This is a genomic window from Collinsella sp. Sow4_E3 (assembly GCF_052116285.1).
Classification (GTDB): domain Bacteria; phylum Actinomycetota; class Coriobacteriia; order Coriobacteriales; family Coriobacteriaceae; genus Collinsella.
The window spans coordinates 1-57,671 of sequence record NZ_JBQKLJ010000007.1; the positions used below are offsets into that span (position 1 = coordinate 1).

At 59.4% G+C, this 57,671-nt stretch carries 55 protein-coding genes (1 of these 55 running past the window's edge); 48 read left to right on the forward strand and 7 right to left on the reverse strand.

The genetic code is table 11. The annotated features are described in order from the left end of the window. Positions 1–163: 163 nt before the first annotated feature. Entirely contained in the window at positions 164–928 is a 765-nt protein-coding gene (locus ACTQ48_RS05685) for an aminoglycoside phosphotransferase family protein (RefSeq protein WP_154516259.1), read from the reverse strand. Between the two features lie 87 nt (positions 929–1,015). Continuing rightward, entirely contained in the window at positions 1,016–3,664 is a 2,649-nt protein-coding gene (gene adhE / locus ACTQ48_RS05690; protein WP_154516260.1) for a bifunctional acetaldehyde-CoA/alcohol dehydrogenase, read from the reverse strand. Positions 3,665–4,107: 443 nt separating this feature from the next. On the opposite strand from adhE, the gene ACTQ48_RS05695 reads away from it, so the two are divergent. Continuing rightward, a complete protein-coding gene (locus ACTQ48_RS05695; protein ID WP_441570345.1) occupies positions 4,108–4,341 on the forward strand; it encodes a hypothetical protein in 234 nt (77 codons plus the stop codon). Positions 4,342–4,537: 196 nt separating this feature from the next. Here the strand turns inward: ACTQ48_RS05695 and rpmB are convergent, their stop codons facing one another. After that, positions 4,538–4,726 (reverse strand): 50S ribosomal protein L28, encoded by a 189-nt coding sequence (rpmB, locus tag ACTQ48_RS05700; RefSeq protein WP_022094725.1) that lies wholly within the window; start codon positions 4,724–4,726, stop codon positions 4,538–4,540. Positions 4,727–5,176: 450 nt separating this feature from the next. On the opposite strand from rpmB, the gene pyrR reads away from it, so the two are divergent. From pyrR to hflX, 42 genes are all read left to right on the forward strand, one after another. Beyond that, the gene (gene pyrR / locus ACTQ48_RS05705; protein WP_441570346.1) at positions 5,177–5,761 is read left to right on the forward strand and encodes a bifunctional pyr operon transcriptional regulator/uracil phosphoribosyltransferase PyrR; all 585 of its coding nucleotides are present in this window, start codon (positions 5,177–5,179) and stop codon (positions 5,759–5,761) included. Between the two features lie 4 nt (positions 5,762–5,765). Continuing rightward, positions 5,766–6,710: an aspartate carbamoyltransferase catalytic subunit gene (locus ACTQ48_RS05710; protein ID WP_035138537.1), complete on the forward strand. Its 945-nt coding sequence runs from the start codon at positions 5,766–5,768 to the stop codon at positions 6,708–6,710. Further along, complete coding sequence (locus tag ACTQ48_RS05715) at positions 6,694–7,983, forward strand: dihydroorotase (RefSeq protein ID WP_154516264.1); 1,290 nt, start codon at positions 6,694–6,696, stop codon at positions 7,981–7,983. The genes ACTQ48_RS05710 and ACTQ48_RS05715 overlap by 17 nt, the downstream gene beginning before the upstream one ends. A 116-nt stretch (positions 7,984–8,099) precedes the next feature. Beyond that, a complete protein-coding gene (locus ACTQ48_RS05720) occupies positions 8,100–8,867 on the forward strand; it encodes a dihydroorotate dehydrogenase electron transfer subunit (RefSeq protein WP_441548282.1) in 768 nt (255 codons plus the stop codon). Positions 8,868–8,881: 14 nt separating this feature from the next. Then, positions 8,882–9,790: a dihydroorotate dehydrogenase gene (locus ACTQ48_RS05725; protein ID WP_427717595.1), complete on the forward strand. Its 909-nt coding sequence runs from the start codon at positions 8,882–8,884 to the stop codon at positions 9,788–9,790. Then, on the forward strand, positions 9,784–10,500 hold the full coding sequence (gene pyrF / locus ACTQ48_RS05730) for an orotidine-5'-phosphate decarboxylase (RefSeq protein WP_427747926.1): 717 nt from the start codon (positions 9,784–9,786) through the stop codon (positions 10,498–10,500). Before ACTQ48_RS05725 ends, pyrF begins: the two co-directional genes overlap by 7 nt. Positions 10,501–10,740: 240 nt before the next feature. After that, the gene (mihF, locus tag ACTQ48_RS05735; RefSeq protein ID WP_006236130.1) at positions 10,741–11,049 is read left to right on the forward strand and encodes an integration host factor, actinobacterial type; all 309 of its coding nucleotides are present in this window, start codon (positions 10,741–10,743) and stop codon (positions 11,047–11,049) included. After that, a complete protein-coding gene (gmk, locus tag ACTQ48_RS05740; protein WP_370450596.1) occupies positions 11,050–11,619 on the forward strand; it encodes a guanylate kinase in 570 nt (189 codons plus the stop codon). Positions 11,620–11,624: 5 nt separating this feature from the next. Then, positions 11,625–11,906 carry a DNA-directed RNA polymerase subunit omega gene (locus ACTQ48_RS05745; protein ID WP_441067754.1) on the forward strand — a complete coding sequence of 94 codons (282 nt, stop codon included), beginning with the start codon at positions 11,625–11,627 and terminating at the stop codon, positions 11,904–11,906. Further along, positions 11,907–13,151 carry a tRNA uracil 4-sulfurtransferase ThiI gene (thiI, locus tag ACTQ48_RS05750; RefSeq protein ID WP_427726849.1) on the forward strand — a complete coding sequence of 415 codons (1,245 nt, stop codon included), beginning with the start codon at positions 11,907–11,909 and terminating at the stop codon, positions 13,149–13,151. It abuts the gene before it with no gap. 214 nt (positions 13,152–13,365) lie between these two features. Next, positions 13,366–14,076, forward strand: a complete 711-nt coding sequence (locus tag ACTQ48_RS05755) for a helix-hairpin-helix domain-containing protein (protein ID WP_441063827.1) — start codon at positions 13,366–13,368, stop codon at positions 14,074–14,076. Between the two features lie 269 nt (positions 14,077–14,345). Beyond that, positions 14,346–16,376 carry a DNA internalization-related competence protein ComEC/Rec2 gene (locus ACTQ48_RS05760; protein WP_441570347.1) on the forward strand — a complete coding sequence of 677 codons (2,031 nt, stop codon included), beginning with the start codon at positions 14,346–14,348 and terminating at the stop codon, positions 16,374–16,376. A 78-nt stretch (positions 16,377–16,454) separates the two neighbouring features. After that, positions 16,455–17,417, forward strand: a complete 963-nt coding sequence (gene holA / locus ACTQ48_RS05765) for a DNA polymerase III subunit delta (protein ID WP_427795675.1) — start codon at positions 16,455–16,457, stop codon at positions 17,415–17,417. Positions 17,418–17,550: 133 nt separating this feature from the next. Then, positions 17,551–17,817: a 30S ribosomal protein S20 gene (gene rpsT, locus ACTQ48_RS05770; protein ID WP_022094714.1), complete on the forward strand. Its 267-nt coding sequence runs from the start codon at positions 17,551–17,553 to the stop codon at positions 17,815–17,817. Positions 17,818–17,913: 96 nt separating this feature from the next. Further along, a complete protein-coding gene (gene lepA / locus ACTQ48_RS05775) occupies positions 17,914–19,725 on the forward strand; it encodes a translation elongation factor 4 (protein ID WP_441570348.1) in 1,812 nt (603 codons plus the stop codon). 4 nt (positions 19,726–19,729) lie between these two features. Further along, positions 19,730–20,773, forward strand: coding sequence for a tRNA dihydrouridine synthase DusB (gene dusB / locus ACTQ48_RS05780; protein WP_441570349.1), 1,044 nt, complete (start codon positions 19,730–19,732; stop codon positions 20,771–20,773). A gap of 2 nt (positions 20,774–20,775) precedes the next feature. Next, positions 20,776–22,008 (forward strand): radical SAM family heme chaperone HemW, encoded by a 1,233-nt coding sequence (gene hemW / locus ACTQ48_RS05785; protein ID WP_441570350.1) that lies wholly within the window; start codon positions 20,776–20,778, stop codon positions 22,006–22,008. 58 nt (positions 22,009–22,066) lie between these two features. Next, positions 22,067–23,170 carry a DnaJ domain-containing protein gene (locus ACTQ48_RS05790; protein ID WP_427717509.1) on the forward strand — a complete coding sequence of 368 codons (1,104 nt, stop codon included), beginning with the start codon at positions 22,067–22,069 and terminating at the stop codon, positions 23,168–23,170. Positions 23,171–23,251: 81 nt separating this feature from the next. Then, positions 23,252–24,400, forward strand: coding sequence for a molecular chaperone DnaJ (gene dnaJ, locus ACTQ48_RS05795; RefSeq protein WP_427726832.1), 1,149 nt, complete (start codon positions 23,252–23,254; stop codon positions 24,398–24,400). A 9-nt stretch (positions 24,401–24,409) separates the two neighbouring features. Then, positions 24,410–25,702, forward strand: coding sequence for a MiaB/RimO family radical SAM methylthiotransferase (locus ACTQ48_RS05800; protein ID WP_441570351.1), 1,293 nt, complete (start codon positions 24,410–24,412; stop codon positions 25,700–25,702). Continuing rightward, complete coding sequence (locus tag ACTQ48_RS05805; protein ID WP_441570352.1) at positions 25,683–26,669, forward strand: PhoH family protein; 987 nt, start codon at positions 25,683–25,685, stop codon at positions 26,667–26,669. The genes ACTQ48_RS05800 and ACTQ48_RS05805 overlap by 20 nt, the downstream gene beginning before the upstream one ends. Further along, positions 26,666–27,175 carry an rRNA maturation RNase YbeY gene (ybeY, locus tag ACTQ48_RS05810; RefSeq protein WP_427717500.1) on the forward strand — a complete coding sequence of 170 codons (510 nt, stop codon included), beginning with the start codon at positions 26,666–26,668 and terminating at the stop codon, positions 27,173–27,175. The genes ACTQ48_RS05805 and ybeY overlap by 4 nt, the downstream gene beginning before the upstream one ends. Before the next feature lie 9 nt (positions 27,176–27,184). Then, a complete protein-coding gene (locus ACTQ48_RS05815; RefSeq protein WP_427726826.1) occupies positions 27,185–27,562 on the forward strand; it encodes a diacylglycerol kinase family protein in 378 nt (125 codons plus the stop codon). A 12-nt stretch (positions 27,563–27,574) separates the two neighbouring features. Further along, positions 27,575–28,648 (forward strand): GTPase Era, encoded by a 1,074-nt coding sequence (era, locus tag ACTQ48_RS05820; protein WP_195838553.1) that lies wholly within the window; start codon positions 27,575–27,577, stop codon positions 28,646–28,648. Between the two features lie 15 nt (positions 28,649–28,663). Further along, positions 28,664–29,413, forward strand: coding sequence for a DNA repair protein RecO (recO, locus tag ACTQ48_RS05825; protein WP_441570353.1), 750 nt, complete (start codon positions 28,664–28,666; stop codon positions 29,411–29,413). 138 nt (positions 29,414–29,551) lie between these two features. Continuing rightward, positions 29,552–29,830 (forward strand): 30S ribosomal protein S15, encoded by a 279-nt coding sequence (gene rpsO / locus ACTQ48_RS05830; protein ID WP_154516313.1) that lies wholly within the window; start codon positions 29,552–29,554, stop codon positions 29,828–29,830. Between the two features lie 150 nt (positions 29,831–29,980). Beyond that, a complete protein-coding gene (locus ACTQ48_RS05835) occupies positions 29,981–32,227 on the forward strand; it encodes a polyribonucleotide nucleotidyltransferase (RefSeq protein WP_427717491.1) in 2,247 nt (748 codons plus the stop codon). A 652-nt stretch (positions 32,228–32,879) separates the two neighbouring features. Then, positions 32,880–34,550 carry a ribonuclease J gene (locus ACTQ48_RS05840; RefSeq protein ID WP_117654800.1) on the forward strand — a complete coding sequence of 557 codons (1,671 nt, stop codon included), beginning with the start codon at positions 32,880–32,882 and terminating at the stop codon, positions 34,548–34,550. 1 nt (position 34,551) lies between these two features. After that, positions 34,552–37,332 carry a DNA translocase FtsK 4TM domain-containing protein gene (locus ACTQ48_RS05845; protein WP_441570354.1) on the forward strand — a complete coding sequence of 927 codons (2,781 nt, stop codon included), beginning with the start codon at positions 34,552–34,554 and terminating at the stop codon, positions 37,330–37,332. Then, complete coding sequence (locus ACTQ48_RS05850) at positions 37,332–38,822, forward strand: RodZ domain-containing protein (protein WP_441570355.1); 1,491 nt, start codon at positions 37,332–37,334, stop codon at positions 38,820–38,822. The genes ACTQ48_RS05845 and ACTQ48_RS05850 overlap by 1 nt, the downstream gene beginning before the upstream one ends. 26 nt (positions 38,823–38,848) lie before the next feature. Further along, positions 38,849–39,346, forward strand: coding sequence for a YajQ family cyclic di-GMP-binding protein (locus ACTQ48_RS05855; RefSeq protein ID WP_441570356.1), 498 nt, complete (start codon positions 38,849–38,851; stop codon positions 39,344–39,346). Positions 39,347–39,372: 26 nt separating this feature from the next. Beyond that, positions 39,373–40,722: a 30S ribosomal protein S12 methylthiotransferase RimO gene (gene rimO, locus ACTQ48_RS05860; RefSeq protein WP_441055662.1), complete on the forward strand. Its 1,350-nt coding sequence runs from the start codon at positions 39,373–39,375 to the stop codon at positions 40,720–40,722. A 99-nt stretch (positions 40,723–40,821) separates the two neighbouring features. After that, positions 40,822–41,370: a CDP-diacylglycerol--glycerol-3-phosphate 3-phosphatidyltransferase gene (pgsA, locus tag ACTQ48_RS05865; RefSeq protein WP_441570386.1), complete on the forward strand. Its 549-nt coding sequence runs from the start codon at positions 40,822–40,824 to the stop codon at positions 41,368–41,370. Between the two features lie 27 nt (positions 41,371–41,397). Then, complete coding sequence (locus tag ACTQ48_RS05870) at positions 41,398–41,913, forward strand: CinA family protein (RefSeq protein WP_441540768.1); 516 nt, start codon at positions 41,398–41,400, stop codon at positions 41,911–41,913. A gap of 257 nt (positions 41,914–42,170) precedes the next feature. Continuing rightward, positions 42,171–43,319, forward strand: coding sequence for a recombinase RecA (gene recA / locus ACTQ48_RS05875; protein ID WP_154516331.1), 1,149 nt, complete (start codon positions 42,171–42,173; stop codon positions 43,317–43,319). Positions 43,320–43,330: 11 nt separating this feature from the next. Next, the gene (locus tag ACTQ48_RS05880) at positions 43,331–44,023 is read left to right on the forward strand and encodes a regulatory protein RecX (protein ID WP_441570357.1); all 693 of its coding nucleotides are present in this window, start codon (positions 43,331–43,333) and stop codon (positions 44,021–44,023) included. A 257-nt stretch (positions 44,024–44,280) separates the two neighbouring features. After that, positions 44,281–45,834, forward strand: a complete 1,554-nt coding sequence (gene rny, locus ACTQ48_RS05885; RefSeq protein WP_427795682.1) for a ribonuclease Y — start codon at positions 44,281–44,283, stop codon at positions 45,832–45,834. Position 45,835: 1 nt separating this feature from the next. After that, positions 45,836–46,921 carry an ATP-binding protein gene (locus ACTQ48_RS05890; RefSeq protein WP_441570358.1) on the forward strand — a complete coding sequence of 362 codons (1,086 nt, stop codon included), beginning with the start codon at positions 45,836–45,838 and terminating at the stop codon, positions 46,919–46,921. Between the two features lie 74 nt (positions 46,922–46,995). Beyond that, entirely contained in the window at positions 46,996–47,313 is a 318-nt protein-coding gene (locus ACTQ48_RS05895) for a stage V sporulation protein S (protein WP_118079896.1), read from the forward strand. A 64-nt stretch (positions 47,314–47,377) separates the two neighbouring features. Beyond that, the gene (miaB, locus tag ACTQ48_RS05900; RefSeq protein ID WP_427717472.1) at positions 47,378–48,748 is read left to right on the forward strand and encodes a tRNA (N6-isopentenyl adenosine(37)-C2)-methylthiotransferase MiaB; all 1,371 of its coding nucleotides are present in this window, start codon (positions 47,378–47,380) and stop codon (positions 48,746–48,748) included. Beyond that, positions 48,748–49,686, forward strand: a complete 939-nt coding sequence (gene miaA / locus ACTQ48_RS05905; protein WP_441570359.1) for a tRNA (adenosine(37)-N6)-dimethylallyltransferase MiaA — start codon at positions 48,748–48,750, stop codon at positions 49,684–49,686. The genes miaB and miaA overlap by 1 nt, the downstream gene beginning before the upstream one ends. Continuing rightward, positions 49,686–50,975, forward strand: coding sequence for a GTPase HflX (gene hflX, locus ACTQ48_RS05910; protein ID WP_441570360.1), 1,290 nt, complete (start codon positions 49,686–49,688; stop codon positions 50,973–50,975). Before miaA ends, hflX begins: the two co-directional genes overlap by 1 nt. On the opposite strand, the gene ACTQ48_RS05915 is transcribed toward hflX, so the two are convergent. Beyond that, positions 50,960–51,664 carry a heparan-alpha-glucosaminide N-acetyltransferase gene (locus tag ACTQ48_RS05915; protein WP_441570361.1) on the reverse strand — a complete coding sequence of 235 codons (705 nt, stop codon included), beginning with the start codon at positions 51,662–51,664 and terminating at the stop codon, positions 50,960–50,962. The two genes, hflX and ACTQ48_RS05915, sit on opposite strands and share 16 nt — an antisense overlap. Further along, entirely contained in the window at positions 51,664–52,308 is a 645-nt protein-coding gene (lexA, locus tag ACTQ48_RS05920) for a transcriptional repressor LexA (protein ID WP_427717464.1), read from the reverse strand. Before lexA ends, ACTQ48_RS05915 begins: the two co-directional genes overlap by 1 nt. A 163-nt stretch (positions 52,309–52,471) precedes the next feature. Here lexA and ACTQ48_RS05925 point away from each other — a divergent pair, with 163 nt between their 5' ends. From ACTQ48_RS05925 to dut, 3 genes are read left to right on the forward strand one after another with little or no spacing between them, the layout of a single operon-like run. Then, positions 52,472–52,921: a LysM peptidoglycan-binding domain-containing protein gene (locus ACTQ48_RS05925; RefSeq protein WP_427717462.1), complete on the forward strand. Its 450-nt coding sequence runs from the start codon at positions 52,472–52,474 to the stop codon at positions 52,919–52,921. 51 nt (positions 52,922–52,972) lie between these two features. Further along, positions 52,973–53,416: a transcriptional regulator NrdR gene (nrdR, locus tag ACTQ48_RS05930; protein WP_427717459.1), complete on the forward strand. Its 444-nt coding sequence runs from the start codon at positions 52,973–52,975 to the stop codon at positions 53,414–53,416. A gap of 4 nt (positions 53,417–53,420) precedes the next feature. Next, positions 53,421–53,864 (forward strand): dUTP diphosphatase, encoded by a 444-nt coding sequence (gene dut / locus ACTQ48_RS05935; protein WP_427717456.1) that lies wholly within the window; start codon positions 53,421–53,423, stop codon positions 53,862–53,864. A 473-nt stretch (positions 53,865–54,337) separates the two neighbouring features. On the opposite strand, the gene ACTQ48_RS05940 is transcribed toward dut, so the two are convergent. Then, positions 54,338–55,639, reverse strand: coding sequence for an MGDG synthase family glycosyltransferase (locus tag ACTQ48_RS05940; protein ID WP_441570362.1), 1,302 nt, complete (start codon positions 55,637–55,639; stop codon positions 54,338–54,340). A gap of 117 nt (positions 55,640–55,756) precedes the next feature. On the opposite strand from ACTQ48_RS05940, the gene ACTQ48_RS05945 reads away from it, so the two are divergent. Beyond that, entirely contained in the window at positions 55,757–56,695 is a 939-nt protein-coding gene (locus ACTQ48_RS05945; RefSeq protein ID WP_441055692.1) for an NAD(P)/FAD-dependent oxidoreductase, read from the forward strand. A gap of 154 nt (positions 56,696–56,849) precedes the next feature. Further along, the gene (locus ACTQ48_RS05950) at positions 56,850–57,461 is read left to right on the forward strand and encodes a DUF1836 domain-containing protein (protein WP_427726793.1); all 612 of its coding nucleotides are present in this window, start codon (positions 56,850–56,852) and stop codon (positions 57,459–57,461) included. A gap of 73 nt (positions 57,462–57,534) precedes the next feature. On the opposite strand, the gene ACTQ48_RS05955 is transcribed toward ACTQ48_RS05950, so the two are convergent. Then, positions 57,535–57,671: the final stretch of a DegV family protein gene (locus ACTQ48_RS05955; RefSeq protein WP_441570363.1), read on the reverse strand. 730 nt of this gene lie beyond the right edge of the window; only the last 137 of its 867 coding nucleotides appear in the window; the start codon falls outside the window, past its right edge; the stop codon is at positions 57,535–57,537.

Sequence of the window (57,671 nt, forward strand, 5' to 3'; positions counted from 1 at the left end):
CTCGAAGAGCCCGATCGCCGCCTTCCTGGCCTCGATGTCGTGCTTCACCCTCAAGTCGACTCGCATAAAAAGCCTCCCATTTCTCGTGTCCAAGAAATGGGAGGCAGTTCAGAGCTGCGGGGTTTTCCTTTGTGCCTCCGATGCGAAATAAATCGCTCAGATATTACTGATAATCGACGACGTCGATCCAGTTCTTCAGGAACTCATCGTTCACGTTGCGCTTACGAGCGAGCTCGGAAGCGGCGACGATGCTCGTCCACTGACGCACGACCTGCATGGGCATGTCAGCGCGATCGCAGTAGAGCTCCAGGTAGGCCTCGGCCTGGTCCTTGCTGTTGAGGGCAAAGAGCAGGTAGGTGGTGGCAACGTCGGCAGCAGGGGAGCCCTGGGTGGCGTGTGCCCAGTCGCAGACGTACAGCTGGCCGTCGTCGCCAACGATGACGTTGGAGGGGTTGAAGTCGCCGTGGCAGACCTTGAACTCCTTGGTCATGCCGTCCAGACGCTCCTGAAGGTTGTAGCGCGTGGTGGCATTGAGCTGATCGAGGCTGTCGATCATGCGGGCGAACTTGTCGCGCTGACGGTTGAGCAGCGGGGAGGTGTAGCCGTGGATCTCGATCTGGAGGTCGACGAACATCTCGAGGTACTCACCAAAGCGCTGGGGCTCGGCAGTCATCTTCTCGGCAAGGGTGGTGCCCGGAACCTTCTCGGTCACGAGCGCCCAGCCGTTGGCGTTCTCGAGCTGAGAAACCTCGAGAGCCTTGGGGCTGCGGATGCCGCACTCATTGATGCGGGCAAGATTCAAAGCCTCGTTGAACACGTCGGAGACGGGCTTGGTCTCGTTAAAGACCTTGACGATCTTGTCGCCCAGGTCGTAAACGACTTTGTTGCCGCGACGGACGAGCTCGGTCTTGGATTCGGGGAGCAGCATGATTGCATCCTTTCAACGATGCGATAGAAGCAGCGGCGGGGGCGTGCGTGCGCCCGTTCACCCCCGCCGAAATAACCGTGCTAAAAACTAGCAGACGGCGTAGTCCTGGGGCTCGCGGCCATAGTAGGCGTCCAGGTAGAGCTCCTTGATCTCGCTCATGAGCGGGTAGCGCGGGTTAGCGCCGGTGCACTGGTCGTTGAATGCCTGCTCGGTCATCTCGTCGAGGGTGTCGAGGAAGTACTGCTCGTCAACACCGTAGTCGGCGATGGTCTTCTTGACACCGATGAAGTCCTTGAGCTCCTCGAGCTTCGTGATGAAGTTCTCGAAGACTTCCTTGTCGTCCTTGCCCTCGATGCCGCAGTACTTGGCCATCTCGGCGTAGTTGTGCAGCGCGTTGGGGTAAGGATACTGGGAGAACGTGCCCATCTTGACGGGGGCCTCGGCGGCGTTGTAGCGCATGACGCGAGTCAGGATGATGGCGTTGGCGATGCCGTGGGGCAGGTGATGGAAGGCACCGAGCTTGTGGGCCATGGAGTGGTTGAGGCCCAGGAAGGCGTTGGCGAAGGCCATACCGGCCATGCAGGAGGCGTTGTGCATCTCCTCGCGGGCATGCGGGTCCTTGGCGCCGTTTTCGAAGCTGGAGGGCAGGTTCTCGAAGACGAGCTTGGCAGCGCGCTCGGAGAGGCCCTTGGTGTAGTCGGAGGCCATGATGGAGACATAGGACTCGATGGCGTGGGTCATGACGTCGATGCCGGAGGCGGCGGTCAGGCCGCGCGGGGCGGTCATGCAGTTGTCGGCGTCAACGATAGCCATGTTGGGGAGCAGCGCGTAGTCGGCGAGCGGCCACTTGATGCCGGTCTCCTTGTCGGTGATGATGGCGAACGGCGTGCACTCGGAACCGGTGCCCGAAGAGGTCGGGACGGCGACGAAGTAGGCCTTCTTGCCCATCTCGGGGAAGGTGAAGATACGCTTGCGGATGTCCATGAAGTCCATGGCCATGTCCTCAAACTTGCACTCGGGGTGCTCGTACATCATCCACATGATCTTGCCGGCGTCCATAGCGGAGCCACCGCCGACGGCGATGATGACGTCCGGCTCAAAGAGAGCCATCTGCTTGGCGCCGCGACGTGCGCACTGCAGCGACGGATCGGGCTCGACGTCGTAGAAGCAGTCGTGGGCGATGCCCATCTCGTCGAGCTTGGCCTCGATGGCGCGGGTGTTGCCATTCTTGAAGAGGAACTGGTCGGTGACGATAAAGGCGCGCTTCTTGCCCATGACGCTGCCCAGCTCGTCGAGAGCGACGGGCGTGGAACCCTTCTTGAAGTAGACCTTCTCGGGAGCGCGGAACCACAGCATGTTCTCACGGCGCTCGGCCACAGTCTTAACGTTGATCAAGTGCTTCACCCCAACGTTCTCGGAGACGGAGTTGCCGCCCCAGGAGCCGCAGCCCAGGGTCAGAGACGGCTTCATGCCAAAGTTGTACAGGTCACCGATGCCGCCGTGCGAGGACGGGGTGTTGATGACGATACGGCAGGCCTTCATGACATGCTCGAACAGGCTGATCTTCTCGGCCTGGGCGGGATGCACGTACAGAGAGGCGGTGTGGCCCGGGCCACCGGCGAGTACCAGGTGCTCGGCCTTGTCGACGGCCTCCTGGAAGTCCTTGGCGTGATACATGGCCAGGACAGGGGAGAGCTTCTCGTGGGAGAACTCCTCCTTGGCGGGGTCGGTGGAGGTGACCTCGGCGATCAGGATCTTGGTCTTGGCGGGAACCTCGATACCGGCGAGCTCGGCGATCTTGGCGGCAGCCATGCCGGGGATGCGGTGATCGAGAGCGCCGTTCTTGAACATGGCGCCGCGCAGGGCCTCCATCTCGGCACCCTGCTTGACGAAGTAGCAGCCGCGCTTCTGGAATTCGGCCTTAACCTGGTCATAGATGGTGTCGATGACGGTCACGGACTGCTCGGAGGCGCAGATCATGCCGTTGTCGAAGGTCTTGGAGTGGATGATGGAGTTGACGGCGAGCAGCACGTCGGCGGTGTCGTCGATGACGACCGGGGTGTTACCGGCGCCAACGCCCAGGGCGGGCTTGCCCGAGGAGTAGGCGGCCTTGACCATGCCCGGGCCACCGGTGGCGAGGATGATGTCGACATCGCGCATGACCATGTTGGTCAGCTCGATGGAGGGGACATCGACCCAGCCGATGATGCCCTCGGGGGCGCCGGCCTTGACGGCGGCGTCAAGCACGAGCTTGGCGGCGGCGATGGTGCACTTGGCGGCAGCCGGGTGCGGGGAGATGATGATGGCGTTGCGGGTCTTCAGGCTGATCAGCGTCTTGAAAATCGCGGTGGAGGTGGGGTTGGTCGTCGGGATGACGGCGCCCACGATGCCGATGGGCTCAGCGATCTTGGTGATGCCGTAGGCCTCGTCGCGCTCAATGACACCACAGGTCTTGGTGTTCTTGTAAGCGTTGTAGATGTACTCTGCGGCGTAGTGGTTCTTGATGACCTTGTCCTCAAGAACGCCGCGACCGGTCTCCTCGATGGCCATCTTCGCCAACGGGATACGAGCCTTGTTGGCGGCCATGGCGGCCTCGTAGAAGATCTTGTCGACCTGCTCCTGCGTGTACGTAGCAAAAAGCGCCTGGGCCTCTCGCATCTGAGCGAGTTTAGCCTCAAGCGCCTCTACGTTGTCCACAATTGCGGGAGTAGTGTTTTCCGGTGACTTTTTCACCATTTGTGTCTCCTTGCGATCGGAGATTTACCCTACGTGTTGCATGATAGCAAGAAATTATTCGGCGAACGGTAAGATTCCCGTAAAAGGCACACTAAAACGCTTCAACTAGCTGAAGCGTTTTAATTAAAAATATCAGCCTGGCATCGGCCCGCTCATTGGGGACAGTCTTATATGAGTGCTTTCACTCATTTAGGACAGACATAGTTTTGCCATTTCGCTGTTCTGGACCTGTTATGGCGGTGCAGCTGCTCGATTATATCCATCTCAATCCCGTGAAAGGTGCGCTCGACTCACTCGAGGCGTACCGATGGTCAAGCTTCAAGGCATATCAGCTGGGCTACGATCCCTTTGACATTTGTGATGCGGCCCCTATGCTCGATATTGTCGGAGGCTCCCGTTGCTATTGAGAGCATCTCAAGGAAGTTACCGGGCGCATCTGGTCGGTGGAGGTTCTTCCACGCCGTCGGATCCCCGATGAGGAGGCCCTTTCCGTTGCGCGCGAAGTCCTGCCGAGCATAGATCCTACGCTGCTTAAGGCCCTGCCACGCCCCGAACGCGATGCCTGCCTGCTGAGGCTCAGGCAGGCACATCTCACGGTCAAGCAAATTGCCCGTATCACCGGTATCGGCGCTACAAGTGTGACCAAGGCCACTGCGGGCTGGAAGGAAGCTGCGTGAGGCAGGGGCCGGAGCTAGTCGGGGCGCCGCAGACACGCATCATGTCTGTCCCCAATGAGTGAAAACACCCATGTAAGTCTGTCCCCAATGAGTGCAAAAAGGCGCCCTCCACAAGAAAGGACGCCTTTGGTAAGTTCTATGTGAACGCGAGGTCTTTGACCCGGAGAGTCCGAGGTACTTGTTGGTAAGACCTTATTTAGGAGCGCGCAACCTTGCCAGACTTAAGGCAGGTGGAGCAAACGTTCATCTTGCGACGGTGACCATCGACGACGACGTAGACGCGCTGGATGTTGGGGCGGAACTTACGGTTGGTGACGCGGTGAGAGTGGCTGATGGAGCGACCGGCAACGGGGTGCTTACCGCAAACTTCGCAAACTTTGGACATAACTGACCCTCCTTGGGCGACAAACGAACATGTCGCGTTAACAAACAAGCCTGAACTATAGCACAGAAGCAGCTCCCTGTGCGTAATCTACACAGAGATATTTCTCTTATGGCGATAGTGCCCACGCTACGGCCCTGGACGTAGATCCGATTTGCGTGTAGCAGAGGGGATTATGCCAGCTCGCATCGACGTTTTCAAGCTTGTCCCGCAAATATATATAGGTTTATGGAGCGTTGAGTCCGTTTGCGGATTGCTCCGTATTAATGCTCGCAATTAAGCTCGGGGTTGGCTACACTATCCCTTGACCATTAAAGGGGTACGAGATACCCACATGGATTTATATTGCTGCCATAGAGCAGTCCTTCCTGTGGGTGTCTGGTCCGCTTTGAGCGGTCGGGCATCTATTTTTTTGACTGTATCAGCAGTCAAGACATGTGAGGAAGGAGATCGATGGGCACGACTTCCCCCAAGGCGGTCATCATGGACGAGACCGCCGTCAACCGAGCGATGACCCGCATCGCGCACGAGATTCTCGAGCGCAACGAGGGCTGTGAAGACCTCGCTCTGGTCGGCATCGTCACGCGCGGCGACCTTCTGGCAAAGAAGCTCGCCGATGCGATCAAGGAGATCGAGGGTGTTGACGTTCCGCTCGGCAGCCTGGACATCAGCTTCTATCGCGATGACTATGCGACTAACTTCGCTCCCGCGATCCACGCTACCAACATTCCCTTCAGCGTCGACGGCAAGCGCGTCGTTTTGGTTGACGACATCCTGTACACGGGTCGCACCATCCGCGCCGCTCTGGACGCCGTTATGGACCTGGGCCGTCCGAGCCGCATCGAGCTGGCAGTTCTCGTTGACCGCGGTCACCGCGAGCTCCCTATCTCGCCGGACTTTGTCGGCAAGAACGTTCCCTCGTCGCACGAGGAGAACGTGCACCTATATATGAAGGAAGTCGACGGCCGTACCGCTGTCGAGATCAACGACGTCGCGCCGGGTTCCCACGTGGGCTCCGCGCCGCTGGGAGGTGAGTAGTACCGTGGCGTTCAATCATAAGCACCTGATCGACATTACCGAGTACTCCGAAGAGGACATCAAGCTCATCCTCGAGACCGCCAAGGCGTTCTCCGAGGTCAACGAGCGTGCCATCAAGAAGGTCCCCACGCTCAAGGGCAAGACCATCGTCAATATGTTCAACGAGCCCTCGACGCGTACCCGCAGCTCCTTCGAGCTCGCCGAGAAGCGTCTTTCGGCCGACAGCCTCAACTTTGGCGGCTCCTCGACCTCCACGGTCAAGGGCGAGAGCCTCGTCGATACCGTCGAGACGCTCAACGCCTACAAGATCGACTGCATCGTCGTGCGCGACAAACATGCCGGTGCTCCCTACATCGTCACGCAGAATTCGCCCGCGAGTGTTATCTGCGCCGGTGACGGTAAGCACAACCACCCCACGCAGGCTCTGCTCGACCTGTACACCATCTGGGAGCACAAGGGTGACTTCCACGGTCTGAAAGTCGCCGTCGTCGGCGACATCGCCCACTCCCGTGTTTGCGGCTCGCTGATTCCCGCGTTGAAGATCATGGGCTGCGAGACCTACGCCGTCGCCCCCGGCACGCTGCTGCCGCCGGCGCCCGAGGTTCTGGGCTGCGACCACGTGACGAGCGACCTCGATTCCGTCCTGCCCGAGCTGGACGTCGTCTACATGCTGCGCGTACAGCAGGAGCGCCTCGAGGGTGCCCCGTTCCCGACCATTCGCGAGTACCACAAGCTCTTCGGCCTGACCAAGGACCGTGAGAAGCTCATGAAGCCCGACGCGATCATTTGCCACCCGGGCCCCATCAACCGCGGCGTCGAGTTCGACTCCTATATGGCCGACCACCCGCAACGCTCCGTCATCCTGGAGCAGGTCTACGCCGGTATCTGCGTGCGTATGGCTATCCTGTATCTGCTGCTTGGAGGTGCCGATAATGGCCTTGCTTCTTAAGAATGCCCACGTCGTCGATCCGTCCGTCGAGCTTGACGGGGTCGTTGACGTCCTGATCGACGGCGACAAGATCGCCGAGGTCGGCGAGAACCTCGCCGCCGAGGGAGCCGAGGTCCGCGACCTTTCCGGTAAGTACCTTGTCCCTGGCCTGGTGGACATGCACGTCCACCTGCGCGAGCCCGGCTACGAGGTCAAAGAGGACATCGAGAGCGGCACCCGCGCAGCTGCCAAGGGCGGCTTCACTGGCGTGTGCGCCATGCCCAACACCGACCCCGTTACCGATAACGGTACCGTTGTTGAGTTCGTTAAGTCCCGCGCTGCCGAGGTCGGCCACTGCCGCGTCTATCCTTCCGGCGCCATGACCCGCGGTCTTAAGGGCGAGGCTATGTCCGAGATGGGCGATATGGTCGCCCACGGCGCCGTCGCCTTCACCGACGACGGTCGCGGCGTGCAGGGTGCAGGCATGCTCCGTCGCTGCATGGACTACGGCAAGATGTTCGGCAAGGTCTTCATGAGCCATTGCCAGGACGAGGACCTGGTCGGCCACGGCCAGATCAACGAGGGCAAGGTTTCGACTCGTCTGGCCCTCGAGGGCTGGCCGGCTGCCGGCGAGGAGCTCCAGATCGCCCGCGACATCGAGATCGCCAAACTGACCGGTGCCAAGCTGCACATCCAGCACATCTCCACCGCCCATGGCCTGGAGCTCGTGCGTGCCGGCAAGGCCGCTGGCGTTCAGGTTACCTGCGAGGCCACCCCGCATCACATGTTCCTGACCGAGAACGACCTGGACGAGACCTACAACACCTCGCTCAAGGTTAACCCGCCGCTGCGTACCGACGAGGATGCCGAGGCCATCCGCCAGGGTGTCATCGACGGCACCGTCGACGTCATCGTCACCGATCACGCTCCCCACACGCCGTGGGAGAAAGCCCGTGAGTTCGAGCTCGCGCCCTTTGGCATGATCGGCCTCGAGACCTCGCTGTCGCTCGTGCTCACCGAGCTGGTCAACACGGGCAAGATGGGTATGGGCCGCATGGTCGAGCTCATGGCTATTAAGCCGCGTGAGATCCTGGGCCTTGATCAGGTTCAGGTCAAGGCGGGCTCTGTTGCCGACCTGACCGTCTTCGACGCGTCTGTCACCTGGACGGTCGGCGAGGACGGTTACGAGTCGCGCGCCGAGAACTCCGGTTTTGCCGGTCGCACGCTCACCGGTCGTGCCACCGATGTGTTTGTCGGCGGTAAACAGACGCTTGCCGACGGCTGCATCTGCTAGCATAGCCTTATCGCTTTTGCGCGCGGTGCCCTTGCGGTGCCGCGCTTTCTGTTCGTTTGGTCCATGCAACTGCATGGGGGATTGGAGCGTCTATGCCCACACCTTCCACTGCACGCATGCACGACTTCGAGGTCGTCTCGAACCAGGAGATCGCCGACGGCATCTTCTCGCTCGTTATTTCGGCCCCCAAGCTTGCAAGTGCGCTCAAGCCCGGTCAGTTTGTGAACATCGCCGTGCCCGGCGATGCCTCTTCGCTGCTTCGCGTGCCCTTGAGCTTCTATCGCTCTGACGCCGAGGCCGGTACCGTCGAGCTGTGGTACGCCGTCGTGGGCGACGACACCCGTCGTCTGTCGCAGATGGGCCCCGGCTCCAAGTCCAACCTGTTGGGCCCTGGCGGCCGCGGCTGGCTGGTACCCGAGGGCACCAGGAAGGCGCTGCTCGTGGCGGGCGGCATCGGTGTTCCGCCCGTGCTGTGCCTCGCTGGCATGCTTGCCGAGCAGGGCGTGGCCGTTGACGTGTGCCTGGGTTTTGGCACCGCGTCCAAGGTCGTGGGCGTCGATGAGTTCCGCGCGCTGGGGGCCACGGTCAACGTGTGCACCGACGACGGCTCGTTGGGTACGCATGGCTTATGCACCGATCCTGCCGCCGAGCTGCTCGGCAAGGGCGGTTACGACTATGTCGCCAGCTGTGGGCCCGCCCCTATGATGAAGAAAGTCGCCGCCGCTGCCGCCGAGGCCGGCGCGTACTGCGAGGTGTCGCTCGAGCGCATGATGAGCTGCGGCTTTGGCGCCTGCAACACCTGCAATGTCGAGACGGTCGACGGTATGAAGGGTGCCTGCATGTGCGGCCCCGTGTTTGATGCTTCCAAGGTGGTGGTCTTCTAGTGGGTACCGTGAACATGTCCGTCGATTTCGGCGGCGTCAAGATGCAGAACCCCATCAACACCGCAGCCGGTACCTTTGGCTACGGTTGGCAGTTCCAGAACTTCTTTGATGTCTCCCAGCTGGGTGCCATCACCACCAAGGGTTGCGCTGCCGAGCCCTGGCCCGGCAATCCCGCACCCCGCATGGCCGAGATCCCCGGCGGCATGATCAATTCCGTGGGCCTGCAGAACCCCGGTGTGGCCGCTTTCGCCCGCGAGTCCGGTCCGTGGCTCGAGCAGCTCTCCAAGGACGGTTGCCAGGTCATCTGCCAGGTTGCCGGTCACTCCGTTGATGAGTTCGTGCGCGCGCTCGAGATGTATGTCGAGCTGTGCCCCTGGGCTGCCGGCTATGAGATCAACGTGAGCTGCCCCAACATTGCCGCCGGCGGTGCCGCCATGGGCTCCACGCCCGAGGGCGCCTCTTCCGTTATGGCTGCCTGCCGCAAGGTGACCGATAAGCCGCTGTTCGTTAAGATGGCTCCGGTCAACGTCGCCGAGATCGCCCGCGCCCTCGAGGCTGCCGGCGCCGACGGCCTTTCGGTCATCAACTCCATCCAGGGCATGGCCATTGACGTGCACACCCGCAAGTCCCGTGTGGCCAAGCCCAAGGGCGGCCTTTCGGGCCCGCTGTGCCACCACATCGCCGTGCGCATGGTCTGGGAGGTCGCCCAGGCCGTCGATATCCCCATCAACGGTGTCGGCGGTGTCATGACCGGCGAGGATGCGGCCGAGTTTATCCTGGCCGGCGCCACCTGCGTGTCGGTCGGCATGGCCAACTTCGTCGACCCGTGTGCTTCGCTTAAGATCGCGCACGAGCTCGAGGCCTGGGCGGAGTCCCAGGGCGTAAAGGACATCAACGAGCTGGTAGGTGCGTTCGAATGCTAGAGACCGATGCCCGTGACCGTGTTATCGTCGCCCTCGACTGCGACCGTGAGCGCGCACTCGAGCTCGCCCACGAGCTTTCGGGCCATGCCGCCTGGCTCAAGGTGGGCATGACGCTCTATTACGCCGAGGGTCCCGAGATCGTCAAGACGTTCAAGGATTTGGGCTTTAAGGTCTTCCTCGACCTCAAGTTCCATGACATTCCGCATCAGGTGCGCGGTGCCGCTCGCTCGGCCTCGCTTGCCGGTGCCGACCTGCTCTCGGTCCACGGCTTGGGTTCGGGCGCCATGCTCGCTGCCTGCCGCGAGGGTGCCGAGGAGGCGCGCGAGGACCGCGCCAAGCTCGTCGCCATCACCGTACTTACGAGCATGAATCAGGATGCGCTGGCGGAGATCGGCGTCGAGTCGCCCGTGGCCGAGGAGGCCGCTCGCCTGGCAAAGCTCGCTCAGGCCAACGGCATCGACGGTATCGTGTGCTCGCCGATGGAGGCTCACGACATGCGTGAGCTGCTCGGCCCCGACGCGCTGATCGTGACTCCGGGTGTGCGTCCGGTGGGTGCCGCCCTGGGCGATCAATCCCGTGTGGCGACACCTTCCCAGGCTATCGAGCGCGGTGCGAGCCACATCGTGGTGGGCCGTCCTATTACCGGCTCCGACGATCCGGTTGCGGCCTTTGACGCCATCGTCGCCGAGCTGGTCGAAAACGTCGCGTAAAAGATTCCCTCAAGTCATCACTTTTGGGTCTTATTAGCACAAATTAGCCCTTGTGCCTGCGAAAACTTTCCCATCCTTTGTGTGGAATCACAGGTCAGGGGCTCAACTTTGACCTCCGTATATTGCACTTTTCGCAGGTATCGTCTAACCTATGGAGCCGTCGATTGGGCATTTAGTGCGTTTGACGTGCTAAAATGCCAATTATCACATCAGATATAACCCAACTATTTGGAGGTTCGAATGGCACTCCCTCAGCTTACCGACGAGCAGCGTAAGCAGGCTCTTGAGAAGGCTGCCGCCGCACGTCACGCCCGCGCTGAGCTTCGCGAGCAGATCAAGAAGGGCGAGAAGTCTCTCGAGTCCGTGCTCAACTCCGATGACCCCATCGCTTCCCGCATGAAGGTTTCCACCCTCATCGAGTCTCTGCCCGGTTATGGCAAGGCCAAGGCCGCCAAGATCATGGAGGAGCTCGGCATCTCCGCTACCCGTCGCGTCCAGGGCCTCGGCGTCCGTCAGCGCGAGCAGCTCCTCGAGCAGCTGACCAAATAAGTGAGCGCTCAGGATTCAAAGCTCTTTGTGATTTCTGGACCGTCAGGTGCAGGCAAGGGCACGCTCGTTACTCGTGTGCGCGAGCGCCGCTCGAACCTGGGCCTGACGGTTTCGGCTACCACGCGAGCGCCACGTAAAGGTGAGGTCGACGGCGTCAACTACTTTTTCCTGACGCGCGAGGAGTTCGACCGCCGCGTGGCAAACGGTGAGTTTGTTGAGTGGGCCGAGGTCCACGGTAACTGCTACGGCACGTTGGTGAGCGAGGTCGCATCCAAGCTCGCCTCTGGCTCGTCTCTGATTTTGGAGATCGATGTCCAGGGTGCCCTGCAGGTCAAGGAGCGTTTCCCCGAGGCCGTGTTGATCTTTATCAAGCCGCCTTCGCTTGAGGTGTTACGCGATCGCCTGGTCGGTCGCGGTACCGAGACGCCCGAGACGATCGAGCTGCGCATGGCAAACGCCGCCGATGAACTTGCCCTTGCCGACCGCTACGACGACGTCGTGGTGAATGACGATCTCGACCGCGCGACCGATGAGCTCGTTCGCGTTCTCGATATGCATGAAAGGATCTGAGGTCCGTGTCCGTTGTAAAGCCTTGTATTGACGATCTTCTGGAGAAGACCGATCACAACCGCTTCCTGCTCGCCTCGCTTGCCTCCAAGCGCGCCTGCGACATTAACAGCATGCTGCGCGGCCAGCACAACCGCGTGCTTGCCGTTCAGGATGTCGATGACATTACCATTGCCCTTTCCGGCGCCGATACCATCTCGATGGCTATGGACGAGATTGTCGACGGCGATATCTCCTACGACGAGGCTCGTTACAAGAAGGCGCTCGGCCACAAGGTTGCTGAAGCCTAAATGGCAGCTCGCGTCTGCCTGGTCCACTATCACGAGGTTGGACTGAAGGGCAAGAACCGCGCACATTTTGAGCATATCCTCATGGATAACATCAAGGCGGCCTTGGCCGCCTTTTCCGTGAATGCCGTGTCTCGAATTTCCGGTTATATCCTCGTGACCTTTAACGAGCATCAGGCCGACGAGGCGGCGCGTGTCATTCGCACCGTCCCCGGCGTTGCCCGCGTGTCCCTGGCATATCACACCAACCGCGACCCGCAGGAGTACTGCGCCGCCGCCGTGAAGGCGCTGCGCGAGTTTGGTCCTTTCGATTCGTTTAAGGTGCATGCCAAACGCTCTAACACCGACTACGAGCTCACCTCGATTGATATCAATCGTCAGGTTGGCGAGGTACTGTGCGAGGCCTTCCCCGATAAAAAGGTCCAGATGCACGACCCCGACGCGATGGTGCACGTACTGGTGGTCCAGGGTAGCGTTTACGTGTATGCGCGCTCCGAGCGCGGCGTGGGCGGTCTGCCGGTGGGTTCCGCCGGCAAGGTTGTGACGCTTCTGTCGTCGGGCATCGATTCTCCGGTGGCGACCTGGATGCTCGCGCGTCGCGGCGCGGTGTGCGTGCCGGTGCATTTCTCCGGTCGTCCGCAGACACCCGATACGAGCGAATATTTGGTGCAGGACATTATCCGTGCGCTTGCGCCGGGCGTCCAGATCGGCCGCCTGTACGTGGTGCCGTTTGGCGATTGCCAGCGTGAGATTTCCGTGGCCTGCCCCAGCAACCTGCGCGTGATCATGTATCGCCGCATTATGTATTCGGTTGCCGAGCGCATTGCGCATATCGAGGGCGCCAAGGCTATCGTGACCGGTGAATCGCTCGGTCAGGTTGCCTCCCAGACGCTCGAGAACATTATGGCCGTCAACGAGGCCGTCAAGATCCCCGTGTTCCGCCCGCTGATCGGTTCGGACAAGCAGGAGATCATCGCGCGTGCCGAGGAAATCGGCACCTTCGATATCTCGACCGAGGCTGCTCCCGATTGCTGCACGCTCTTTATGCCGCGCCGCCCCGAGACGCACGCAAAACTCGATGCCGTGCATGAGGCGTGGGAGCTGTTCGATCACGAGGAGATGATTGAGCGCTTGCTCAAACAGACCGAGTACATCGACTTCGAGAGCAACACGTACAAGGCCCCTAAGACCTTAAAACGTAAACATCCTCAGCTTGCTCCACGTGAGATTTACCAAGATCACGAATAATGTTGTGTATAGACCGGCGGTGCATTTGCATCGTCGGTCTTAATCTATCTGGGCATTAGGCGATAAACGGTTCATTTGTCGACGTGTATCTGAATAAATGGACACTATCCTGCAAGGTTTTGGTCAGCTTTTGGTTTGACTTCGATAACCGGTGTGGGCGTGCGGAGGCTACGGCGCTTGTTTCCTGACACGATGGTGTTGGGAGGTGTTTGCTATGGCGCAACGCGAGCAACACGAACGGGTTAAACGGATGGACCGCTGGGCAGAAAAGCTGCTCGGCCATAAGGCGATGGTCGTGGCGATTCTGATTGTCATTGCCGCCGCGAGCGGCTTGGCGATGGCAAGTTTTGGTAGCCGCTCCAGCGGCGTGTCGTTTGAGCGTGGTGATGAGGCGGGCGCCTCGGATGTGCGCGGGGCCGGGGATGGGTTACCTGGTGATGCCGATGAGTCGTCTGCCAAGAGTTCTTCTGCTACTGAGGTGTACGTCGATGTCGATGGCGCCGTTGCGAGGCCTGGCGTGTACCGGCTCAAAGACGGAGCGCGGGTGTCCCAAGCGATCGATGCCGCCGGAGGGCTCACGGCTGAGGCGGATGTGACAGGGCTTAACCGTGCGTCCAAGATCACAGATGGTCAAAAGATCTATGTTCCGATGGTGGGGGAGCAACAAGCGGCTGCGGCGGTCGGCGGGGTCGATAGCGGTGCTGCCATGACTGCTGGTGCGGGGTCTTCGTCGGGGCTTGTGAATATCAATACGGCAAGTGCGGCGGAACTGCAGACGCTTTCGGGCATCGGGCCTTCTACGGCCCAGTCGATTATCGATGAGCGGACTCAAAACGGGGCCTTTGCCTCGGTCGATGACCTCATGCGCGTATCGGGGATCGGTGAGAAAAAGCTCGCCAAAATTAAAGATTGCATCTGCGTATGAGTGTGTCCGAGTGCGAGCATGTGATGCCGCCGCGGCCCCTGATGCCGTGGACGATGGCCCTTTGTTCTGGCTTGTGTGCGAGCTGCGGCCTGGTGCTTAACGTGGCAGCCGATTTGCTGCTGGGAGAGCGGGCAGCGCCCGTCACATTGCTTATGGCCATTCCCGTTGCGGCTGTCGCGTGCATCGTATTGGCTCGGTTTTGTATGCGTCTTGTGAGGTGGAGGCGATGGCTGTATGCCGCGTCCCTCGGCCTCCTGGCGGGAGCGGTCGTGTCCGCGGGTTGGGCGATAGGGGCGCTGCGTGCTTCGACGGCACTGGATAATCGAGCTGCGAGCAGTCTCGAGTTTGTTGTACAGGGTGATCCATCCATCAATGACGGGACGTACTCCTATACCTGTGATTCATATGCGGGTGGAAAGCGCTTGGGCGAGATACGGCTGTCGTGTGACCGTGAGCTCAGCGCCGGTTCGCGTGTGCATGCTGTCGGTCGAATTTCGCGTTTTGAGAATGATGCGTATGGGCGCTCACGCGTGCTTCGGGGCGAGCTTCGAAAAGTTAAGGTCATCCGGTTGGTATCGGTTGACGAGGGCTTTCCGGGGCCGTTGCCCTGGCTGCGAAACGAGCTCCTTGCCGCTATCGCGCCCGAGACCGATCCGGCGCGCTCGCTCATTGCCGGCGTTGTCTGCGGACGCTCCTCCGAGCTGCGTGCTCAGCCGGCGGGCGATTTGTTTTCGGTAACGGGCACCGCACATCTTATCGCCGTCTCGGGCAGCCATCTTGCCATCGTTGGGTTTGTGATTGAGAGCGCCCTGCAAAAGACTCGCCTCTCTCGTGGGCTGCAGAGGGGGCTGTTGGTGCTGGCCCTCGCTGCCTATGCCGTCTTTACGGGCGCTTCGCCCTCGGCCGTGCGCGCGTGCTGTATGGTGGCGGTGACGCTTGTCGTCAACGGCGCCGGACGTCGTCGGCATGGCCTTTCGGCTCTATTTTTGACCATGACAATCTTTATGTTGCTGCGGCCGACAGTATTGTTCGAGATGGGTTTTCAGCTATCGTGCGCCAGTGTTTTTGCCATCCTTTGTTTTTGCCCCTACGCTACCTACGCCTTGGGCGAGCTGAGCGTGCCATCGGGGGTTGCCAGTATTTTGTCCGTCACGCTGTGCTCGCAGCTCGCGACACTTCCCGTAACCATTCCCGCATTTGGGATGTTTTCGCTCATTGCCCCGCTTGCAAATGCCGTGATCGGTCCGGTGATAAGCGTGCTGCTCGCATCTTCGGTTGTGCTGGTGCCTTGCTCGCTTGTGCCGCTCTTGCGTCACGGGGTGCTTGTGGTGCCCATGGCTATCGCTCGCTGTGCCCTGTTCTTTGAGCAGCTCTTTGCTGCCGTTCCGGGCGCATCCGTAAGCGTGCCGCCCGATACGCCCTTGGTATACGTGGTGCCTTTTTCGCTGGTGGTCCTCTTGGTCTTGTGGCCACGCCCCAGCGCGCGGCCCATGGCGGTGGGGCTGCTGTGTTTGATGCTTGCGGCGGGCGTTCCGTATGTCTATTGGGATCGATGTGCGCCGCCTTCGGTGACAGTCCTTGATGTTGGCCAGGCCGATGCGATTCTTGTTCGTCAGGGTGGCGCCGTGGCGCTCGTCGACTGTGGGCTCGACGCGCGCGTGGTGTCGGCGTTGGTTCGCAATAACGTCCACCATATCGACGCCGTCTTCGTGACGCATTGGGATGAAGACCATTGGGGCGGTCTTCCCGACGTACTCGATCGGTTTTCGGTTGGAAGCATTGCGGTTGCGGCGGATGCGCTGGGCAGCGCGCCTGCTGAGGTTCTGAATCGCCCAAGCGTCACGTATCGGCAGGTGGCTCGCGGAGACACAGTCGATATCGGCGCATTTCGGGCTCGTGTGATGTGGCCGTTTGATACGGTTGACGGTGAGGGCAATGAGGACTCGCTTGTCTTGCTGCTCTCCTATGCTCAGGAAGGCAAAAGCCTGCGTATGCTCCTCACCGGTGATGCCGAGCTCGATCAGGAGTGCGAGTTTGTACAGGAGGTGGGTGATATCGATGTGCTCAAGCTGGGGCATCACGGCTCAAAAGATTCTGTCGATACAGACCTGCTGGAAACCCTTAAGCCCGAGCTCTCTATTGCGAGCGCGGGCGAGGGCAACCGCTACGGCCATCCATCCGATGCCTGCATCGATGCCGTTGGCGATGCGGGCGGCGCGTTCGCATGCACTATCGAGAGAGGCGACATTACCGTTTCGCCGACTGCGGCCGGTTTTGCCATGCGATGTCAGCGACCGTGATGCTGCCGTTGGCGCGGGACCAACCCGTGGGATAGAATGGCACGGTACGAACAGGAGAGCCTGCGGGAGGGGAGCGCGATGTCTGAAACCGGTCTGCTGCCGGCATATCTGATCGTCGGTACCGACGGAGTCAAGCGCGACCACGCCGTCTCGCGTATGAAAGCACGTCTGGAAAAGTCGGGTATGGTCGCGTTCAACCTCGACGAGCGCGACATGACCAAGGACCCCGATATCGAGTCCATTATCGGATCGCTCAACACTTTTCCCATGGGCAGCGAGTTTCGCTTGGTAATCCTTGACGGCTGCTCAAAGCTCGCTAAGGCGGTCTCGGAGCCGCTTGTCGAGTATTTAGCGAGTCCAAGCCCCACAACGGTCTGTCTCATCATCGCCGACTCGCTTGCCAAGAACACGCGCCTGTATAAGGCGATCGCCAAGATCGACAAGAAGGCCGTGATCGATTGCTCCGGCACCAAGCGCTGGGAGCTACCGCGCCGCGTGCAGCAGATGGCGACGCAGCACGGCAAGTCGATCTCGACGGCGGCCGCCGAGGAACTCGTCTCGCGTTCGGGTGAAAACACTCGCATGCTCGATAACGACTTGGCCAAGCTTGCCCAGATGGTCGATGCGCCGCAAATTGAGCTTGCCGATGTGGAACGCTGGATCGTGCGCACGGCCGAAGTTCAGCCTTGGGATTTTCTCAACGCGGTCTCGGCTCGTGATATGCGCCGCTCGCTTGAGCTCTTTGGGCTGCTACCCGCCAAGAGCTATGTGTGGACCTACACGCTGCTGTGCGGACGCATTCGCGAGCTTATCGTCGCCAAGGCGCTCGATGCGCGTGGGCAGGGTCGCGAGCTTGCCGCGACGCTCAAGCTTCAACCCTGGCAGGTTAAGAATCACCTGACCTGGGCACGCCGCTTTTCGATGGCGGAGCTCGTCGCGGCGCTCGAGGGCGCGGTCGATGTTGAGCTCGCTCTTAAGGGTTCGGCCGATTCTCAGAACGCGCTTTTGCTCTGGATTACGAACATCTTGAGAAAATCGTGATGATACCTGTCTATTTGACAAATTCGTTCTATCCCTTTGAGGGGGAGCGTGCTATAGTAGGCGCTTGCATGACCTCACCGTGTCTCAGAGGTGTCATACATTTTTTGCAAGGAACTCGAAAGGAACTCCAGAAGTGGCAAACATCAAGTCTCAGAAGAAGCGTATCCGCACCAATGAGGCAGCTCGCATGCGTAACAAGGCTGTCAAGTCCGAGCTCAAGACGCTGACCAAGCACGTCCAGTCCGCCGTCGCCGAGGGCGACGCCGAGAAGGCCCAGGCTGCCCTCAAGACCGTCACCAAGCGTCTCGACATGGCTGCCGCCAAGCATGTTATCCACAAGAACCAGGCTTCCAACCGCAAGTCCGGTCTTGCCAAGCTCGTGAACAGCATCAACGCCTAAGTTGTAAATTTCACACCACACAGATTACGCGCATAAATGGAGCCTGTTTTATGGAACAGGCTCCATTTTTTGTATCGCTCGGGTAAGATAGTCCGCATGAATACTTCAATTGACATTTCCCACATCCGCAACTTCTCGATCGTTGCGCACATCGACCATGGCAAGTCCACGATCAGTGATCGCATCCTCGAGCTCACCCATACCGTCGACGAGCGCGACATGGAATCGCAGCTGCTCGACACCATGGATATCGAGCGAGAGCGCGGCATCACGATCAAGTCCAATGCCGTTCGCGTTTCCTATGACGCCGACGATGGCGAGACGTATCAGTTCAACCTGATCGATACGCCGGGCCACGTGGACTTCACCTACGAGGTCTCGCGTTCGCTTGCCGCTTGCGAGGGTGCGGTGCTCGTCGTCGACGCCACGCAGGGCGTCGAGGCGCAGACCGTCTCCAACGCGACGCTCGCCATGAACGCCAACCTGGATATCGTGCCCGCTATCAACAAGATCGACTTGCCGTCGGCACACCCCGACGAGGTTAAGACCGAGATCGAGGATGACCTTGCGATTCCTGCCGACGATGCCGTGTGCGTATCGGGCAAGACCGGCGAGGGCATCCATGATCTGCTTGAGTCCATCGTCTTTTTGATCTCACCGCCCAAGGGCGATGCGACGGCGCCGCTCAAGGCGCTCATCCTGGATTCGTATTTTGACGAGTACCGCGGTGTCGTCGCCACGGTCCGCGTCTTTGACGGCTCCATCAAGAAGGGCGATACCCTGCACATGATGCAGGCCGAGGGCGGCTTTTTGGTCGATGGCGTGGGCGTCAAGCGTCCCGCCGAGACTCCGGTCGACGCGCTGACGGTCGGTGAGGTGGGCTACGTGGTCACGGGCCTGAAGGACCCTGAGGCCGTTCGCGTGGGCGATACCCTCACGTGGGCGTCGAATCCCTGCCCTGAGCCGCTTCCCGGTTACCGTGAGGCCAAGCCCATGGTCTACACGGGCTTGTTCCCGATCGACAACAAGGATTACGAGAACCTGCGTGACGCTCTCGATAAGCTGCATGTCAACGACCCGTCATTGGTGTGGGAGCCCGAGACCTCGGTGGCGCTCGGCTTTGGCTTCCGCGTTGGCTTCTTGGGCCTGCTGCATATGGAGGTCGTCAAGGAGCGCCTGGAGCGCGAGTTCAACCTGGACCTCATCGCCACGAGCCCTTCGGTGGACTACCACGTCTACAAGACCGACGGCGAGATGATTGATGTCCGCAGCCCGCAGGATCTGCCCGAGGCTACGCGCATCGAGCGCATTGAGGAGCCCTACCTCAAGGCCAAGATTATCTGCCCGCCCGAGTATACGGGAGCCGTCATGCAGCTCGCTATCGAGCACCGCGGCATTACGACCGACATGATCCACCTCACGAGCAAATCGGTCGAGATGCGCTTCGACATGCCGCTCGCCGAACTCATCCTGGACTTCTTTGACCAGCTCAAGAGCCGCACCAAGGGCTATGCGTCGCTCGATTATGAGTTCAACGAGTATCGTCCCTCCGAGCTCGTCAAGCTCGATATCCTGCTTTCGGGCGACGAGGTGGACGCGCTTTCGTTTATCGTGCACAAGGACAAGGCCTATGGCCTGGCCCGCGGGTTGTGCGACAAGCTTAAGGAAATAATTCCGCGCCAGCTGTTCGAGGTGCCCATTCAGGGTGCCATCGGCAACAAGATCATTGCCCGCTCGACCGTCAAGGCGCGCCGCAAGGACGTTTTGGCCAAGTGCTATGGCGGCGATATCTCGCGTAAGCGCAAGCTGCTCGAGAAGCAGAAAGAGGGCAAGAAGCGCATGAAGGCCATCGGTTCGGTCGAGGTCCCGCAAGAGGCCTTTATGGCGATCCTCAAGGTGGACGAGTAGTTCCATGGCGCTTTCTGAATACAGTACGCGGCTGCTGGGTGCCTATGCCGAGCAGCCGTTCCTTATGGCTCCCATGGCCGGCGTGACCGATCCCGCCTATCGCATCATGTGCCGCCGCCGCGGCGTCAATCTTGCCTATAGCGAGATGGTGAGCGTGGCGGGCCTTGCCTATGCCAGCAATAAGACGTGGCGCCTGGTGCTGCCGGCCGACGAGGAGCGGCAGATCTGCGTGCAGCTCTTTGGCTCCAAGCCCGATCAATTTGCGAGCGCCGTCGCTGCCGTCGAGGAGCGTGTGGGCGATCGCCTGTCGCTGATCGATATCAACATGGCCTGCCCGGCTCGCAAGGTCGTCACCAAAGGCGAGGGCTCGGCGCTCATGCGCACGCCCGAGCTGGCCGAAAAGATCGTCGAGGCGGCGGTGGGCGCGGCGCACGTGCCCGTGACCGTTAAGATCCGCAAAGGCTTTTACGCCGAAGATCGCAATGCCGCGACGTTTGCCCAGATGCTCGAGGGGGCGGGCGCCGCTGCTGTGGCGGTGCATGGTCGCTGTGCCACGCAGCTCTATACGGGTCAGGCCGATTGGTCGGTCGTCGATGAGGTGGCCGATGCCGTCGAGATTCCCGTTATCGGTTCGGGCGACGTGTTCTCGGCCGAGGATGCCATGGAGCATCTGCGCAACTCGGGTGCCAGCGCGGTGTTTATCGCACGCGGTATCTACGGTAATCCCTGGGTCTTTGGCGATGCTCGCGCCCTTGCGCTCAATGGCGTACCGGCGCCGGTGCGCAGCTCTGTTGAGCGCCTGGACGCCCTGCGCGAGCATCTCACACTGACACATGAGCTTCTGCCGCTCATGTCGCGTGCCCGTACGTACGCAAGCTGGTATCTAAAGGGCATGCCCCATGCTGCCGCCTGGCGCGCCCAGGTGGTGCGTTGCTCTACATATGAGGAGTTCATGGCATTGGTCGATGATATCGAGCGCGATGTGGTGGCCTGCGAGGCCGCGCTTGCCGCTGGCGAGTCGTTGCCCGCCCATCCGCTGGAGGCCTAACGGTGGCCGTTACCGCGCTGTACGTGCATGTGCCGTTTTGCGCTCAAAGGTGTCGGTACTGCGACTTTGACTCACGCAGTTTTGCTCCGTGCGACCTGAGCGCAGCGCTCGATGCCTATTTTGAGCAGCTGTATGCGCGCCTTGATGCCTTTGGAGACACCGGGGCGCTTGCACAGGTCCGCACCGTCTATGTTGGCGGCGGCACACCGTCGCTGGCGGGAGAGCGTCTGGTGGAGCTTGCCCGGCGTATTTGCATGTGGTGCAAGCCCGTTGAGTTTACGTGCGAGGCTAATCCTGAGTCGCTGACCGCCGAGCTTGCCGCTGCGCTTGCCAAGGTTGGTGTCACACGCGTCTCTCTGGGCGTGCAAACGCTCGATAATGCCGAACTTACCGCCATCGGCCGTATTCACGATGCCGATCGGGCGCTCGCTGCCATCACGACGGTTAAGGACGATGGGCTCGATGTGTCGTGCGACCTTATGTGCGGCCTTCCCGGGCAGACCGCAGCGAGTTGGAAGCGCACGCTCGATGGCCTGTTGGCAGCGGCGCCGCAACATGTGTCGGTGTACCCCCTCACGCTCGAGGAAGGCACGCCGCTCTACCGCATGGCGTTCTGCGACGAGTCGCTCGAGCCCGACGAGGATTTTCAGGCTGCGTGCATGGAAGCGGCACGCGAGCGTCTGGGCGCGGCCGGCTATCACCCGTATGAGGTGGCAAGCTATGCACTCGACGGACATGAGTGCTCGCATAACATCGCCTATTGGACCGGACGGGGTTACCTGGGCCTGGGTCGTTCTGCCGCGGGTATGCTCGACGCCGAGGATTTCGATCGCTTGGCCGGGCTTTATCCCGACGTGCCCGCTCGCGGCGATGCGTATCGCGTGCGTCTGGTGCAACGCGACGATGCCGCGACGACGTTTGATGCCGAGTATCTGTCGCAGCGCGAGGCGGCGGCGGAGGATTTGATGCTTGCCTGCCGCATGACGCGTGGCATTGGGCCCGACCTGTTGGCTCGCTCGGCAAGCGTGATTCCTGCAGACGAGCTGGCGGCGTCCTGCGACCGTGCGCTCGAGTTGGGCCTTGCCACCTGGGTACCCGATGATGTCGAGGGGCATGCGGGGCGCATCACCTCAAAAGATGTTGTAGCAGGTCGCGCCCGCGCCCGTTTAGCGCCCACCCACTTGGGCTGGCTCGATGGAAATATGCTGTTCGAGCTGTTTTGGGGTCTAGCTTAGGCCGCTCGGGTAGAATTACCGCAATATATACGCTGCTGTGAGCAGGAGGTTGCCGCGCATGGCGACGATGAACGAAAAAGATTACTACGAGATCTTGGGTGTCTCCAAGGACGCCACCTCGCGTGATATCCAGAAGGCCTTTCAGCAAAAGGCCCGCAAGCTCCATCCGGACGTCAACAAAGAGCCGGATGCCGAGGAAAAGTTTAAAGAGGTTTCCGAGGCCTATGCCGTGCTTTCGGACGAGCAGAAGCGTGCGCGCTATGATGCCATGCGCTCGGGCAATCCCTTCGCCGGCGCTCCTTCTGCTTCGCCCTATGGCGGCGGCTACGCCGGCAGCGCAGGCTATGGCAATCCCTTTGAGGGCGGCTTTCCCTTTGGTGGCGCCTGGGGCCAGCAGCGTCGCAGCCAGGCTGCCTATAATCCCGAGAACGGCGCCAACGTGGTCGTCGATATTAAGCTCGACGCCAAGGAGGCCAAGGGCGGTGCCCGCAAGACCGTCCGCTATACGCGCTTCGATACCTGTGGTCATTGCGGAGGCTCGGGCTCTGTCTCGTCCGAGCATGCACATACCTGTCCGAGCTGCGGCGGTCGCGGCCACATCGACGTCGACCTGTCCTTCCTGTTTGGTGCCGGCACGTTCCAGTCGGTCTGCCCCGAGTGCGGCGGTTCCGGTAAGGTCGTCGCCGACCCCTGCCCCGATTGCGGTGGCAGCGGGCGGACCCGTGTGACCTCCGAGCAGACGATTGAGTTTCCCGCCGGCACGCATGATGGCGACGAGGTCCATATTGACGGCATGGGTCACGCCGGCACCAACGGTGCCTCGGGCGGCGATTTGGTCGGGCGCGCCCATGTCGAGGCCGAACGCCTGGAGGGCAAGGCGCGTACCGGTTTTTACCTGATGGGCATCGTGGCGCCTTTTTTGGTGCTGTCGGCCATCTCGGGCGTGTTCTCGGCCTTTGCCATGATGTGCTTTGTTCCGTTTGCCATGGGCTTGTTCATGGTGCTCTCGGACGGCGTGCTTCACCGCAGCCTGCTGTGGTGGAAGCGCGGCGCGATGCAGTTTGCCAACGGTTTTGCCAACGGATTTATGTTTGCTCTCGTGTCGGTTTGGTTTGCGAGCTGCTCGCAACGTGCCATGCTTTCGCCCTACGCAATGCAATAACATCAAACCCTTTGTTTGCGGTCGGCCCAGCTTGGGTATAGGACGCACTGTGACAATAATGAAAGTCGGAAGGATTCGGTCGTGTCGGAAAATAGGGATTACTACGAGGTACTTGGCGTCGACAAGGATGCCGACGCGCGGACGATTAAGCGCGCGTTTCTAAAGAAGGCCCGTATCGTACACCCGGACGTTTCGGACGACCCCGATGCCGAGGCCAAGTTCAAAGAGCTCAACGAGGCATATTCCGTTCTTTCCGACGAGCAGAAGCGTGCAAACTACGATCGCTACGGTTCGCCCGACGGCCCCGGTGGCTCCGGCTATGTCGACATTAACGATATCTTTGGCGGCATGGGCATGGACGACCTCTTTTCGTCGTTCTTTGGCGGCGGTGCCGGCGGTGGCGCCCGAAATCGCCGCGAGCGTCGTCGCGGCCGCGATATGGCCATCTCCCTTTCGGTGACCCTTGAGGAGGCGGCGCTCGGTTGCAAAAAGACGATCAGCTATGACCGCCTTGCCCCCTGTGATGATTGCAATGGCACCGGAAGGGCCGAGGGTGCGGCCGAAAAGCAGTGCAGCCGTTGCCACGGCACGGGCTATGTCACAACGGTCCAGCGCTCGTTCCTGGGTCAGGTTCAGTCCTCTTCGCCCTGCCCCGACTGCCATGGCGAAGGCACGGTCATCGACCATCCCTGCGAGACCTGCGACGGTCAGGGCCGCACGCCTTCGCACGAAAAGATCGACATCGATATCCCTGCCGGCGTCTCGACCGGTCGCCAGCTGCGCGTGAGCGGCTTTGGCGAGGCAGGCCTTCGTGGTGAGCCCTCGGGCGACCTGATCGTCAACGTGCGCGTCGCCGATCACGAGCGTTTTAAACGCAACGGCGACGATCTGTACCTCGTGAGCGATATCTCGATTGCGCAGGCTGCACTCGGCTGCGAGATTAAGGTTGAGGGCATTTTACCCGACGAGGTCGTCAAGGTGTGCGTCCCCGCCGGTACGCAGTACGGCGACACCGTGAGTGTCAACAACTACGGTATGCCCCGCATCGGCGGTGGCGGCTCGCGTGGACGCTTGATTGTTCAGCTGCGCGTGCTCGTCCCCACGAACCTTTCCGCCAAGCAGCGCGAGCTGCTCGAGGCTTTCGCCGCCGAGTCGGGCGACGATGTCGCTTCCGGCAAGAAATCGGTGACCGATCGCATTAAGAGCGCTCTCGACGACATCCTCGATTAAGGAGCCCGCGTGCTCGCACCTCATATCTCTGTTGTCAACCTCGGCTGCCGTGTCAACCGGGTTGAGTCCGACCGTATCACTGCCGATCTAATGCGCCTGGGTTTTGCAATGGTGGATCCTCAGGATGCGGAGCTGATCGTCATTAACACCTGTGCCGTTACGGGCGAGGCCGAGGCCAAGACCCGTAAGGCCGTCCGCCATGCGCTGGCTCATCCAAAAGAGCCCTATGTGGTCGTGACCGGGTGCGTTGTCAATTTGCACCCCGAGGAGCTTCTGGAGCTTTCGGACCGCGTGATCGCGGAGCCGTCTAAGATCGATGTCGCCGAACGCGTCTGCGAGGTGCTGGGCGTTGAGTCCGATAGCGTGGCCGCCTGTAGCGACGGCGATGTGGTCGACGCGCTCGGTCGCTCGCGTCTGGGTGTGAAGATCCAGGACGGCTGCAACCATCGTTGCACCTATTGCATTGTGTGGAAGGCCCGCGGCCCCGAGCGCTCCGTGCCGGTCGAGTCTGTGCTCGAACAAGTTCGTGAGGCTCAGGAGGCCGGCGTGCCCGAGGTGGTGCTGACGGGCGTGAACCTGGGCGCCTACGATGGCAAGAGTGCGACCGACGAACACGTCGAGATCGACGAGCTGCTCGAGGCCATCATGGAGCGTACGTCTATTCCGCATGTGCGCATTTCCTCGGTCGAGCCCATGGATATCTCCGAGTCCCTGCTTAAGGTCATGGCGCGCTATCCGCAGCGCATCGCCCCGTTTTTGCACCTGCCCGTGCAGTCTGGCTGCACGGCGACCCTGCATCGCATGGGCCGTCCCTATAGCGCCGAGGCATTTGAGGAGACGGTGCGTATGATTCGTGCCAACTTGCCCCAGGCGTCCCTTTCGTGCGACGTCATCGTCGGTTTTCCCGGCGAGACGAACGAGGAATTTGAGGAGTCGCTGGCGTTGTGCCGTCGCGTGGGCTTTTCGCGCATGCATGTCTTCCGCTATAGCAAGCGTCCCGGTACCCTTGCTGCCGATATGCCCGACCAGGTGCCGCCCGAGGTTATGGCTGAGCGCAGCCGTCGTATGCGAGCCGCGGCGCAGGAACTCGCCATTGCCGACGCCCGCCGTCGCGTGGGCACCGTCGAGCGTGCCGTGCTCGAGTATGGCGACAACCTGACGCTCGGTTCGTTCCATCATGCCCGTCTTGACGATACCTGCGGACTCACAGCCCCGTGCCTGCTCGATGTTGCTATCATCGGAGTCGATGATTCCGGCTTGGTCCATGCACGCAGGGAGGTTCATGGAAGCCTCGAAGATTAGACTTACCGTTCCCGATGGAATTGATCCCTCGCGCGTTTTGGGTGCCGGCGACGGCGTCCTTCGTGCGCTCGAGAGCTTGGTTCGCGTCCACGTGGTCGCCCGTGGCGACAGTATCGCCGTGTGCGGTGACCCGGACGAGGTCGAGCTCGTGGCGCGCTTTTTCGAGCATGCTTTTCGCGAGGCTGCCGCCGGACGGACGCTGTCTGTCGACGATGTCTCTCGCTGCCTGGCCGTCTTGCGCGACGGTGAGTACGGGGCTACGTCGCTTCGCGATGATGTGCTGCTTTCGTATCGCGGTCGTGCCATTCGCCCCAAGACGCTCGGTCAAAAGCGCTATGTGGATGCCATCCGCTCGCATACCATCACGTTTGGCTTGGGTCCTGCCGGTACCGGTAAGACCTATCTGGCCATGGCACTTGCCGTTGCCGCGCTCAAGCGTCACGAGGTGGGCCGTCTGATCTTGACGCGTCCGGTTGTCGAGGCGGGGGAGAACTTGGGCTTTTTGCCCGGTACCCTCGAGGAAAAGATCGATCCCTACATGCGTCCGCTCTACGACGCCCTTTTTGACATGATGGATCGCGAGCGCACCGATGAGCTTATGGAGCGTGGCGTGATCGAGATCGCCCCGCTTGCCTACATGCGCGGTCGTACGCTGAGCGATGCCTTCGTGGTGCTCGACGAGGCTCAAAATACCACGCCCGAGCAGATGAAGATGTTCCTGACGCGCTTGGGCTTTAACTCCAAGTTTGTGATTACCGGTGACCTGAGCCAGCGTGACTTGGTAGGTCGTCGCGGCGGTCTTGCCGACGTTGAGCAGATTTTGGGTCGTGTCGACGATGTCGCGTTTTCGCACCTCGAGCGTGCCGACGTGGTGCGTCACGCCTTGGTGGGGCGAATCGTCGAGGCATATGATGCTTATGATGACGTGCGCGAGAAACGCGTGCGCGACCGAAAGGAGTCCCGTTGAGTGTATTGATCAGCAACGATGCCGAGCTCGATACGCTGCTTGACGCGCAGGAGGTAGAGCACATCTGCGAGGTCGTGCTGGCTGCCGAGGGCGTTGAGCGAAAAGTCGAGATTTCCCTTTCGTATGTCGATGAGGATGAGATGCACGAGCTCAACCACGAGTGGCGCGGTATCGACCGTACTACCGATGTCCTCTCGTTTGAATGCGACTCGGCCTTTGACGAGGATATCCCAGCCGACGAGACGCTCGAGCTCGGCGATATCATCTTGGCCCCGCAGGTCATTGCCCGTCAGGCCCCCGGCTTTGGCAATAGCCCTGCCGATGAGTGCCGCCTGATGCTCGTGCATGGCATGTTGCATTTACTGGGCTACGATCATATCGAGGACGACGAGGCCGAGGTCATGGAGGCCCGCGAGGACGCCATCCTACGCGATCTGGCGCTCGAGCGCGGCGAGGACCCCAAGCTGGTTCACGTCGGCCCCATCACCAACCATGCCCACGACTAGGAGCCGTCTATGATTCCCGGATCGAACAAGGACCATCCGTCCTTTTTAAAGTCGTTCTCCTACGCCATGGAGGGCTTCGTTACCGCCGTCAAGACCGAGCGCAACATTAAGGTCATGCTCGTGGCGGGTGTGTGCACTGTCATTGCCGGCTGCATCGTGGGGCTCGACATTGCCGAGTGGGCTACGATTATCATTTGCTGCGGCCTGGTGATTCACGGCGAGCTGTGCAACACCGCCATGGAGGCGATTGTCGATTTGGCGACCCAGGAGTTCCATCCGCTGGCAAAGCGTGCAAAGGATATCGCCGCCGCCTCCGTATACGTTCTTTCCATCACCGCCGCGATTGTGGGCTTGTTGGTATTTGCCCACGCGCTCGGCTTTATTTAGAAAGGGATTTTCATGTCCGACAATATGCAGCCTATCGATGAAACGCTGGACGACGAGCCCCTGGATGCTGTGGATGCCGAAGCGACTGAGGCTTGCGAGGTCGAGGAGTTCGACCCGTTTGAGGGCATGAGTGACGAGGAGCTCGACGCCCTGTGCGACGAGGACGACAGCCTCGCGGGCTTTGGCGACGTTGAGCCCGGTTTCCGCAGCGGCTTCGTGGCCCTGGTCGGCCGCCCCAACGCCGGTAAGTCCACGCTGCTCAACGCCTGCTATGGCAAAAAGGTCGCCATCACCTCGCCGGTGGCCCAGACGACCCGCCGTCGCATGCGCGCCGTCGTCAATCGCCCCGGTTACCAGCTGGTTTTTGTCGATACCCCGGGTATTCACAAACCCAAGGACGGCCTGGGGTCCGAGCTCAACAAGAGCGCGCTGTTCGAGCTGAACGATGTTGATGTCGTCGCGTTTTTGATTGATGCCACCAAACCGATCGGCAGGGGAGACGCCTGGGTTGCCGAGCGCGTCAGATGCGCCCGTTCCAAGAAGGTCCTGGTGCTCACCAAGGCCGATGAAGCCGATCCCGCACAGGTCATGGAGCAGCTTAAGGCCGCCCACGAGCTCATGGAATATGACGATGAGATCGTGACGTCGTCGGTCAAGAACTTTAACGTCGATGCCTTCATCGAGACCGTTGCGCACTTTTTGCCCGAGGGCCCGCGTTGGTTCCCCGAGGACATGGGTACCGACGCTTCCGACGAGACGCTCGTTGCCGAGTTTGTGCGCGAGAAGGTCTTGCGCCGCACCCGTGATGAGATTCCGCACTCCGTTGGCGTAATCTGCGATGCCCTCGAGCAGACCAAGAAGGTGCTGCGCGTGCATGCCACCATTTACGTCGAGCGCGAGGGCCAAAAGGGCATCATCATCGGTAAGGGCGGCGAGATGATCAAGCATATCGGCATCGACGCCCGTCGCGATCTTGAGCGCATCTTTGGCACGCAGGTCTTTTTGGAGCTGGATGTGAAGGTAAAGGCCGGCTGGCGTGACGACGAGGCCCAGATTCGCCGTTTTGGCTACAACGCCGAGGACTAAGGGCGCGCGGCGCTCATGGCAGGCTCACGGACATATCGCACAAAGGTACTCGTCCTCGATAAGACCAAGCTCAAGGAGACCGATCTGATCTTGACGATGCTCGATGAGCGGGGTCGGCAGGTCCGTGCCGTGGCAAAGGGCGCGCGCAAACCCGGTGGGCGCCTGGCGGCGCGCTGCGAGCTGTTCTGTACCGTCGATATGCTGCTCGCGCACGGACGGTCGCTCGACGTGGTTTCCCAGGCTGAGCTTATGGAGGCGCCGCTCGGCGCCGCGCCCGATTACGAGACGACCTGCGCCGCAAGCGCGATCGCCGAGGTCGCGCGCGTGTGCTCGTTCGAGGACGCCGAGGACCCGTTTACCTTTGCCATTACGCAGCGAGCACTTGCCCTGGTGGGCAGCAGGCTCGACACGGCACATATGGACCTGCTTGTGGCGGCATATGTCTTTAAGCTGTTGTCGCACGTTGGCTATCGACCCGATTTTTCGGCCTGCGTACTGTGCGGAGACCCCATGCTGTCGTATTTTTCGCCCCAGGCGGGCGGGCTCATGTGCGGGTCGTGCGCGTCGAGCGTTCCGGGTGCCGAGCTGGTGTCGACCGGCGAGGTCGCATGGCTGCGCGCCCTCATGTCCATGACCTTCGATGCGCTCATGGCCGAGAGGGTCGATCCCCATACTGCCACCTTTTTGCTGGGGCTTTCGCATGTTTGGGCTGCGACGCACACCGATCAGCGTCTTCGCGCGATGGAATTCATGTTGGGTCGGTGATGATGGGCATACGCGGTCCGCTTGTGGTAACATACCGTCCTGTTGGTACCTCGACCTTGGATGCTCGCTCCACCGGCGGCTTCCCAGTCCGAGGCGAATAGAGTCGCCCGCGGGCGACGCGAAACGAAAGGTGAAACAATGACTGTTTCCAAAGAGCGCAAGGCGGAGCTGACTGCCCAGTTCGGTAACACCCCGGTCGACACCGGCAACCCCAAGGTTCAGGTCGCCATCCTGACCGAGCGCATCAAGGAGCTGACCGAGCACATGAAGTCCCACCAGAAGGACTTCCACACCCGTCGTGGTCTGCTCATGCTCGTCGGTCGCCGTCGTCGTCTTCTCTCCTACATCAAGAAGAACGACGTCGTCGAGTATCGTGAGCTCATCAAGGCTCTGGGCATCCGCGACAACATCCAGTAAGGATTTGTACATGCTAAGAGCGTCCTGCGCAGCGGGGCGCTCTTTTTGTGTAAGGGCGTGAACAATCACGCTCTGAAGCGTGGCGGGGGCAGGGGGTCCGCGTCACATGAGAAGCCCGCAGGCAAGGGGCCTGCGGGGTAAAGGAGAACAATGACACTCGTATCCAAGACCTTTGAGCTGTACGGCAAGACCTACACCTTTGAGTCGGGCGAACTTGCCAAGCAGGCCACCGGCGCCTGTCTGGTCAAGCAGGGCGACACCACGATGCTCGACACCGTGGTCGTCTCCAAGGAGCGCAAGAACTACGACTTCTTTCCGCTGACCGTCGACTTCAACGAGAAGATGTACGCTGCCGGCCGTATTCCGGGTGGCTACCTCAAGCGCGAGGGCCGTCCCAGCGAGAAGGCCACGCTCACGGCCCGCATGATCGACCGTCCTATTCGCCCGAGCTTCCCGGACGGCTTCCGCAACGAGGTGCACATCGTCGCCACCTCGCTCGTCGCCGACCAGGTCAACCCCTTCGACGTCATCAACGTCATGGGTGCCTCCCTGGCCATGACGCTCGGCGGCGTGCCCTTCGAGGGCCCGCTTGCGTGCGTGCGCATCGGCCGCAACGTGGAGACCGGCGAGTTTATCGTCAACCCCACCTATGAGGAGCGCGAGAACTCCGATCTGGACCTGGAGCTGGGCGGCTCTGCCGACTTCATCTCGATGGTCGAGGCCGGCGCCGATGAGATCTCCGAGGACGATATGCTCGCCGCCATGAAGTTTGGCCAGGAGGCCCTCGCTGCCTTCTGCCGGGCTCAGGACGAGTTCGTTGCCGAGTGGGAGCAGGTCAACGGCGCTATCGTCAAGAAGGAGTACCCGCTCGACCAGCCCGTCGAGGAGGTCCAGGAGCGCATCTTCGCCCACTACGACGAGATGGCAGCCGCCCTTCGCGACGCCGACAAGCTATCCCGTATCGGCAAGGTCGAGGCTCTGAAGGAGTCCATCCGTGCCGAGTTCACCGAGGAGGAGCAGGCCGCTTGGGAGCGCGAGATCCCCGTGGCACTCAAGAAGCTCGAGAAGAAGGCCATGCGCACCATGGTCGTCGAGACCGGTGAGCGCGTCGACGGCCGTGCCGCCGATGAGATCCGCCCCATTATGGTGAAGGACAACTACCTGCCGCTCGTTCATGGCTCCGGCCTGTTCCAGCGCGGCCAGACCCAGGTGCTCTCCGTCCTGTCGCTCGGCATGCTCAACGAGGGCCAGCGTCTGGATACCATCGAGCCCACCGAGGGCAAGCGCTACATGCACCACTACAACTTCCCGCCGTTCTGCACCGGCGAGACCGGCCGCATGGGTAGCCCCAAGCGCCGCGAGATCGGCCACGGCAACCTGGCCGAGCGCGCCCTGCTTCCGGTGCTCCCCGACGAGAACGAGTTCCCCTACGCCATCCGCGTGGTCTCCGAGGTCATGGAGTCCAACGGCTCCTCTTCGATGGCTTCGACCTGCGGCTCCACGCTCGCCCTTATGGACGGCGGCGTTCCCATTAAGCGCCCGGTCTCCGGTATCGCCATGGGCCTGATCCAGGAGGAGGGCAAGACCGTGGTCCTGTCCGACATCCAGGGTCTCGAGGACTTCCTGGGCGATATGGACTTTAAGGTCACCGGCACCACCGAGGGCATTACTGCTCTGCAGATGGACAACAAGGCCACCGGCCTTACCTTTGACATCCTGGCCCGCGCCCTGCAGCAGGCCAAGGAGGGTCGCGCCTTCATCCTGCAGAAGATGCTCGATGTGATCCCCGAGCCGCGCCACACCACGCGCAGCACCGCTCCGCGCATCGTCTCCATCCAGGTTCCGACCGACAAGATCCGCGACGTCATCGGTTCCGGCGGTAAGGTCATCCGCGGCATCCAAGACGAGACCGGTGCTTTGGTCGACATCCAGGAGGACGGCACCGTCTTTGTCGGCGGCACCGGCGAGTCCGTCGACCAGGCTGTCGAGCGCATTAAGCTCATCATCAAGGTTCCCGAGCCGGGCGAGGAGTACACCGGTCGCGTGGTCTCCATCCAGCCCTTCGGCGCCTTTGTCAACCTGCTGCCCGGTAAGGACGGCCTGCTGCACATCTCCCGCGTTGCCAAGGGTCGCGTGGAAAAGGTCGAGGATGTCCTCAACGTGGGCGACGAGGTTAAGGTCGTCGTCATCGAGGTCGACGATCGCGGCAAGATCTCGCTCGATCGTCTGGATAAGCCCGAGGCCCCGGCTCGTGCCGAGGGTGCCTCCGAGGGCGACGGTGAGCACTTCCAGCGCCGTGAGCGTCCGCGTCGCGAGCGCTCCGAGCGCAGCGACCGTCCGCGCCGTCCCGGCGACAACGGAGGCCGTAAGCCCCGCCGTCACCACGACGCCGAGTAACAGCTACACATAAGCGGCTCAGCAAGGGCGACTCCGGACAGGGGTCGCCCTTTTGCTATTCCCGGCGGGGTCCGCGGGTAAAGTTTCCTGCTCTACAGTCCTGCTCGCACGGAGAGCACATTAAGTGCTCTCCGGCTCGTGCGGAACTCGCGATAAACTTTACCCGCGGCCCCCGCCGGGAATAGCAAAAGGGCTGGTGGGTGCGGGTTTCTATTTTGTCAGATAGTCTATTCAGTTATCTGAATTCAGATCTTTAGATAATCGCATGTGCGGCATTACCCCAGATAAAACCGACCAAAATAAACCTGTCCCTTTTTGGCAGGTCTGAGGCCATCGGGGGCCGGGGCGGGTTAAGTTTGTCGCGAGTTCCGCACGCAAAGGAAAGCACTTAATGTGCTTTCCGTCTTGCGCAGGACTGTAGAGCAGCAAACTTAACCCGTCCCGGCCCCCGATGGCCCCAGACCGGCGGGATAGACCGGTTTGGATGGGGCTTTGATGCATGGGTGGTCTGTTGGTGGGCAAATGGGTATCATAATGCGGTTACTGCATCGACTCCGTGATGCATGTTTGTACGTTCCCGGCGGTCGGTTTGCCAGAAGCGCCCCGTCGGTTGTTCCAGACCCGTTTCGAAGAAAGGAAACCGCACGAACCTATGGCAGCTAAAAAATCATCTCCCTTGAAGATCATTCCGCTCGGAGGCCTTGACGGCATCGGCAAGAATATGACGGTCTTCGAGTGCGGCGACGACATGGTGCTCGTCGACGCCGGCCTTATGTTCCCCGACGACTCCCAGCCCGGTATCGATTTGGTGCTTCCCGACTACACCTATGTTCTGGAGAACGAGGAGAAGCTCCGCGGCATCATCGTCACCCACGGCCACGAGGACCATACCGGTTCGCTTCCGTACCTGCTGCAGGACCTCAACAACAAGGTGCCCATCTTCTCGAGCAAGCTGACGCTTGGTTTCATCGAGGGCAAGCTTTCCGAGTTCCGCATCCGCGCGCCCAAGTTCCGCGAGGTCAAGGGCGGCAGCCATGTCAATCTTGGTGGCATTTCGCTCGACTTCTTCTCTATGACGCACTCAATTCCGGGCGCTTTGGGCGTATTCATTCGCACCAACCAGGGCACCGTTATGCACACGGGCGACTTTAAGCTCGACCAGACGCCCATCGATGGCGTCACGCCCGATTATGCCGCCATCAGTCGCTTTGCCAAGCAGGGCATCGACCTGTTGCTTTCCGACTCCACCAACGCCACGGTTCCGGGCTTTACCAAGTCCGAGGCCGAAGTCGGCCCCAACTTGCTGCACGCCATCAAGAATGCCCCGGGCCGCGTGTTCGTCGCGTCGTTCTCGAGCCATATCCATCGCCTGCAGCAGATTTGCGACGCCGCCCGCAAGTGCGGCCGCAAGGTCGTCGTGACCGGACGTTCCATGCTCACCAACACCCGCGTGGCGCGCGAGCTGGGCTACCTCAACATCGACGATGCCGATATCATCGATGCCTTCGATATCGATAACCTGCCTGACGACAAGATTGTCGTCATGTGCACCGGCTCTCAGGGCGAGCCGCTGTCGGCGCTGTCCCGTATGGCCAACGGCGAGCACAAGACGCTCTCCATCCACGAGGGCGATACCGTCATCCTGTCCGCTACGCCTGTTCCCGGCAACGAGAAGGCCGTCCAGCAGGTCGTCAACAGCCTGGCCAAGCTTGGCTGCGACGTGTGGGACAAGAACCGTGCCCTCGTCCATGTCTCGGGTCACGGCAGCCAGGAGGAGCTCAAGCTCCTGATGGCCATGGCCAAGCCCACCTATTTTATGCCGGTTCACGGCGAGGCCGTGCACCTGCGTGCCCATGCCCAGCTTGCCCGTAAGATGGGCATTAAGGATGATCACATCTTTATCCTCGATAACGGTGACACGCTCGAGATGCGCGGTGGTATTGTCAAGCGCGGCACGCCCGTCGAATCCGGCGTCGTCTACGTCGACGGCCTGCGCATCGGTGATACCGACCCCATCGTCCTGCGCGATCGTCAGAAGCTCGCCAATGACGGTATGGTCACAGCCGTCGCCATCGTTTCGCTCAAGCATAAGAAGATCGAGGCTATCGAGTTCTCGGGCCGCGGCGTCTCCTTTGCCATCGACGATCAGTTCTCCGAGGATGCCTCCGCATCCATCATGAAGACAATCGAGAAGGGCAAGTTTAGCTTTACGAGCAGCGGCTCCGATGCCATTCGCAAGGCCGTGCGCGATTCGCTCTCCAACTTCATTTGGAGCCGTACGCGCACCCGTCCGATGATCATCCCGGTCGTCATGGAGGTTTAGTTTGGCGCGCGGATCTGCACAAAACGCCAAAGGCAATAAAGCCAACAACCAACCGGCATCTGCTAAGGGTGCCGGTTCCCATCTTCGTGCCAATAGGGGCCACGAGGCCGAGTTCGACGATTTTGAGCCCCTGGTCGAGCCTTCGGCCAACCGCGATATCGCCGGCGTGGTTATTGCCGTTTTGGCGATTGCGTCTTTCATTGCCGTGATTTCTCCGGCAACGGCACCCGTGACGGCAGTGGTTGCCGGTTTCTACCATCTTGGCTTTGGCCTGGGCGCCTACGTGCTGCCGATCGTCATTTTGCTGTTTGCCGCCACGCTCTTTTTGGGTGAGGACTCGCCGCTCAACATTCGCTCGGTCGCGGGTGGCGCCGTTGTCTTTATCGCCGTCGTCTCCATTCTTTCGTTGATGGTGCCGGGCACGAGCGATTCGTGCGACCTCATGTTTGTGCCGCAAAACCTGTCCGCTTCGGGTGGCTACATCGGTGCGTTTATTGCGAGTGCGCTGCAGAATGCCCTGGGTAAACCTATCGCGATGGTGGTCCTGTTGGGTTTGGCCGTCGTTGGCTTTGTCATCATCGGCTTTTCGGTGGGTGGCGTTTTGCGCTCTGCGCGCAATCGCGCTGCCGATTTTGCCGAGCGTCGTCGTGCCGATGTCAATGCGAGCCCGTGGGGCGACGAAGAGGCCCTGTCGGTTCCCGGCGTCGCCCGTACGCACCTGAGCATTCTTCGTCAGAAGGGCTCCGATATGGCCGTGACCACGGTCATGGGCAATGATGCGGACCCGGTTTTGGACGATGATGACGAGGACGATGATCCGTTTGTCGACGTGTCCGAGGCCGTGGAGGCCGAGCGCGCCAAGACTACGCTGCTGCCGCGTCGCCATGCCAAGCATGGCAAGTCCGCGCCCAAGCTCAACACGAGTGAGCCCGACCCGTCTTGGTCCGATAGCGAAATCGAACTCACCGCGGGCGATGACGAGGATGACGAGTGTCCGCTCGAGACCGCCAAGACAACTTTGCTGCCGCGTCGCCAAGACAGGCGAGGACAGGTCACCGGACAGCTTTCGATGGAAGACGACCCGGACAAGGTCGACGAGTCCGAGCCGCCGTTTGCCGTGAACCCCGTGTCTGCTGCCCCGCAGATCCCCGATTTCCTGAAGCACCCCAAGGTTGCCGATGCCTCCACCCCTACGGCTTCCGCTGCTCCTGTTGCAGCCGGCGATGGGGGAGCTGACGGCACTGCTGCCGATGTCGAGGGCGAGCAAGAGGATGGCCTCAAACTCCCGCCGCTCGAAATCCTGCACGCCAACCCGCAGTCGGCGTCCGCCGCGTCTTCTGACAAGGAGTTGGAGCAGACGGCCGAGTCGCTGCAGTCCACGTTGCTGGAGTTTGGCCGTAGCGCTCGCGTCGTCGGCTGGATTGCCGGTCCCACGGTGACGACCTTTAAGCTGCAGCCCGGCGAGGGCGAGCGCGTGAGCAAGATTTCGAGCCTCGAGGACGATATCGCGCTTTCGCTTGCCGCCCAGTCGGTGCGTATCTTTGCGCCGATTCCCGGCACCTCGCTTGTGGGTATCGAGATTCCCAATCGCAAGCGCCAGAACGTTAACCTGGGCGACGTGCTTCCCTATGTGAAGGGCGGTCCGCTCGAGCTGGCCATCGGCCGCGATGCCGAGGGCACGCCCGTCGTCGCCGACCTCGCCAAGATGCCCCACCTGCTTATTGCCGGTACCACCGGTTCCGGTAAGTCGGTCATGATCAACTCCATCATCACGACCCTGCTCATGCGCGCGCTTCCCGAGGACGTTCGCTTGATCATGGTCGATCCCAAGCGCGTTGAGCTTGCCGGCTATAACGGCCTGCCCCATCTCTATGTGCCCGTGGTGACCGAACCCAAGCAGGCTGCGAGTGCCTTGCAATGGGCTGTGTCCGAGATGGAGCGTCGCCTGAAGGTCTTCGAGCGCCTCAACGTTCGCAAGATCTCGACGTATAACGAAAAGCAGGCCGCCGGCGAGTTCGAACACTACGATAACCCGCCGCAAAAGATGCCCTATCTGGTCATTATCATCGACGAGCTATCGGACCTGATGATGGTTGCCGGCAAGGATGTCGAGGCCTCGATCGTTCGTATCGCCCAGCTGGGCCGTGCCGCCGGTATTCACCTTATCGTGGCTACGCAGCGCCCCAGCTCCAACGTGGTGACGGGCCTCATTAAGGCCAACATCACCAATCGTATCGCCTTTAACGTGGCCACGGGTATCGATTCCCGCGTCATTATCGACCAGATGGGCGCCGAAAAGCTCACCGGTTTGGGCGACATGCTGTTCTCCAAGGTCGACTGGGGCAAGCCCCGCCGTATCCAGGGCTGTTTTGTCTCGGATGACGAGATCAACGAGATCGTCGAGTTCGTTAAGTCGCAAAGCGAGCCCGACTACCACGAGGAGATTCTGTCTGCCGTGGCGCCTGCTTCCATGTCCATGGCTGGTGGCGGCATTGTTCGCACGGGCGTTGCCGAGCCGCAGGATGACGACCCGCTTATCTGGGAGGCCGCCCATATTGTGGTGGAATCGCAGCTGGGCTCCACATCTGGCCTGCAACGCCGCCTCAAGGTTGGCTATGCGCGCGCCGGGCGTATTATGGACATGCTGGAAGAAAAGGGCGTCGTCGGCCCGCCCGACGGTTCCAAGCCGCGCGAGGTCCTGCTGGATGACGAAGGGCTTGCCGCGCTGGAGTCTGTCGACGCCGAGATGGTACGTGAAGATCGTGAGTTTGGAGGATTCTGATGGCTGCACGCTTTGGTGACATGCTGCTCGAGCAGCGTCGCCGGATGGGCCTTTCCATCCAGCAGGTCGCCAACACCATCAAAATCAGGCCGCAGATCATCGAGTTTTTCGAGACCGGTAACTTTGCATCGATGCCCCCGCGTGGCTATGCGCAGGGCATGATTTCGAGCTACGCTCGCTTTTTGGGGCTTAACCCGCGCGAGGTCGTCAACGCTTATTTTGACGACCTCATGGCATATGAACGCGATACCTCGCAGCAGGGCGGTCGTTTTCAGGATGCTGCCGGCTACGTTAACTCGCGTTCTTCGGTCGATAACGGTCGTTTTTTGATGGTTCAGGGTGGTCGTACGACACGGTACGGCCAGCGCCCTCCGCAAGCGGGCTATATCACCGAGACGGGCTCCAGCGAGGAAATTCGTTCTCAGCGAGATCGTTTTCGCAGTACGCCCCTGCCAGATGACCGTGCGCTTCCCGCCGCTCGTGGGTTGAGTCGCGATCCTCGCGCCGGTTACGGCGACGGCGGATACTCCGGTCGTAGCTATCGCGGAGTATCCGCCGGGCGTTCCCGCGATGGCTATTCCGACGCCGATACCACGCAGGTGACGCCGCGCCTCCGTTCGCAATCCCAGCCCTATGGGCAGCGCTCTTCGGCGCCTCGCTCTGGCCAGCGCGGCTATCAGGGCCGTGGCGAGCTTGCGCCGCGTCCGGGCCGGCGGGGTTCGCAGCGCCAGAGTAGCTATCGTGGTCGTCCCGATAGCGCTCGCGGCCGCATACCGCAGGGTAATGGTCGTGGTAGCTCCAATCGCGGACGCGGCGTTGGGCGCGCCTCTCAATACAACACGATCGATCCTCGCATTATTTACGTCGGCATCGGTGCCGTGGTGCTGCTGCTGATTTTGCTCATCGTGGTACTCCTGCGTGGTTGCGGCTCTGCTGCACCCGAGTCGACGCCCGAGACACCCGTGGCTACCAAGACGACGACTAAGAAATCTTCCAAGAAGACCGAATCCACTGACGAGGACGAAGACGCCGACGAGGCGACGGATGCGGCCGGTTCCGATGCCGCCAAGGCGACGGTCAAAACGGAAGAGGACGAGGTCACCAAGGTCAAGGTCTCTGTTACCAAGGGCAAGACCGCCTGGATCGAGGTCAAGGTCGACGGTAAATCGGTCTATGGCGCTCAAGCGACCGGTCCTTTTGAGCAGGAGTACACGCCCGAGTCCTCGATTGAGATCACCACGTCCAAGCCCTCCGATGTCACGGTCACCAAGAATGGTGAAAAGGTTCGCTATGACACCAAGACATCGGGTGTGGCGCGCGTGACCATTACCGTTCCCAAGAAGGAGACCGCTGACTCCGCGAACGGCGATAATGCCGGCGGTACCGATAATGCCGACGGCACCGATGCCCAGTCTACCGTCGGCACCGACACGGCATCCGACGGCCAGACAGTGAACGATTCAGATGACTATTCGTACGACAGCTACTAAGGCTCCCCGTACCGAAAGGAAGAACCATGGCTAAAGATTCCAGCTTCGACGTTGTGTCCGAGGTTAACATGCAGGAGGTCGATAACGCCTTCCAGCAGACCGCCCGCGAGATTTCCCAGCGCTATGACCTTAAAGACTCCGGCGCCACCATCGAGCTTTCGAAGGGCGACCAGCTCTTTACGATTAACGCTCCGGCCGATTTTGTCTCCAAGCAGATCATCGATGTTTTGAGCTCCAAGCTCATCAAGCGCGGTATCGACCTCAAGGCTGTCTCTTGGGACGCCCCGCAGGCGGCTTCGGGCGGTACCGTGCGCGTGCTCGGTCATATCGTCGAGGGCATCGACCAGGCGACCGCAAAGAAGATCAATAAAGACATCAAGGATCAAAAGCTTAAGGTCAAGGTGACCATCGAGGCCGATAAGCTGCGCGTTTCCTCGGCTTCTAAGGACGCTTTACAGACGGTGATTCAGTTCCTGCGCGACCAGGACTACGGCCAGCCGCTGCAGTTTACCAACTACCGCTAATTAACTCGAAAGGACCGCTCTCCAACATGGATACTCCGTTGGGTTCCGTACTCTATATCACGCTTGGCTGCGCCAAGAACGAGGTCGATACCGACCGCATGCGTTCGCTGCTGACCGCTGCGGGCTACGAGGAGGCATTCGATCCTCAGGATGCCGATATCGCCATTGTCAATACGTGCTCGTTTCTTACCTCGGCGACGTCTGAGAGTATCGAGACCACGCTCGAGCTCGCTAACGAGGTGCAGGACGGCGTTCGCTCCTGCCCCATTGTCATGTGCGGTTGCGTGCCGTCTCGTTACGGCGACGACCTGCCCGACGAGCTGCCCGAGGTCGCGGCATTTGTGAAGGCCGATGAGGAAGACGGTATCGTCTCTGTCATCGATGGCGTTCTTGGTGTGGAGCGTAAAATCGCTGCCTATATCCCGCAGGTCAAGCGTACCGTCGAGGGCGCTGTCGCCTACGTCAAAATCTCCGATGGCTGCAATCGTTTTTGCAGCTTCTGCATGATTCCCTACATTCGCGGTCGCTATCATTCGCGCAATGCCGAAAGCATTATCTCCGAGGTGCGCGACCTGGTTGCCGGCGGTGTGCGCGAGATCGTGCTGATCGGCCAGGACACGGGCATTTGGGGCACCGACTTTGCCGATGAGGACGCCGCTGAGGCCTCACCGCGCAATCTGGCGCAGCTGCTGCGCGCCGTCGCCGAGGCTGTACGCCCGCACAACGTCTGGGTTCGTGTGCTCTATCTGCAGCCCGAGGGCATGACCGACGAGCTTATCGAGACGATTCGCGATACGCCCGAGGTATTGCCCTATATCGATATCCCCGTGCAGCACTGCGACGCGCGCATCCTCAAGGCCATGCGTCGCTCCGGTTCGCGTCAGGAGCTCGAGGAACTGTTCCGCGATCTTCGTGATCGTATCCCCGGCATCGTGATTCGCTCTACGGCCATGGTCGGCTTTCCGACCGAGACCGACGACGAGTTCCGTGATCTTATCGACTTTATGGACACCGTCGGCTTTGACTATACGAGCGTCTTTGCCTACTCGCGGGAGGAGGGCAGCCTGGCCGCCAATATGGAGGGCCAGGTCGATGAGGAGGTCAAGCTCGAGCGCGCCCAGGAGGCCATGGATCTGGCCGAGTCGCTGGGTTTTGCCGCCACGGCAGCCCATGTGGGCGAGCGCGCCCAGGTAATCGTCGACGGTATCGAGGAGACCGAGGACGGCGCCGAGCTGATCGGTCATGCCTGGTTCCAGGCGCCCGATTCCGATGGCGCGGTGCATCTGGACGCCAGCGAGGCGTCCGTGGGCGATATTTTGACTGTCGAGTTTACCGATAGCTTCTGCTATGAGCTTATCGGCCATGTTGTGGAGTAGGAGAGCGTCGTGGCAAACGAGAGCAATAAGGAACTGACGAGCGTTTGGACGCCCGCCAACATCGTGACGTGCGTGCGCATCGTCTTTATTCCGGTGTTCATGATCGTCTCGGCTCTGTCTCACGCGAGCGTTGCCGGTACGGACTGGAGCACCTTTGACGGCCCGCTCGCCGCCGCTGCCTTCATTCTGTATGTGATCCTGTCGTGCACCGATAAGGTCGACGGCTATCTGGCGCGCTCACGCAACGAGATCACCGATTTCGGCAAGTTCTTGGACCCCATCGCCGACAAGTTGCTGGTGTTCTCGGCCTTGCTGCTGTTCTTGGATTTTGGCGCGGTGACCGTGTGGTCCGTGTTCATTATCCTGTTTCGCGAGCTGTTGGTGAGCGCACTTCGCATGGTCGCGAGTGCTGCCGGTGTGGTCGTTGCCGCCGATAAGCTCGGCAAGTACAAGACGGCGACCACGATGGTCTCCATCTGTGGCTATCTGTGCGTCTTTGCGCTGGCCGGTCTTCAGCTGGGGCCGGCGTCGCTGCTGCTCGGTGTCTATTCGGTGTCGCGCTTCCTGTACGTCATCGCTGTCATTTTGACCATTATCTCGGGTGCCCAGTACTTCTGGAACTGCCGTAAGATCGTCTTTTCGGTCTAGGTCCTGGTGGGTATGACGGAGTCTTATTTGCAGATCGCCGCAAACAACGAGGAGCTGGCGCGCGATATTGTCGAGCGCGCGAGTGCCCGTGGCGTGACGGTGTCGACGGCGGAGTCGCTGACGGCGGGCATGATCGCCTCGACGATTGCCGATATCCCGGGTGCCTCGGCGGTGCTTCGTGGCGGTGCGGTGACCTACTGTGATGAGATCAAACATCGCGTGCTCGGCGTCGAGCGGGAAACGCTCGATCGGTTTAGCGCCGTGTCGCATCAGACGGCGCGTGAGATGGCCGCGGGCTCGCTGGACCTCTATCAGAGCGATGTCGCCGTGAGCGCAACGGGCTACGCTGGGCCCGGCGGCGGTACCGAGCAAGACCCCGCCGGCACGTTCTATATCGGCTGGGCGTATCGCGCGGCCGATGGGGGAGCGACGGTCGTTGAGTCTGCGCGCTGTCACTACGAGGGTGATCGGTCGTGCGTCCGCGCCTATGCGGTCGCTGAGGCTTTGGAACGCATTGTCCGCGTGCTCAATTCCATGGAATAGAAGTGTTTTAAGGGGCCTTAGGGCCCCTTAATTGTGGAGATAGGGACCTTTGGCAAGGAATGCGCTTGCGCAGGCACATGTCTTTAATTTGTACGAGCACTCGTATTTGCGATTGGCATGGTCAAGCGTTTGGTCGGCGTTTGGTCGGCGTTTGGTCGGGTTTTGGAATGGACGGGTGCATATGATGAACCTGAACGGTTGACCACGAACAGCCGTTCGTTTATCATCGATTCAGGTTGTTAAGAGGAGGGCTATTCATGGCCAAGAATTCAGGTCCCGTACGTACCGTTCATACGCGCACGACGGGCAAAGAGCGCGACGAGATGATCGCCACTACCAAGGCCGAGATCGAGAAGAAGTTCGGCCAGGGCTCTATTATGAGGTATGGCGACGGCGGTCCCGAGCTCGAGGTCGAGGCTATTCCGACGGGCTCTCTGGCGCTCGATGCCGCCTTGGGTATCGGCGGCGTGCCGCGCGGCCGTATCGTTGAGATTTATGGCCCCGAGTCCTCCGGTAAGACAACGCTTTCGCTCGAGATTCTTGCAGAGGCGCAGGCCATGGGCGGTGTCGTGGCTTTTATCGACGCTGAGCATGCGCTTGATCCCACCTACGCCGCGCGCATCGGCGTCGATATCGACGAGGTGCTGATTTCCCAGCCCGATACGGGCGAACAGGCGCTCGAGATCGTTGACATGCTTGTGCGTTCCGGTGCCATCGACGCCATCGTCGTCGACTCTGTTGCCGCTTTGACTCCGCGTGCAGAAATCGAGGGCGAGATCGGTGACACGACGGTGGGTCTGCAGGCTCGCTTGATGAGTCAGGCGCTCCGCAAGCTCGCCGGCTCGCTTGCCAAGTCCAACACAACCTGCATCTTCATTAACCAATTGCGCGAGAAGATCGGCGTCATGTTCGGCAACCCCGAGACCACCACAGGCGGCCGCGCACTCAAGTTCTTCTCTTCCGTGCGTATCGATATTCGCAAAATCGATACCATTAAGCTCAAGGACGAGGTTATCGGCAATCGCGTACGTGCCAAGGTCGTTAAGAACAAGGTGGCTGCTCCGTTCCGCTCGGCCGAATTTGACATCATGTATGGCACCGGTATTTCTAAAGAGGGCTCGATTCTGGATATGGCTGTCGAGTGCGGCATATGCAAAAAGATGGGGTCTTGGTTTGCCTATGGTGAGGACAAACTCGGCAACGGTCGCGAGGCCGCTAAGACGTTCCTGCGCGAGCATCCCGATTGCGCCGACGAGATCGAGCACAAGGTTCGCCTTGCCTGCGGTCTTGAGTATGACGATGATGCCCCCTCCGAGGTTGAGTTGACCGATCAGCCCGCCCCCGAGGAGTTTGACGAGCTGTATGCCATCGATGGCTCCGCGATGCTCGACGATGACGACGAGTAACGGATGCCGACATGTCGTATACGGTGACCGAGGCTAGGGTCGTTTTTCCGGATAAGAAGACGGCCTCCTCGTTCTCGAGCGGTTATGCGTCTAAAAAGCCCTGTGCACATATCGATTGCGATCTGGAGGGCGGTTTTGAACGGTCCATTTGGATTCCCGTGCGTGTGGCACGTGTGTACGTTCAGAACCGTCTCGATCTTCCCTGCGACTGGGATGACTTTCGCGAGGCGGTACAGCTTATCGAATGCAAGTGTGCGCTCACCATGGTGACCGAGATGCTTTCGCGTCGCGATCATGCTACAGGCGAGGTGCGCGATAAGTTGGCGTGCTATGGCTTTCGACAGCCCGCGATCGACTTTGCCGTCAATCGTGCCATCGAGTATCGTTTTTTAGATGAGAACCGCTTTTGCTCGTACTTTATCGAGGAGCGTAAGCGTCGTGGTTGGGGACAGCGCAAAATCGAGACTGAACTCAAGCGTCGCCATGTTGCACTTGATGAGATTCCAGGGTATCCCGAGGCTTATTTTGCCGAGGATGACGACTTGGCTCGCGCATCGGCTTTGCTCGCTAAGCGTCGCGTTCCCGAGGCACGTGCATTTGAAAAGCTCGTCAGATTTTTGATGGGCAAGGGCTTTTCCTATCACATTGCCGCGGATGCCGTTAAGGCGCGCCTCGATGCCTTAAGCGAGAAATGCGACGTTTAAGCATGCGCACGTTACGCCCCTGCCGTTCACCGCTCGATAGGCGCCGTGCTGGGTGCGTTGATTTGACAGTTGTTGCGGTTCAACGTAGGATAATTACTGTCATTTGCATTGTGATATGTGCTCATCTGCGATGAGTTTGTTTATATGTTTATCTGTATCCGACCCGCATAAGCTGCGCCCATATTACTCAAATGTCGCGAGCCGTTCGTATGGACGGTTCGCTTTGTTGTGTAACGAATCCATAAAAAGGAGTGAGCATGCCGCCTATCATTGCAGCGCTCGTTGGCATTGTTTTGGGTGCCATCGTCGCCATTGCCTACATGCGCACCGCCAAGCAGGGTAGTCTTCACGAGGCCGAAGAAAAGATTCAGTCGGCACACGCGCAGGCAGAGTCCCTGATCGGTGATGCTAAGCGTCAGGCCGAGACCCTCAAAAAAGAGGCTCTGCTCGAGGCTAAGGAAGAGATCATCAAGAACAAACAGGCCGCCGAGGCCGAGGACAAGCAGCGTAAGAGCGAGATTCGCGCGCTCGAAAATCGCGTGATGCAGCGCGAGGAATCGCTCGACCGACGCAACGATGCGCTCGATAAACGCGAGCATCAGCTGTCCAGCCAGGCCGGTCAGGTCGAGAAGCGCTCTCGCGAACTTGAGGAGCTTTGCGCCAAGCAGACCTCCGAGCTCGAGCGTATTGCCGACCTTACGCGCGAGGATGCTCACAAGGAGCTGCTCGACAAGGTCCGCGGCGAGGTTACCCATGAGGCGGCCACCATCATCCGTGAGTCCGAGCAACAGGTCCGCGCCGAGTGCCACAAGACCGCTCAGGAGATTCTCTCCCTGGCGATCCAGCGCTGTGCCGCCGACCATACCGCCGAGGTCACCGTCACGTCCGTTCATATTCCCTCCGATGACCTTAAGGGCCGCATCATCGGTCGCGAGGGTCGTAACATCCGTACTTTCGAGCAGGTTTCCGGCGTCAACCTTGTGATCGACGACACCCCCGAGACTGTCGTGCTTTCGAGCTTTGATCCGGTCCGTCGTGAGACCGCCCGCGTGGCGCTCGAGAACCTCATTGCCGACGGTCGTATTCACCCCGCCCGCATCGAGGAGATGTACCACAAGGCCGCTGAGTTGGTTCAGCAGCGTGTGCTCGAAGCCGGCGAGCAGGCCGCCTTCGATACCGGAATCCACGACCTGCATCCCGAGATCGTCAAAACCCTGGGCGCTCTGCGCTACCGCACCTCGTTTGGTCAGAACGTGCTACAGCACTCGCTTGAGGTCTCCGACCTGTGCGGCATCATGGCCTCCGAGCTTGGTCTGGATGTTGTGACCGCCAAGCGCGCGGGTCTTTTGCATGACCTGGGCAAGGCCATCGACCACGACGTTGAGGGTCCGCATGCTGTGATTGGTGCCGAGCTTGCCCGCCGTTATGGCGAGAAGCCCGTTATCGTCCACGCAATCGAGGCCCATCATGCCGATGTCGACCCCAACACGGTGCTCGACGTTCTGGTCCAGGCTGCCGATGCTGTTTCCGCTTCTCGTCCCGGCGCCCGTCGCGAGTCGGCCGAGAGCTACATCAAGCGCCTTGAGAAGCTCGAGGAGATTGCCAACTCTCATGACGGCGTCGAGCGTACCTATGCTATGCAGGCCGGTCGCGAGGTCCATGTCATGGTTCAGCCGGACAAGATTTCCGATGCCCAGTCCACGGTGCTTGCGCACGATATCGCCCATCAGATCGAGGAAGAGATGGAGTATCCCGGTCAGGTGCGCGTTGTCGTGATTCGCGAGAGCCGTGCCGTCGATATCGCTAAATAACATGAACGACGCGAACGAGCTCATCTCATTTATCGCGTCGATGTCGGGGGAGGGCAACCTTCGCGTCGAGGAAAAACTTGGCGAGGGGTATGTCCGCCTCCGCGTTTCGGAGGCCGAGCGGCGTCAGGCCAAGCATGACATTCAGCATGTAGAGGACATTGTCATCGAGATGCTGCGTAATGCTCGCGATGCCGGAGCCGATAAGGTCTATCTAGCCACGACCAAGGAGGAGGGTGTTCGTACCCTCCTCTTCCTGGATAACGGTTCGGGTGTGCCGCAGGATATGCAGGAGCGTATCTTTGATGCCCGTGTCACCTCCAAGCTCGAGAGCATGAAGATGGACCGTTGGGGTGTTCACGGTCGTGGTATGGCGCTGTTCTCTATCAAGCAGAACACCGATGAGGCACGCGTTGTTACATCGGGCGTCGATTTGGGCTCAGCGTTTAAGGTGTGCGTTGATACCGATCGCTTGGCTGAGCGCGCCGACCAGTCGAGCTGGCCTCAGGCGGTTAAAGACGAAGACGGCCGCTATGTATGCGCTCGTGGTCCTCACAATATCATTCGCGCAGCCTGCGAGTTTGCCCTTGAGGAGCTGCGCGACTGCGACGTGTATCTGGGCTCTCCGTCCGAGATCGCTGCGACCCTGTATGCCCAGGCTTCCAGTCGTCTCGATACGTCACGCCTGCTCTTTATCGATGACGAGTGTGAGCTTCCGGTTATCGATCGTTTAGGTCTTGCCTCGGATGCCGAGGACTTTATCCGGATTTGCTCCGGGCTGGGTCTCGAAATGTCCGAGCGTACTGCCCACCGTATCCTCTCAGGACAGATTAAGCCCGTTCGTGGCGTGTGTGCGCGTTTGCTGCGCGAGCGCGATTCCACCTCGCATTTGCCGGCTCCAGTCGATCTTGCCAAGGACCGTCGAGGCCTCCGCATTGCCAAGGATGACATGGCACAGTTTTCGCGTGCTGTCGAGCGCGACTTCAATGACCTCGCCGCCCGGTATTACCTCAATCTGTGCGGCGACCCTAAGATTCGCGTTTCACGTGATCGCATCACCGTGACGTTCGATCTTGCCAAAGAGGAGTAGCATCTTTACCGAGTCCGCTCGGTACGATACAGTTATTGCAGTTAAAACGTACTTTTAAACGCAGGAGTTTCTTCATGGATTGCCTGAAGGTATCAAGCAAATCATCGCCCGCGTCCGTTGCCGGCGCCATTGCCGGTATGGTCAAAGATGGCGTTCCCGTCAACATTCAGTGCGTCGGTGCCGGCGCCGTCAACCAGGCCATAAAGGCCGTTGCCATTGCGCGAGGTTTTTTGATTCCGACTGGCTTTGATGTCTCTTGTGCGCCGGTGTTCTCTGACATCCTCATTAACGGGGAGTCTCGCACGGCAATCCGTCTCTCTATCTACGTTCACCAGATTAATCGGGCTGCTATGGACAATGTCGTCATGGACGACGTTAAGCCTGTTGCGTAAGCGAGTTTTCGCACGTTTGTAGCACCTTTGTGCCCCGTCGATATCATCGTTAGGATGTAAGCTCATGGACCAGCGCTTCGTACGCGATATTCTTGCCGGTAAAACCTATTTTATCCGCACATTCGGCTGCCAGATGAATCAGCACGACTCCGAGCGCGTGAGCGGTTTGCTCGATTCCTATGGCTGTCTTATGGCGCTCGATCCGGAGCATGCCGATATTGTCGTATTCATGACGTGCTGTGTGCGCGAGGCTGCCGATACGCGCCTGTATGGTCAGTGCAATTCCTGCAAGAGTCTTCCTCCTTCTCCCTCGGGCAAGCGTGTGGTCGCCGTGGGTGGTTGCATCGCTCAGCGCGATGGCGAGGGCTTGCTCACCAACGTCGATAACGTCAACGTTATTTTTGGTACGCATTCGATTGCGCACGTGGCGGAGCTTATCGCCGAGGCGTTTATGGATGGCAAGCGCCATATCCGCACGAATGAGCATGAAGATACGGACGCCATGAGTATGCCGTGGCATCGCGAGACGCAGTATCATGCATGGGTGCCCATCATGACGGGCTGCAACAACTTCTGCACGTACTGCATCGTGCCGTACGTCCGTGGTCGCGAGAAGAGCCGCCCCTTCGAGGAGATTGTCGATGAGGTGACGGGTCTGGTGCGTCAGGGTGTGCGCGAGATTACGCTGCTGGGACAAAACGTTAACTCCTACGGTCGCGATCTCTTTGGCAAGCCGCGCTTTGCCGACCTGCTGCGCGCCGTGGGTGATACGGGCGTCGAGCGTATCTTCTTTACTTCTTCGCACCCCAAGGATTTGCTTCCCGAGACCATCGATGCTATGGCCGAGACACCTGCCGTTATGCCGCAGCTTCACCTAGCCGTTCAGTCGGGTTCCACGCGCATCCTTAAAGAGATGAATCGTCGGTACACGCGCGAGGATTATCTGGGCCTGGTCGATCGCATTCGTAACCGTATGCCCGAAATTGCGCTTTCGACCGACATCATCGTGGGCTTCCCGGGCGAGACCGAGGAAGACTTTGAGCAGACGCTCTCGCTTGCCGAGACGGTGCGCTATGCCCAGGCCTACACGTTTATTTACTCCAAGCGCGCCGGTACCCCGGCAGCTGAGATTTATGATCCCACCCCGCATGAGGTTATTCTTGAGCGCTTTAACCGTCTGGTCAAGGTTATCGAGACGACGGCATACGAGTATAACCAGGGCGAGCTTCACACCGTGGTGCCTGCGCTTATTGAGGGCACGAGCAAGAAAAACGACGCTGTCCTTCTTGGTAAAAGTCCTAAGAACCAGACAGTTCATGCGCCGATTCCCGCTGGCTATAGCATCGATCAGCTTATCGGCAAAATCGTCGACGTCGATGTGGATGTCGCCAAGACGTGGTATCTGTCTGGCTCCGTTGTGGGTGAGCCTCGCTAATGGTTTCCCCCGGCACAAACCTTTCTGCCGTAGCGATCGTCGGTCCGACGGCGGTCGGCAAGAGTGATGTTGCCGACCGCCTGGCCTCTCGTCTGTCGTCTGAAGTGTTATCGTGTGACGCGATGCAAATCTATCGCGGTATGGATATCGGTACGGCCAAGATGATGCCCGAGGAGTGCTCGGTGCCCCTACGCCTTGTCGATATCGTGGACCCGGGCGTCGCGTATTCTGCTGCGCTCTATCAGTCTGATGCCCGGGCGCATATCGAGCGTTTGCTTGGTGAGCAACGGCTTCCGGTCTTTTGCGGCGGCACGGGCTTATATCTTAAGGCTGCACTCGATGAAATGGACTTTCCTTCGGGAGAGCTCGAGGACGAACGTCGCACGGGTTATCAGGAGCTTGCCGAGCGTATTGGCGAGAAAGCTATGCATGCCCTGCTTGCCGAGCGTGATCCGGAATCGGCTGCCGTGATTCATCCCCATAACGTGCGCCGCGTGATCCGTGCGCTCGAGATGCACGATGACGGTGTGTCGTATGCCCAGCAGAAGTCTAAATTCAGCGTTCCGCATGAGCGTTATCATGCCTTGTGGTTTGGTCTGACGCGTAGCCGTGCAGTGCTGTATGAGCGCATTAACCTGCGTGTCGACCTTATGTTTGAGCAGGGGCTGGTTGATGAGGTCCGTGGCCTTATGGACCAGGGCCTGGGTGATGCACTCACGTCGATGCAGGCAATCGGTTACAAAGAGATTATTGATGCCTTGCGAGGCGCTATTACCATGGATGAGGCCCGCGAGCTTATCAAGATGCGCTCACGTCGCTATGCCAAGCGCCAACTTTCCTGGTTTAAGCGTGACGATCGCATCGTGTGGTTCGATATGGATGAGTTTACGATCGATGAGGTCGTCGATGATATCTACCGTCGTATCGAGGCTGCCTAATGGCACGTTTTCCCTTGGTTCCCACGGCACCTGAACCTGAGCGTGCCGTCTTGGTTGGTGTTGAGTGGCGCGATAACGCCTGGCCGCTCGACCGTTCGCTCGACGAGCTCGAGCGCTTGGCTCACACTGCTGGAGCCCAATGCGTGGCACGCTTGTCTCAGCGTCTGGTCAAACCTTATCCCAAATCGTTTATCGGCTCCGGTAAGGTCGAGGAGCTATGCGGTTTGGTGCATCGTATGGATGCGGATGTTGTAATCTTCGACGACGACTTGACTCCTTCACAGCAGTCATATCTTGAGAAAGCCGTGGGCGAACCGGTCAAGATTATTGACCGTACGGCGTTGATTTTGGATATCTTTGGCCTGCATGCTCAGACGCGTGAGGGTCGCTTACAGGTGCAGCTGGCTCAGTTGCAGTATCTGCTGCCCCGTCTGCGAGGTATGTGGAGCCACCTTGCTAAGGAACAGACGCGTGGCGGCATTGGATCGCGTTTTGGCCAGGGCGAAAGCCAGCTCGAGGTCGACCGTCGCCTGATTCGCGATAAGATCGCAGCTCTTCGCCGCGAATTGAAACAGGTTGAACAACGTCGTGATGTGCAATCGAAAAGCCGTATTGAATCGCTGGCGTTTCGCGTAGCGTTGGCTGGCTACACCAATGCCGGTAAGTCGACGTTGCTTAATCGATTGACGGGATCCACGGTACTTTCGCAGGATAAGCTGTTTGCCACGCTCGATCCTACGACGCGTTCGTATCGTTTACCCGGTGGCCGTGGCATGACGATCACTGATACCGTTGGCTTTATTCAAAAGCTGCCCCATGGCCTGGTCGACGCGTTTAAATCTACGCTTTCCGAGGTGCTCGGCGCCGATTTGGTTCTTAAAGTTGTGGATGCTTCCGATGAGGATTACGAGCGTCAGCTTGAGGCGGTTGATCGTGTCCTTGACGAGATTGGTGCCGGTGAGCGCCTGACGCTTACCGTGTTCAATAAAATCGATCTGCTCGATAGCGTCGACCGCTTGAGCTTTCGCCGGCGCTATCCCGAGGCGGTATTGTTCTCGGCTCAGACGGGTGAGGGCCTTGATGACTTAGTCGACCGCATCGCTCGTGAGGCGGCCGCCACGGACGTGTTGCTCTCGGCCGATATCCCGTATCGAGAGGGTGCGTTAATCACGCTTGTGCACGAACAGGGAACCCTTCTGCACGAGGAATACCTCGAGGACGGCGTTCGTATTGTGGCAAAGCTTCCAGCCCGTATCGCACCGCGTCTCGAGCGTTATCGAACAGAGTAAATCAGCTCCAGTACACCCAAGATAACCGGTTGATGCAGCAGGTAGAACGGCAGCGCATGGCGCCCGAGACTTGCGAGCGCCGGGATGGGATTCGCATAGGCCCATCCCGGCGCCTCATAGTTTGCTTCCTGAGTCGTGTGGGCGGCAAAGAAGCCTGCAAGGTACATAAATAAGAATGGTATGACTGGATAGTAATCACCAGAGACAAAGTCTGGACTTGGGAAACCCAGCCAAGCTAAATAGGGGATAGGATAAACCGTTTTAGGAATGCTCCAGGTAAGGGTAAAAAGTGTGAGGCAAATTGCTATACCCCATACCGACGGCACTTTAACGATCACCGGACGCGCGAGCGCGACAATGGCGGTGCAGGCCGCCATGCAGAACATGATGCCGAAGTTCACTGAGTCATCGACTGAGACGAGCGCCGTCGCGACCCATACAACAAAAGCGGCAGCGGCATATTTGACGGCACGCTTGATGTTGTTGCGCGAGAGGGTGCACATCCAGCCGGCAATAAACAAAAATACCCAACTGATGCTGGCACGCCAGATGTCTTGGAAGATGGTCTGAGTAAACCAGGGCATATCCCAACCATAAAGATAGGCAAGATCGTAGCAAGCATGAAATCCTGCCATCGACAGCATGGTAAATCCGCGAATGGTATCAAAGACCGTGATGCGGTTTTGCATTACGAGAACCGGCGCATCAATCCAACAACCTTGCCCAGGATTGTCGGATTTGTCGCATAGATGGGCTCCATGGTGTCGTTTTCGGGCTGCAAGCGAACTCGTCCCTGCTCCTTGTAGAACGTTTTGACCGTTGCGGAGCCATCGATCATGGCCACAACGATCTCGCCATTCATGGCACTCTTCTGTTCGCGAACGATGATATAGTCGCCGTTAAGGATACCGACGTTAATCATCGAATTGCCGTGGACCTCGAGGATAAAAGACCCCTGGTCCGTTGCGATCTCGGTCGGGATGGTAAAGGTGTCCTCGATATTCTGCTCGGCAAGGATGGGGATCCCCGCGGCGACACGGCCCACGAGGGGTAGCGATACGGTTCCGCGGGGTGCCGTGGGCTCATCGGACTTTGAGATGGAGACGGAGGCTCCGTCCTCGTCAAAGAGCTCTAGGGCACGAGGCTTGGTGGCGTCACGTTTGAGCAGGCCGCGTGCTTCCAGTGCGGAGAGATGTGCATGTACGGTGCTAGGGGAGGAAAGACCCACAGCCGAAGCCATCTCACGCACGCTGGGCGGATAGCCCTTTTCCTGCTGATACTCCTTGATGAAGTCGTAAATCTGCTGCTGTCGCTTGGTAATTTTGCGAGCCATCAGGGATTCCTCTCTACCTAACCCAAACAAATGTTCTATGTTTGCTTGACAGGAACAACTGTTCGAAGATAATAATAACCGAACACTCGTTCCCGCGCTAGACTTTTTTGTCCTCGCGGCTTGATAAAACAGTTCTCGTCAAAAAACGCGAGAGGAGAACATGATGAATGCAACGGATATGGTCCAGGGAAACCTCGCCCTTAAGCTCGAGACGCCTGCGGCGCCGGCTTTCACGGTTGTCAAAGGCGGCCGATCTGGTTTTCAAACACTGCCTGGCAAGCCCGTCCGCAGCCAGTGCGTCGCCACGACTTCGGCCCCCGTTGCTCTGAAGGCCTCGACGATTGTCGCCCTGGCCGTTGCGCTCACGCTCTTCTTTGTACTTGCTACCTCGATCTTCAGCGCTCGTCACGCCGCATATGCCGAGTCGGCATCTAACGTTACCTATGAGACCGTCCGTGTTCAGTCTGGCGATTCCTTGTGGTCGCTTGCTCAGGAGCATTCCGTTGACGGTCTTTCTACGCAGGAGACTTCTGACATAATTCGCAGTGTCAATCATCTGGAGCATGGATCACTCGATGCGGGTGACGTTCTTAAAGTTCCTGCGCGTTCGTAAGATTTAAACTCCGGCACATGGTACCCTTGTTATCGTTTTGGAGGAGGTACCATGCGCTGTCCCAGATGCGGCAATGCACATACCCGTGTTGTCGATTCCCGTATGCAGGAATCTAATAACACCATTAAACGCCGTCGTGAATGTTGTTCGTGCAACTATCGCTTCACAACATTCGAGCGATGCGAAGACCCCATCGAGGTCATCAAATCTGACGGGTCAAGGCAGCGGTTCGATCGCAATAAGCTGCTGGTCGGCTTAATGCGCGCTACGATTAAGCGCGACATCGACACGAAAAAGCTCAATGAGCTCATCGATGACATCGAGGTGGAGCTGCGTTCCCGTACGCTGACGGCTGTTACGTCCCACGACCTGGGCGACATGGTGCTTAAGCGCTTGGCCAAGATCGACAAGGTGGCCTACATTCGCTTTGCCTCGGTCTATCGCGATTTCAAAGACATCGATGAGTTTTTGCAAGAGCTCGACAAGCTAAGGTGATTTTATGTCCAACATTACAGTCAACATTAAGCGTCTCGACCCTACGATCGAGCTTCCCAAATACGCCCATCCCACAGATGCCGGTTTGGACCTCCGTGCCAATGAGGACTGTACCCTTAAGCCCTTCGAGCGACGCTTGGTCTCTACTGGTCTTGCGATCGCACTGCCCGATGGATACGCTGGCTTCGTTCAGCCTCGCAGTGGCCTGGCTATTAAGCAGGGTCTGTCTATAGTCAACACTCCTGGCCTCATCGACGCCCACTACCGAGGAGAACTCAAAGTCATCCTTATCAACTTGGATCCATCCAATGAAATCCAGATCAACAAGGGTGACCGAATCGCTCAACTCGTCATCCAAGAAGTTCCCACGGTCAATCTCGTGGAGGTAGACGAACTAGACGAAACGGACCGAGGAGCCGGCGGTTTCGGTTCTTCTGGTGTGGCTTAGCCCATTTCTTCGTTGAAAATGGGCATCGTAATGACCGCTCGCCCCTGGGAGGCCCCTATATATCATCCCGTGCTCAAACATTCTCGCTGCGCTGCGAAACTGCGCGCGGGACGATATATAGGGGCCTCTCAGGGGCGAGCTACGTTTACATGCTCGCAATCGGTTATGGCTTCCCATCTGAAGCCGAATGCTGCATCTAGAAGCTGTGTCTAATAAGTAATCCGATCTGACAAAGAGACGGCTCCTTTGTTAGATCGGATTACTTTGATTACTTGTTTTCTTGTTTTCGAGTTCCCCTTCGCTGCTTTTAGTAGGGTAACCGATATGGCTGCTAGTGCGTACGTATAGCCGTGGCGCAGGCCGCCCACACATATCGTTCCACGCGCAGTTTCGCAGCGAGCGAAGCGAAGCGAGAATGTTTGAGCATGGAATGATATGTGTGGGCGGCCTGCGCCACGGCGGACAGTCCAACACTAGCGGATATGCGCGGGTTTTCCGCCCCAGTAGAAGCGGCAGAAGGCTCGTTTGCGCTTTTGGGGCTTGCCTGCAAGCTCCATAGTTGCGATGGCGATGTCCTCGGCCGCGTGTGGACGGCGTAGCACTTCGCCATTGATGAGCAGTGCCTTGAGCGACTCGGGATGATCGTGGAGATGGCGTAGCGTCACAATGAGCTCGCGTGCGGTGGTGACATGCATGCTGGCGCCCAAGTCGGTGAGCATGGTGGTGTTGGCCTTTTCCTGGCCATAGGACTTGCCCAGCAGAATCATCGGCAGGTGTGCACACAGGCATTCGGTAACAGTGAGTCCGCCCGATTTGAGAATTGCCAGATCGCAGCCGTGCATGAGCGCTGCCATGTCATCGACATAGTCAAGGACCGTGACGTTTTCGAGTTTCATGGCTTCGAAGAGCCTTTTCAGGCGCGTGGCGTATTCCGTGTCCTTGCCCGGCAAAAAGACAAAGTGCATGTCCTCGAAGCTACGGAGGAAGGGGAGGGTTTGGTCCATCGCCGCGCGAAAGCGAACGTACGGTTGAGGCAAACTGGCGCCGGCCATTACCAGCACAATGGTCTTGTCGGTAGGGAGATTGAACTTCTCGAGTTCTTCCTCACGATTGTAATCCGTGTCAAATCCAGCGCGAATAGGGATGCCCGTAATGCGTATCTTTGCCTCGGGAACCTTGCGTGGGCGGAGCGTCTCGGCCATAAACTCGTTTGCCACGCAGAATAAGTCAGTGTCCTTATGGGGCCACCAGCCCTCGACTTCGTAATCGGTCGGCACGCAAATTACGGGATAGTCGATGCCCGTAATGACGCGCGCACCAACCGCAACGTTGGCTGCCGTGATATGTGTGGCGACCACGGCAATAGGCCTACGAGTGCGAACGTATTCGTTAAATGCGGGAAACATAATGCGCGACCACGCCGTGCCGCCGCCCCAAAGCAGGTGTCCGGTAAGGGTATATCGCCAGGTCAAGTCATAAATTGGGCGCGTGGCGCCGGTAAACGATGCGGCCGTTTTGTTGCCGTCGAATTTTATGCGTCCAAAATCGAGGATATCCAAGACCTCAATCTCGACATCCTGCGGTATGCCCTTGGTGCCGCGTATAAGCTCGAATGCTTGTGCGATAGCATTGGCTGCCGCTTTGTGTCCCGAACCAACCGATGCGTGGACAATGGTCACTAAGGGCTTTTGTGCGGGTGACGGCATCAATTGTCCCGATTGGGGGGCGCTTTGCGTGGGCAGGGGAGCGTCGTTGCCCATCTGCGTTTGATCCATCGATAACTCCCCTTCATCGTTGTTTCGCAAAGAATCATTGTAGTGCATGACTGTCATGTTCTCCTAAATTTGGGTATGAGCGCAAAGAACGCCAATGTTTCGATGAGAGGACACTCCATGACTACCAATCAGCCGATCGATGTTGCGATTATCGGCGGCGGCCCAGCGGGCTATGCTGCAGCCATTTATGCTGCGCGATCCAATCTAACGACGACCGTGATCGAGCAAGGCATGTCGGGAGGACAGATCGCCACAACCAATGAGGTCGAAAACTATCCGGGCATTCCGCTCTTGAGCGGTGCCGAACTCGGCGAGCGTTTTCAGCAACATGCAGAGGGCCTGGGAGCACAGGTTGCATGGAGCATGGTTACGGGTATCGATTACGATGCGGATGCGGCGCTGTTTACGGTGCATCACGATACGGGCGACACGGTGGCCTCAAGCGTTATCGCTTGCATGGGCGCCACGCCGCGCTCTGCTGGCTTTATCGGCGAGGATACGTATCGCGGTCGCGGTGTTTCGTATTGTGCGACGTGCGACGGCATGTTCTTTCGTGGCAAACAGGTCTTTGTCATTGGCGGCGGTAATGCTGCCTGCGAGGAAGCCCTGTTCTTATCAGAAATTGCCAGCAGCGTGACCATCGTCTTGCGCCGCGATCAGTTCCGTGCTCCCGATGGCGTGGTTCAAAAGGTGCTCGCTAAAGATAATATTTCGGTTAGGTACCAAACTAGTATTGTGGAGCTATCGGGCGAGGCCATGCCTACAACTATCACGTTTAAGGACAACGCCACTGGCGATACCTATTCCGAGTCCTTCGATCCAGGTTCGTTTGGCATCTTTGTCTTTGCCGGAACACAGCCCCATACCGAGCTAGTACAGCATCTGGTGGATCTGGCGCCTGACGGCGGTATCGTTACCGACGACTCGATGGCCACGCGCACGCCGGGCTTGTTTGCTGCCGGCGATATCCGTTCCAAGCGTTTACGCCAGGTTGTGACCGCCGTTTCGGACGGAGCCATAGCGGCTACCAGCGCATACGCCTTCTTACGAGGATAAGTACGATAATATATCTTATGTAAGGTTACTATCTATATACAAAGTGGTTGGACGGTGCGTCAATGTGCTGTCCAACCACTTTTACTTAGCGGCTATGTGGTATGCAAAACTAGATATTCTAGAATACAATATAGATAACGAACGGAGGTCTCTTATGAACCACGTCAAACATGTTATCCCGATGTCCGATACATCGGTCAGCATTAAGCCGGAGGATATTCAGCCGACGGTGCTGCCGGATGCATTTATTCAGTCCGATATGGTGGGTAAACTCAATGCGTTGAGCCTGCCACGCTATGACCAGCTGCCCAACGTAACGCTCTATCGCGATCAGGTTATTGAATATGTTGCGCTGTGGATGGAGCCGCTTTCGATTTGCGTAGAGCAGCCCGTTATCACGCCTTCGATGATCAATAACTACGTAAAGGTCGGCCTCGTTCCTGCTCCGGTTAAAAAGCAGTATGGCCGTGAGCAGATTGCGCGTCTCATCGCCATTTGTATCTTTAAGCAGGTGCTGCCCATCGCTGCGGTTCAGGCGCTCTTTAATATTCAGCGCTTGAGCTACGACGCTCCGACGGCCTTCGATTATGTAGTCGATCAACTTGAGGCATCGATTCGTGCGGCTTTTTCCCTTGAGCAGACTCCCGTGCCCGATACCGCACATCAGGTTACGCGCGAATCGCTGCTCGTACGCAGTGCGGTTTCGTCTTTTGTATCGAAGGCGTACCTGATGAGCTACCTCAAGTTCAATGGGTTTAATAGCTAGGCGACGTATAACGCGGGCGGGATAAAGAGCCATCAGTCACTTTGTCCCGCCCGCGTTTTTGCTTGGTTGAGCTTTATTGGCCCGAAGCCATGCCCATGCCGTAGCCGATGATGAGACCATGCATCTCGGCGTAATAGGAATCTAGGCCGTTGCAGGGCATGATGATAGTCTTGGAGCCTGGCCAGTGCTCCACAATGCGGTCGGCAAGCG

What these genes read in the sequence shown, in the direction of transcription:
- ACTQ48_RS05685 (WP_154516259.1), bottom strand. Translation starts at nt 928, where the DNA reads ATGCTGCTCCCCGAATCCAAGACCGAGCTCGTCCGTCGCGGCAACAAA.
- adhE (WP_154516260.1), bottom strand. Translation starts at nt 3,664, where the DNA reads ATGGTGAAAAAGTCACCGGAAAACACTACTCCCGCAATTGTGGACAAC.
- rpmB (WP_022094725.1), bottom strand. Translation starts at nt 4,726, where the DNA reads ATGTCCAAAGTTTGCGAAGTTTGCGGTAAGCACCCCGTTGCCGGTCGC.
- pyrR (WP_441570346.1), top strand. Translation starts at nt 5,177, where the DNA reads ATGGGCACGACTTCCCCCAAGGCGGTCATCATGGACGAGACCGCCGTC.
- ACTQ48_RS05715 (WP_154516264.1), top strand. Translation starts at nt 6,694, where the DNA reads ATGGCCTTGCTTCTTAAGAATGCCCACGTCGTCGATCCGTCCGTCGAG.
- ACTQ48_RS05720 (WP_441548282.1), top strand. Translation starts at nt 8,100, where the DNA reads ATGCACGACTTCGAGGTCGTCTCGAACCAGGAGATCGCCGACGGCATC.
- ACTQ48_RS05725 (WP_427717595.1), top strand. Translation starts at nt 8,882, where the DNA reads ATGTCCGTCGATTTCGGCGGCGTCAAGATGCAGAACCCCATCAACACC.
- pyrF (WP_427747926.1), top strand. Translation starts at nt 9,784, where the DNA reads ATGCTAGAGACCGATGCCCGTGACCGTGTTATCGTCGCCCTCGACTGC.
- mihF (WP_006236130.1), top strand. Translation starts at nt 10,741, where the DNA reads ATGGCACTCCCTCAGCTTACCGACGAGCAGCGTAAGCAGGCTCTTGAG.
- thiI (WP_427726849.1), top strand. Translation starts at nt 11,907, where the DNA reads ATGGCAGCTCGCGTCTGCCTGGTCCACTATCACGAGGTTGGACTGAAG.
- ACTQ48_RS05755 (WP_441063827.1), top strand. Translation starts at nt 13,366, where the DNA reads ATGGCGCAACGCGAGCAACACGAACGGGTTAAACGGATGGACCGCTGG.
- holA (WP_427795675.1), top strand. Translation starts at nt 16,455, where the DNA reads ATGTCTGAAACCGGTCTGCTGCCGGCATATCTGATCGTCGGTACCGAC.
- lepA (WP_441570348.1), top strand. Translation starts at nt 17,914, where the DNA reads ATGAATACTTCAATTGACATTTCCCACATCCGCAACTTCTCGATCGTT.
- dusB (WP_441570349.1), top strand. Translation starts at nt 19,730, where the DNA reads ATGGCGCTTTCTGAATACAGTACGCGGCTGCTGGGTGCCTATGCCGAG.
- ACTQ48_RS05790 (WP_427717509.1), top strand. Translation starts at nt 22,067, where the DNA reads ATGGCGACGATGAACGAAAAAGATTACTACGAGATCTTGGGTGTCTCC.
- ACTQ48_RS05805 (WP_441570352.1), top strand. Translation starts at nt 25,683, where the DNA reads ATGGAAGCCTCGAAGATTAGACTTACCGTTCCCGATGGAATTGATCCC.
- ACTQ48_RS05815 (WP_427726826.1), top strand. Translation starts at nt 27,185, where the DNA reads ATGATTCCCGGATCGAACAAGGACCATCCGTCCTTTTTAAAGTCGTTC.
- era (WP_195838553.1), top strand. Translation starts at nt 27,575, where the DNA reads ATGTCCGACAATATGCAGCCTATCGATGAAACGCTGGACGACGAGCCC.
- recO (WP_441570353.1), top strand. Translation starts at nt 28,664, where the DNA reads ATGGCAGGCTCACGGACATATCGCACAAAGGTACTCGTCCTCGATAAG.
- rpsO (WP_154516313.1), top strand. Translation starts at nt 29,552, where the DNA reads ATGACTGTTTCCAAAGAGCGCAAGGCGGAGCTGACTGCCCAGTTCGGT.
- ACTQ48_RS05835 (WP_427717491.1), top strand. Translation starts at nt 29,981, where the DNA reads ATGACACTCGTATCCAAGACCTTTGAGCTGTACGGCAAGACCTACACC.
- ACTQ48_RS05840 (WP_117654800.1), top strand. Translation starts at nt 32,880, where the DNA reads ATGGCAGCTAAAAAATCATCTCCCTTGAAGATCATTCCGCTCGGAGGC.
- ACTQ48_RS05850 (WP_441570355.1), top strand. Translation starts at nt 37,332, where the DNA reads ATGGCTGCACGCTTTGGTGACATGCTGCTCGAGCAGCGTCGCCGGATG.
- ACTQ48_RS05855 (WP_441570356.1), top strand. Translation starts at nt 38,849, where the DNA reads ATGGCTAAAGATTCCAGCTTCGACGTTGTGTCCGAGGTTAACATGCAG.
- rimO (WP_441055662.1), top strand. Translation starts at nt 39,373, where the DNA reads ATGGATACTCCGTTGGGTTCCGTACTCTATATCACGCTTGGCTGCGCC.
- pgsA (WP_441570386.1), top strand. Translation starts at nt 40,822, where the DNA reads ATGATCGTCTCGGCTCTGTCTCACGCGAGCGTTGCCGGTACGGACTGG.
- recA (WP_154516331.1), top strand. Translation starts at nt 42,171, where the DNA reads ATGGCCAAGAATTCAGGTCCCGTACGTACCGTTCATACGCGCACGACG.
- ACTQ48_RS05880 (WP_441570357.1), top strand. Translation starts at nt 43,331, where the DNA reads ATGTCGTATACGGTGACCGAGGCTAGGGTCGTTTTTCCGGATAAGAAG.
- rny (WP_427795682.1), top strand. Translation starts at nt 44,281, where the DNA reads ATGCCGCCTATCATTGCAGCGCTCGTTGGCATTGTTTTGGGTGCCATC.
- ACTQ48_RS05890 (WP_441570358.1), top strand. Translation starts at nt 45,836, where the DNA reads ATGAACGACGCGAACGAGCTCATCTCATTTATCGCGTCGATGTCGGGG.
- ACTQ48_RS05895 (WP_118079896.1), top strand. Translation starts at nt 46,996, where the DNA reads ATGGATTGCCTGAAGGTATCAAGCAAATCATCGCCCGCGTCCGTTGCC.
- miaB (WP_427717472.1), top strand. Translation starts at nt 47,378, where the DNA reads ATGGACCAGCGCTTCGTACGCGATATTCTTGCCGGTAAAACCTATTTT.
- miaA (WP_441570359.1), top strand. Translation starts at nt 48,748, where the DNA reads ATGGTTTCCCCCGGCACAAACCTTTCTGCCGTAGCGATCGTCGGTCCG.
- hflX (WP_441570360.1), top strand. Translation starts at nt 49,686, where the DNA reads ATGGCACGTTTTCCCTTGGTTCCCACGGCACCTGAACCTGAGCGTGCC.
- ACTQ48_RS05915 (WP_441570361.1), bottom strand. Translation starts at nt 51,664, where the DNA reads ATGCAAAACCGCATCACGGTCTTTGATACCATTCGCGGATTTACCATG.
- lexA (WP_427717464.1), bottom strand. Translation starts at nt 52,308, where the DNA reads ATGGCTCGCAAAATTACCAAGCGACAGCAGCAGATTTACGACTTCATC.
- ACTQ48_RS05925 (WP_427717462.1), top strand. Translation starts at nt 52,472, where the DNA reads ATGAATGCAACGGATATGGTCCAGGGAAACCTCGCCCTTAAGCTCGAG.
- nrdR (WP_427717459.1), top strand. Translation starts at nt 52,973, where the DNA reads ATGCGCTGTCCCAGATGCGGCAATGCACATACCCGTGTTGTCGATTCC.
- dut (WP_427717456.1), top strand. Translation starts at nt 53,421, where the DNA reads ATGTCCAACATTACAGTCAACATTAAGCGTCTCGACCCTACGATCGAG.
- ACTQ48_RS05940 (WP_441570362.1), bottom strand. Translation starts at nt 55,639, where the DNA reads ATGGATCAAACGCAGATGGGCAACGACGCTCCCCTGCCCACGCAAAGC.
- ACTQ48_RS05945 (WP_441055692.1), top strand. Translation starts at nt 55,757, where the DNA reads ATGACTACCAATCAGCCGATCGATGTTGCGATTATCGGCGGCGGCCCA.
- ACTQ48_RS05950 (WP_427726793.1), top strand. Translation starts at nt 56,850, where the DNA reads ATGAACCACGTCAAACATGTTATCCCGATGTCCGATACATCGGTCAGC.